At 70.9% G+C, this 57671-nt stretch carries 42 protein-coding genes and 1 pseudogene (2 of these 43 only partly in view); 20 read left to right on the top strand and 23 right to left on the bottom strand.

Features of this window, described 5'->3' with window-relative positions:
• The 5 genes from ACF1ED_RS03075 to ACF1ED_RS03055 form a co-directional block, all read right to left on the bottom strand.
• On the bottom strand, positions 1-1807 hold the 5' portion of the coding sequence (locus tag ACF1ED_RS03075; protein WP_391756629.1) for a KGGVGR-motif variant AAA ATPase. The gene continues 941 nt to the left of window position 1, outside the view; only the first 1807 of its 2748 coding nucleotides appear in the window; its start codon is at positions 1805-1807; its stop codon lies off the left edge, out of view.
• Between the two features lie 12 nt (positions 1808-1819).
• Positions 1820-2233, bottom strand: a complete 414-nt coding sequence (locus ACF1ED_RS03070; protein WP_391756628.1) for a hypothetical protein — start codon at positions 2231-2233, stop codon at positions 1820-1822.
• 495 nt (positions 2234-2728) lie between these two features.
• The gene (locus ACF1ED_RS03065; RefSeq protein WP_391756627.1) at positions 2729-3754 is read right to left on the bottom strand and encodes a tyrosine-type recombinase/integrase; all 1026 of its coding nucleotides are present in this window, start codon (positions 3752-3754) and stop codon (positions 2729-2731) included.
• 428 nt (positions 3755-4182) lie between these two features.
• Entirely contained in the window at positions 4183-5655 is a 1473-nt protein-coding gene (locus ACF1ED_RS03060; protein ID WP_391756626.1) for a non-reducing end alpha-L-arabinofuranosidase family hydrolase, read from the bottom strand.
• On the bottom strand, positions 5655-6302 hold the full coding sequence (locus tag ACF1ED_RS03055; protein ID WP_391756625.1) for a cupin: 648 nt from the start codon (positions 6300-6302) through the stop codon (positions 5655-5657). The genes ACF1ED_RS03060 and ACF1ED_RS03055 overlap by 1 nt, the downstream gene beginning before the upstream one ends.
• 975 nt (positions 6303-7277) lie before the next feature.
• Between ACF1ED_RS03055 and ACF1ED_RS03050 the strand changes: the two genes are divergently transcribed.
• The 3 genes from ACF1ED_RS03050 (at position 7278) to ACF1ED_RS03040 (ending at position 10588) form a co-directional block, all read left to right on the top strand.
• Entirely contained in the window at positions 7278-8291 is a 1014-nt protein-coding gene (locus ACF1ED_RS03050; protein WP_391756624.1) for a LacI family DNA-binding transcriptional regulator, read from the top strand.
• A gap of 218 nt (positions 8292-8509) precedes the next feature.
• The gene (locus ACF1ED_RS03045) at positions 8510-8881 is read left to right on the top strand and encodes a hypothetical protein (RefSeq protein WP_391756623.1); all 372 of its coding nucleotides are present in this window, start codon (positions 8510-8512) and stop codon (positions 8879-8881) included.
• Between the two features lie 246 nt (positions 8882-9127).
• Positions 9128-10588: an endo-1,4-beta-xylanase gene (locus ACF1ED_RS03040; protein WP_391756622.1), complete on the top strand. Its 1461-nt coding sequence runs from the start codon at positions 9128-9130 to the stop codon at positions 10586-10588.
• Positions 10589-10643: 55 nt separating this feature from the next.
• Here ACF1ED_RS03040 and araD read toward each other — a convergent pair whose 3' ends face one another.
• The 4 genes from araD to ACF1ED_RS03020 all read right to left on the bottom strand — a co-directional run bounded on the left by araD (position 10644) and on the right by ACF1ED_RS03020 (position 16094).
• Positions 10644-11357, bottom strand: coding sequence for an L-ribulose-5-phosphate 4-epimerase AraD (gene araD, locus ACF1ED_RS03035; protein ID WP_391756621.1), 714 nt, complete (start codon positions 11355-11357; stop codon positions 10644-10646).
• A 38-nt stretch (positions 11358-11395) separates the two neighbouring features.
• Positions 11396-12904: an L-arabinose isomerase gene (gene araA, locus ACF1ED_RS03030; RefSeq protein ID WP_391756620.1), complete on the bottom strand. Its 1509-nt coding sequence runs from the start codon at positions 12902-12904 to the stop codon at positions 11396-11398.
• A 73-nt stretch (positions 12905-12977) separates the two neighbouring features.
• Entirely contained in the window at positions 12978-14687 is a 1710-nt protein-coding gene (araB, locus tag ACF1ED_RS03025) for a ribulokinase (RefSeq protein ID WP_391756619.1), read from the bottom strand.
• Positions 14688-15047: 360 nt separating this feature from the next.
• Complete coding sequence (locus ACF1ED_RS03020) at positions 15048-16094, bottom strand: LacI family DNA-binding transcriptional regulator (RefSeq protein WP_391756618.1); 1047 nt, start codon at positions 16092-16094, stop codon at positions 15048-15050.
• Between the two features lie 225 nt (positions 16095-16319).
• Between ACF1ED_RS03020 and chvE the strand changes: the two genes are divergently transcribed.
• Genes chvE through mmsB form a run of 3 tightly spaced genes read left to right on the top strand, consistent with a single transcriptional unit; the run spans position 16320 to position 20295 of the window.
• Positions 16320-17429: a multiple monosaccharide ABC transporter substrate-binding protein gene (gene chvE / locus ACF1ED_RS03015; protein ID WP_391756617.1), complete on the top strand. Its 1110-nt coding sequence runs from the start codon at positions 16320-16322 to the stop codon at positions 17427-17429.
• Positions 17430-17482: 53 nt separating this feature from the next.
• A complete protein-coding gene (mmsA, locus tag ACF1ED_RS03010; RefSeq protein ID WP_391756808.1) occupies positions 17483-19054 on the top strand; it encodes a multiple monosaccharide ABC transporter ATP-binding protein in 1572 nt (523 codons plus the stop codon).
• A complete protein-coding gene (gene mmsB, locus ACF1ED_RS03005) occupies positions 19051-20295 on the top strand; it encodes a multiple monosaccharide ABC transporter permease (protein WP_391756616.1) in 1245 nt (414 codons plus the stop codon). The genes mmsA and mmsB overlap by 4 nt, the downstream gene beginning before the upstream one ends.
• Positions 20296-20369: 74 nt before the next feature.
• Here the strand turns inward: mmsB and ACF1ED_RS03000 are convergent, their stop codons facing one another.
• The 5 genes from ACF1ED_RS03000 to ACF1ED_RS02980 all read right to left on the bottom strand — a co-directional run bounded on the left by ACF1ED_RS03000 (position 20370) and on the right by ACF1ED_RS02980 (position 26300).
• Positions 20370-21440: an aldose epimerase family protein gene (locus ACF1ED_RS03000; RefSeq protein ID WP_391756615.1), complete on the bottom strand. Its 1071-nt coding sequence runs from the start codon at positions 21438-21440 to the stop codon at positions 20370-20372.
• 108 nt (positions 21441-21548) lie between these two features.
• A complete protein-coding gene (yjfF, locus tag ACF1ED_RS02995) occupies positions 21549-22556 on the bottom strand; it encodes a galactofuranose ABC transporter, permease protein YjfF (RefSeq protein ID WP_391756614.1) in 1008 nt (335 codons plus the stop codon).
• Entirely contained in the window at positions 22553-23668 is a 1116-nt protein-coding gene (locus ACF1ED_RS02990; protein ID WP_391756613.1) for an ABC transporter permease, read from the bottom strand. The genes yjfF and ACF1ED_RS02990 overlap by 4 nt, the downstream gene beginning before the upstream one ends.
• A complete protein-coding gene (locus ACF1ED_RS02985) occupies positions 23665-25230 on the bottom strand; it encodes a sugar ABC transporter ATP-binding protein (RefSeq protein ID WP_391756612.1) in 1566 nt (521 codons plus the stop codon). The genes ACF1ED_RS02990 and ACF1ED_RS02985 overlap by 4 nt, the downstream gene beginning before the upstream one ends.
• 68 nt (positions 25231-25298) lie before the next feature.
• Complete coding sequence (locus ACF1ED_RS02980; protein WP_391756611.1) at positions 25299-26300, bottom strand: ABC transporter substrate-binding protein; 1002 nt, start codon at positions 26298-26300, stop codon at positions 25299-25301.
• Positions 26301-26694: 394 nt separating this feature from the next.
• Between ACF1ED_RS02980 and ACF1ED_RS02975 the strand changes: the two genes are divergently transcribed.
• Entirely contained in the window at positions 26695-27747 is a 1053-nt protein-coding gene (locus tag ACF1ED_RS02975; RefSeq protein WP_391756610.1) for a zinc-binding dehydrogenase, read from the top strand.
• Between the two features lie 45 nt (positions 27748-27792).
• Here ACF1ED_RS02975 and ACF1ED_RS02970 read toward each other — a convergent pair.
• Both ACF1ED_RS02970 and ACF1ED_RS02965 read right to left on the bottom strand, forming a co-directional pair.
• Positions 27793-27978, bottom strand: a pseudogene (locus tag ACF1ED_RS02970) (family 1 glycosylhydrolase); the annotation flags it as partial.
• Positions 27979-28259: 281 nt separating this feature from the next.
• Positions 28260-29273 carry a LacI family DNA-binding transcriptional regulator gene (locus tag ACF1ED_RS02965; RefSeq protein ID WP_391756609.1) on the bottom strand — a complete coding sequence of 338 codons (1014 nt, stop codon included), beginning with the start codon at positions 29271-29273 and terminating at the stop codon, positions 28260-28262.
• 313 nt (positions 29274-29586) lie between these two features.
• Between ACF1ED_RS02965 and ACF1ED_RS02960 the strand changes: the two genes are divergently transcribed.
• The 7 genes from ACF1ED_RS02960 to ACF1ED_RS02930 all read left to right on the top strand — a co-directional run bounded on the left by ACF1ED_RS02960 (position 29587) and on the right by ACF1ED_RS02930 (position 37400).
• Positions 29587-30552: a glycoside hydrolase family 6 protein gene (locus ACF1ED_RS02960; protein ID WP_391756608.1), complete on the top strand. Its 966-nt coding sequence runs from the start codon at positions 29587-29589 to the stop codon at positions 30550-30552.
• Positions 30553-30705: 153 nt separating this feature from the next.
• Entirely contained in the window at positions 30706-31176 is a 471-nt protein-coding gene (locus ACF1ED_RS02955) for a hypothetical protein (protein WP_391756607.1), read from the top strand.
• 84 nt (positions 31177-31260) lie between these two features.
• Positions 31261-33426: a glycoside hydrolase family 9 protein gene (locus ACF1ED_RS02950; protein WP_391756606.1), complete on the top strand. Its 2166-nt coding sequence runs from the start codon at positions 31261-31263 to the stop codon at positions 33424-33426.
• A 1137-nt stretch (positions 33427-34563) separates the two neighbouring features.
• Complete coding sequence (locus tag ACF1ED_RS02945; RefSeq protein WP_200430022.1) at positions 34564-34767, top strand: cold-shock protein; 204 nt, start codon at positions 34564-34566, stop codon at positions 34765-34767.
• Between the two features lie 309 nt (positions 34768-35076).
• Positions 35077-36591 carry a DEAD/DEAH box helicase gene (locus ACF1ED_RS02940; protein ID WP_391756605.1) on the top strand — a complete coding sequence of 505 codons (1515 nt, stop codon included), beginning with the start codon at positions 35077-35079 and terminating at the stop codon, positions 36589-36591.
• A 47-nt stretch (positions 36592-36638) separates the two neighbouring features.
• On the top strand, positions 36639-37043 hold the full coding sequence (locus tag ACF1ED_RS02935) for a CBS domain-containing protein (RefSeq protein ID WP_391756604.1): 405 nt from the start codon (positions 36639-36641) through the stop codon (positions 37041-37043).
• Positions 37044-37091: 48 nt separating this feature from the next.
• The gene (locus ACF1ED_RS02930) at positions 37092-37400 is read left to right on the top strand and encodes an SCO5918 family protein (protein WP_391756603.1); all 309 of its coding nucleotides are present in this window, start codon (positions 37092-37094) and stop codon (positions 37398-37400) included.
• Between the two features lie 1093 nt (positions 37401-38493).
• Here the strand turns inward: ACF1ED_RS02930 and ACF1ED_RS02925 are convergent.
• Positions 38494-38883, bottom strand: coding sequence for an ATP-binding protein (locus tag ACF1ED_RS02925; RefSeq protein ID WP_391756602.1), 390 nt, complete (start codon positions 38881-38883; stop codon positions 38494-38496).
• Positions 38884-39789: 906 nt separating this feature from the next.
• On the opposite strand from ACF1ED_RS02925, the gene ACF1ED_RS02920 reads away from it, so the two are divergent.
• Both ACF1ED_RS02920 and ACF1ED_RS02915 read left to right on the top strand, forming a co-directional pair.
• Positions 39790-40128, top strand: coding sequence for a MerR family transcriptional regulator (locus ACF1ED_RS02920; RefSeq protein ID WP_391756601.1), 339 nt, complete (start codon positions 39790-39792; stop codon positions 40126-40128).
• Between the two features lie 423 nt (positions 40129-40551).
• Positions 40552-41883, top strand: coding sequence for an ABC transporter substrate-binding protein (locus tag ACF1ED_RS02915; protein WP_391756600.1), 1332 nt, complete (start codon positions 40552-40554; stop codon positions 41881-41883).
• Positions 41884-42464: 581 nt separating this feature from the next.
• Here the strand turns inward: ACF1ED_RS02915 and ACF1ED_RS02910 are convergent.
• From ACF1ED_RS02910 to ACF1ED_RS02890, 5 genes are all read right to left on the bottom strand, one after another.
• Positions 42465-43604, bottom strand: a complete 1140-nt coding sequence (locus ACF1ED_RS02910; RefSeq protein WP_391756807.1) for an ABC transporter substrate-binding protein — start codon at positions 43602-43604, stop codon at positions 42465-42467.
• Between the two features lie 170 nt (positions 43605-43774).
• Positions 43775-46543, bottom strand: coding sequence for a SpoIIE family protein phosphatase (locus ACF1ED_RS02905; RefSeq protein WP_391756599.1), 2769 nt, complete (start codon positions 46541-46543; stop codon positions 43775-43777).
• Between the two features lie 73 nt (positions 46544-46616).
• Positions 46617-47414 carry a DeoR/GlpR family DNA-binding transcription regulator gene (locus ACF1ED_RS02900; protein ID WP_391756598.1) on the bottom strand — a complete coding sequence of 266 codons (798 nt, stop codon included), beginning with the start codon at positions 47412-47414 and terminating at the stop codon, positions 46617-46619.
• Positions 47415-47606: 192 nt separating this feature from the next.
• Positions 47607-50027 (bottom strand): RICIN domain-containing protein, encoded by a 2421-nt coding sequence (locus ACF1ED_RS02895; RefSeq protein ID WP_391756597.1) that lies wholly within the window; start codon positions 50025-50027, stop codon positions 47607-47609.
• A 148-nt stretch (positions 50028-50175) separates the two neighbouring features.
• The gene (locus ACF1ED_RS02890; RefSeq protein WP_391756596.1) at positions 50176-51615 is read right to left on the bottom strand and encodes an RICIN domain-containing protein; all 1440 of its coding nucleotides are present in this window, start codon (positions 51613-51615) and stop codon (positions 50176-50178) included.
• A 424-nt stretch (positions 51616-52039) separates the two neighbouring features.
• Between ACF1ED_RS02890 and ACF1ED_RS02885 the strand changes: the two genes are divergently transcribed.
• Entirely contained in the window at positions 52040-53035 is a 996-nt protein-coding gene (locus ACF1ED_RS02885) for a LacI family DNA-binding transcriptional regulator (RefSeq protein ID WP_391756595.1), read from the top strand.
• A gap of 61 nt (positions 53036-53096) precedes the next feature.
• Here the strand turns inward: ACF1ED_RS02885 and ACF1ED_RS02880 are convergent, their stop codons facing one another.
• Positions 53097-54092 carry a LacI family DNA-binding transcriptional regulator gene (locus ACF1ED_RS02880; protein ID WP_391756806.1) on the bottom strand — a complete coding sequence of 332 codons (996 nt, stop codon included), beginning with the start codon at positions 54090-54092 and terminating at the stop codon, positions 53097-53099.
• Between the two features lie 312 nt (positions 54093-54404).
• Between ACF1ED_RS02880 and ACF1ED_RS02875 the strand changes: the two genes are divergently transcribed.
• The 3 genes from ACF1ED_RS02875 to ACF1ED_RS02865 form a co-directional block, all read left to right on the top strand.
• Positions 54405-55331: a sugar ABC transporter permease gene (locus ACF1ED_RS02875; RefSeq protein ID WP_359165237.1), complete on the top strand. Its 927-nt coding sequence runs from the start codon at positions 54405-54407 to the stop codon at positions 55329-55331.
• Positions 55332-55334: 3 nt separating this feature from the next.
• The gene (locus tag ACF1ED_RS02870) at positions 55335-56318 is read left to right on the top strand and encodes a carbohydrate ABC transporter permease (RefSeq protein ID WP_391756594.1); all 984 of its coding nucleotides are present in this window, start codon (positions 55335-55337) and stop codon (positions 56316-56318) included.
• A 91-nt stretch (positions 56319-56409) separates the two neighbouring features.
• On the top strand, positions 56410-57671 hold the 5' portion of the coding sequence (locus ACF1ED_RS02865) for an ABC transporter substrate-binding protein (protein ID WP_391756593.1). The gene runs 79 nt beyond the window's last position; the window shows 1262 of its 1341 coding nt (coding positions 1-1262); it begins with the start codon at positions 56410-56412; its stop codon lies off the right edge, out of view.

The following is a 57671-nucleotide window of genomic DNA, read 5'->3' as shown; positions in this document are numbered from 1 at the left end:
GACCACCGAGCCTGCCCAGACCGGCTTTGAGCCGGTCCGAGATGGTGGAGCTGGTGACATTCCGCAGCGGCTCGCCACCGTTCGCCGACGCGAAAGCGTCACGTAGGTCTTGCGGCTGAAGATCTCCGTATTCCAGGTTTGCTGACTCCAGGACAGGAACGATGGGCGCTTCGACGGTGACGCCTCTGACCCCGGACTGCTCGGCGAACGTCTGCCACGTACGCGCGGCGCAGGCCTTCGCGTACATGAAGGTCTTACCCGCCCCCTTCGCACCCACGACGAGGGCCTGCGGCAGCTCGGTCCGGTGATCGGCGAGTAGGCGTCGGAGCGGTTCCGTCACGAGGAAGCCGCCGGCCGAGGACAGGCCGCTCTGCTCCGCATAGACGAGGTTGCCTGCAGTTCGTGCGAGGTTGCGGCGCAACTGACCGTAGTCCACCGCCATCCCCGGGGCGGCCTCAGCCGTGGTGTGGGCTGCAGGAACCGGGAGCAGGGACTCGAGTCCGTCAGCGACTCCACATGACGAGATCACGTCCAGCACTTCGTCCCAGGAGGACGGGAGCGCAAGCAGTTCCTCTCTGAAGGGGCTCAGCACCGGCTGTGCGAGTAGGGCGACATCGACGGATTCCGTGTCATCTCTGTCGGTCTCCACCGGACCATGGAGAGCCGACCCCAAAGCGGCCGAGAGCATGCTGCGGGCAGCATCGGCCTGAGCCGTGTGAGTGTCCATCCGGTACTGAGTGACGATGACCGACGTTGCAGGGTCGGTCCCTTGAACGGTGGGCGCCTTTCGACCAAGTTGTTGAACCAGCAGCTCCGTTCCGGCGAGGGATTGATGACTCAGCGTGGTCACAAACACTCGCTGGACCCTGGGGTCGAGAAGCACGGGTGCGGAAAGTTCAGAGGCACCAGCTCTGAGGTCGATGACCACCGTGTCTGCTCCGAGTCGGGCGCCCAAAGCGGCCAACGCCTCTGTCACGAAGTACACAGATCGCCCGGGGGTAAGCAGGTCCGCAGGCTCGATTCGCGGTGGAGCCAACGTCACACGGCGACTCGACGGCATGACGGTGATACTCCCGCCACTGGCATAGTGGCCAGCCTGTTGATTGGGCAGGTAGGCGGCTGCGATGTCGACGGCTGCCGCGAATTCGCTGTTCTCGTCACCCTGGAGAAGGGTGATGAAGTCCTCGTAGGTGAAGTCGCACTGGCCGCCCTGCTCCTTGTGCATCCAGGTGATGCCAGGAGCCTCCAGGTCGGCGTCAATCAGCAGGACCTTCCCACCGCTCCGCGCCAGCCTGTCAGCGACTGCCACCGCGTGTACGGTGCGTCCGACACCTCCCTTGAATGAGTGGAACGCCATGAGCTGCACATCGTCGGCAAAGGTTGGCGTGTCAGGGCGGTGCAGAGGTTCTGCCAGCTGACGAGTGATGTGCTTCTCCCGAAGCAGCGGGACTCGCCTCCTCGCTGCGCCGCCGGGCGGCTCAGCTTTCACGCTCAGTTCAACTCGCAGCCCGGTGAGCTCAACGGTTCGGGGGTCGTCAAGGCCTAGCAACAGGTCACCGTCAACCCACGCGGCTGACCCCGTGCCGAACACTTCGTCCAGCCAGCCCTTCACCGTGTTGAGCTCGACAGAGCTCTTGGTGACCAATTCCAGAGAATCCCACCAGCCGTCGACGGCGACGAGCCAGTCGGGCCACTCCCCGGCCAAAGCCAGCCTGGTCAGATGCTCATCCACATCCACCCAGCTGAAGAGGTGGCCCGGAGGCACGATTCCGCTGTCCATGATCTCCAGCTGTCCAAGTTCTGCCACGACTCGGTCCCCTCAGTCCTGCTCGCACCATGAGATGAGCTCATCCAGCAGGCCACGGGCCTTCTTCTCGTCCTCGACATGCAGTTTCACACCATAACGCCAGGCCTGATGCAGGTCCGCTAGGGCCACATTCACACCAGGCTGACCGGCAGTGCGACAGTTCTTCATCCCCTTCAGCGCAGCTCCGAGATGCCGCGGCAAGCCCAGATCCTTTGCCAGCTTCCAGAGGTCGTGTGTCGGCTCGAGATGCGAGGTGTCCCGGAGGCCTCGGCGTGCCAGCACCCTCTCCTTGAGCGCGCACTCCGCTGCATAGAACAGAAGGAGACATGAGGTGACTGTGTCCCCGCCGTCCGCCACCTTGCCCGCGCTGTCCCGCAACTGCATCCGTCGTTTGCGGAGTGCGGCCACCCCCACGTGAAGCACCATGTGGCACATCATCGCACCGCCATTGGGTGACCATCGCGCGATGTGATCAAACGTCTGAAACACTCGCATGCGCCCTGAGCTGACACATCGCCACCAAGTAGGCTGAGGCCTGACGGGGTCTCCTCGAACATCGTCCTGATCCGGCCCCGGTGGGCGGAATCAAACCAGGCTCGTGCTCGAGGACCAAGCCAGTAGGTCGACGAGCGAGATCAAGCCACCGACGTTACAGGCCCAGCGCACGACCGCCGGGTCGAGATCCGGACCGTTTCCGGACCAGACCCAGCAAGAAGGGGGCGCGCCGGCTGTTGTTCTTCCTGGCCAGCATGGGTGCAGCTGCTGTACCACCAGGAGACGAAGAACCTGTTGTTCCCTCAGTTCCGGAGATCAGGCTGCTTCCCGGAGGCCGGCGTCCAGGATCCGGGCGGCCTTGGTGAGGCTGCCCGGCATCAGGTGCCGGTAGGTCCGGTACGTCTCCTCGATGGACTTGTGACCCATCTACTCCGCCACGTCGGTAATCGGGATTCCGCTTCCGAGAGCGTTGGATGCGAGGTAGTGCCGAAAGCCGTACATCCCGACACCTTCCTCCGGTGGCAGGTCTTTGAAGAGCTTCTTCACGCGCCGCCTCTCCATGCCCTCGGTGAAGTAGCCGCCCGGGCCGCGCAGCAGGTAGCCGCCCTTCGTGGTGCCGTGCCTGGCCTCGTACCGCTCGATCGCCTCCCGCACCGACCGCGGCAACGGCACCTCACGGAACTCCCCCGCCTTGCGGTGCTTCAGCTTCGCCGGCTTCAGCGTGTTGGAGTGGATCTGCTCGCGCACCCGGTAGACGTCCTGGGCCACGACGTTGTTCACGTTGACGGCCCGCGTCTCGCCGTTGCGCAGACCACAGCCGGCCATCATGACGATCTCCAGCGCCAAGTCCTCGTCAGCGACCGTCAGCGCCTTCTTCACGTAGGCAAGCGACGGAATGACCACCTGCTCACGCACGTACTCCGGCTCCTGAACCCCCTTCACCGGATCGTCGACCATGGCACCCTTGGCATACGCGTCCCGCAGGATCGTTTTCAGGCCCCGGAAGATGTTCACCTGGTTTCCGCGGCCCACCCCGTCGCTCTCCATCGCGTCCAGGAACCGCTCGACCACCATCGGCGTGACCGAGTTCAGCTTCCTCGACCCCAGACGCGGGACGATATGAACGTTGATCGAACTGTCGACGTGCTCGCCCGTGGAGTAGTCCGTCATCCTGCGCTGCCGGGGCCGCCACTGCTTCGCGTACTCCTCCACCGTCAGCTGCCCCAACTCACGTCGGGCCGCCGCCACCGACGGCGCCGTGGTCTTCTTCTCCGCATACAGCTGCGTGAGCCGTTCGATCGCGTCGTCCTGCGTGCCGTATCCGGACTCCTCGCGCTGCTTGCCGAGCGCGTCGCGGAAGCGGATCGAGTACGGGTGAGGGCAGCGGGTGGGCTTCGCGCAGCCGCAGTCCTTGAAGAAGGACCCCATGCCGCGGGCGAGCTGTCGGGCCATGTCACGCACCATCCGTTCCAGCCCAAAAACCTGCTCAGGCACCGCACTGTCAGTCGCAAGCCAGCAAGCCGGGACACGTCAGGGACGCATGCTGACCGTTTGCTGACCCGAGGGGGCGCATGATGCCCCTGACCAGTGGCGACGCCGAAGAGCCAGATCTTGGACCCGAACAGAGTGCGCAGCACTGTGCACTCCTCCGGGACGGCTCCCTGCCTGCGCTTTCCCTTCGCCCAGGCGTCTGCTCGGACGATCGCCCCGGAACGCGCGGGGACTCATGCCGACCGGATGCCGACCGGCCTGCCTCGGCGCCGGCCGCGTCGGGTTCACAGGGTGTGCGGAGGAGAGCCGCCGGGCGTCTCCGCGCGCCGTACGTGCGGCGGTCCGCCTCCGACCGGTTGACCGGTGGGAGGCGGGCCGCTGTCACGTCGTCAGCGCTGCAGGGTCAGCAGGCCCGGCCGGTAGGGCCACTGGCCGTAGTCGCCGCCGGAGTTGGGATCGCGCCCCTGGTAGAGGAACCGCAGGGCGCACGGGTCGACGGGCATGGTCTGGTCGTTGGTGGCGCGGACCAGTTCGCCGTGGCTGATGTCGTTGGTCCAGGTGGCGCCGCTGTTGGCCTTCCCGGCGAAGGGGTTGCTCTCGGTCGCGGCCTGGGGCGTCCAGGTGCCGTTCAGGCTGGTGGCCGTGAACGAGCGGAAGTACCGGCCCTGGGAGCCGATCGCCTCGACGATCATGAGGTAGCGGTCCTGGCCCTGGAGCTTGTAGACCTGCGGGGCTTCGAAGAGGTTGTTCGTCGTGTCGGTCATGACCGTCGTGTACGACGAGCCGAAGCTGCCCGGGAAGTTCCCGATCGGCATGCTCGCCCGGTAGATCTTGCCGTTGTCACCGGCGAAGAACAGGTACATGTTCGTGCCGTCACCGATGAGCGTCTGGTCGATGGGGCCCGTGCCGGAGCCGGTGATGGTGCCGGAGAAGAGCTCCTGCTCCGCCGACCAGCCGTTCGGGTTGGCGGGGTCGGTCGAGGTGCGGTAGGAGAAGGCGGTCCTGCCCCACTGGTAGGCGAGCACCCAGATGTTCTTGGGCGCGAAGTAGAAGAGCGTGGGCGCGACGACGGAGTTCGTCATCGTGTTCTGGCCGGTCGTGGCCATCTGCGACCAGTCGGTGAACGGGGTGAAGTTCATCGAGCCCCAGCCTGCTCCCGTGCCCGCGGCGCCGTGCGTCGTCGCGTAGACGAGGTGCTTGCCGTTGTACGGGGCGATGGTGAAGTCCTTGAGGGAGGCCCAGCCCGCCTTGGGCTGCGCCAGGGCGCCCGTCGACGACCAGCGGTACGTCGAAGGGAGCGCGCAGGTGCCGGGGGTGCCGGCGCCGACCTTGACGAGCTGCCACTGCTGGTTGGCGCCGCCCCAGTCGTCGTACTGGACGATGTTCGCGCCGTCGGCCGTGGAAGCGCCCTGCGCTTCGAGTGCCTTGCCGCTGTGGCGGGCGACGAGCCGCACGTGGCCGTCGGCGCTGTCGGCGAGTCGCCACTGCTGGTTGGTGCCGTTCGCGTCGGACCACTGGACGATCGCCGCGCCGTTGGCGGTGGACGCGCCCTGGACGTCGAGGACCTTGCCGGAGTGGCGGGACTTCACGCGGTAGTAGCCGCCGCCGGAGTCGACGAACTGCCACTGCTGCTGGTTCTGGTCGTTCCTGCTCCACTGGGTGATCCGTGCGCCGTCGCTGGTCGACAGGTTGTAGACGTCGAGGGCCTTGCCGCTGTTGCGGTTGACCAGCACGTACCAGGCGTTGGTGTCGACGGTCGCCGCGGCGGCGGGCTGGGCGCCGAGGAGGGACGCCCCGAGCAGCAGGGACGACAGGACCGCGAGGACAAGGCTCAGGACGAGGGGTGGATGGCGGAAGCGCATCAGGAGAGCTCCTTCGGAGGACGGGGGCGGGGTGATCCCGACGGGTCGGGGAGGGAGTAGGGGTGGAGGAGGCCGCACGTGCCGAAGCGGGGGCGCTCCGGGCGTTCGAGGCGCGACACCGCGCCGTGGCCGAGGTGGGTGAGGTCTCCGGCCCTCAGCCGTTCCGGCTGGTGGCCGGTCGTGCGGGCCGCTGCCAGGGGGCCACGACGCCAGCGGGTCTCCCGTGCGTCCAGGAGTTCGCGCTTCAGGCGGTGGGCCGCACTGTGGAACTCCGGCAGCCCGCCTGCCCGCAAGGCCAGGAAGCCTTCGAGGGCCAGGTCTCGGCGGCGGCGTGCCGCCGCGGCACGGTCGCCGGTGAGGGCGGTGGCCGCGTGGTAGGCGTCGGGGTCGGCGAGCACGGGTGCGGGGAAGGTGAGGATGGCGTCACCCGCCTCGGGGGGTCCGCTGTTCTGCGTGAGCACCACGAGGCGCAGGCCACCGGCGTTGACGAGGCGGTGGATCGTGCCGGGGGTGAACCGGACGACGCCGCCGGGGTGCAGCGGGGTCTCGGCGAAGCCGGTGGTGGTGAGCGTCTGGACGCTTCGATGCCTTCCCGGCGGTAGAACTTCGCGTACCGCACGAGGTGGTTCGCGTAGGCCTGGCGCCATTCGGGCCGGAGCTCGCCGCCGTCGTTCTCGCTCCCGTCGGTCTTCATGAAGGCCGGGGCGCTCCAGGCGTCGGCGAAGAACCGTTTCACGCCGTAGGCCTCGGCCTCCTTGGCGAGCCAGACCTGGCCGCCGTCCCAGACATCCCAGACATCCCAGATGTCCCAGACGTACGTCGGCGTGGCGTCCGGGCCGCCGGGGTCGGCCGGCAGGATCGTCGGCATGTGGTCGTAGACCCTGTCGGCCGACGAGCCGACGCCGAGGCGCAGGATCGAGAGGCCCGCGCCCTTGTCCTTGCTGAGCAGCAGGTCGAGCACCTCGCGCCGCTTGGCGGGGCCGAGGCCGCGTGCGCCGTGGAGCAGGTCGGCGCGCTGGAAGGCCATCGAGAAGCCGAAGCCGTCGATGGGCTGGAGGTCGGTGCGGAAGTCGACGGTGGGGCGTACGAGCTCGGCCCCGGCTCATACGGGCTCGGCCGCGGGTGGCACGGGCTCGGCCGCAGGTGGCGCGGGCTCGGCCGTCGCATGGATTGTTAGCGCTAACAACATGACGTCCGTCAGGGCTGTCAGACGTTTCACGGGGTCTCCTCGGAACGGTGGAACACGGGGCGGGTCAGCATGTCGTGGCGCCCGCGGCGAGGCCGCCCCTCGCCGGAACCCCCGCCGCAGGCCGCGGCCGGCGGGACGGACAGGGTGGTCAGGCCCGAGATCGCGAGGAAGCTTCGTCGGCTCGGGTGGACGCAGGCCATGGGACCTCCGGGGATGAGGGTTGCCGATTCGAGCCCGAAAACTTTTCGTAACACTCTCAAACTCCGTGAGGCCACAAACTAGGAACGAGGGACCTCCCGGTCAAGACTTCTCACCGAACTCCCTTGAAAAACAGGAGCTTTCCAGGGTTGACAAGCCGGTCACACGATCCGAAACTCTTCGAAATGTTTGCGGTACACGGCGTCGACCGATGCGTCCGGGCAGAGGAGAGAAGTTGAGCGAGCAGCGCCCGACCCTGGCCGTCATCGCCGCGGAGGCAGGCGTCTCCCAGGCCACCGTCTCCAAGGTGATCAACGGCCGCTCCGATGTCGCGCCGTCGACGCGCGAACGGATCGAGGCCCTGCTGCGGTCCCGCAACTACCTTCCCCCGGGCCGCCAGGCCAGGGCCCGCAGGTCGGGGCTGGTCGACCTGATCCTCGGCGGTCTGGACAGCGCGTGGGCGGTGGAGATCCTGCGCGGCGTCGAGGCCGAGTGCGCCCGGCGGAGCGTCGGCACCGTCGTCTCGCTCGTCCCGCCGGGCGAGGCCACGCCGTCCAGCTGGGCCGCGCTGCCGGTCCTGCACCACAGCGACGGCGTCATCCTCGTCACCTCCTCGGTCACCCGGGCCCAGCGCGACCAGGTCGAACGGGCCGGGGTGGCGCTGGTCGTCATCGACCCGATCGACCTGCCGGACAAGGGCGTGCCGAGCATCGGCGCGACCAACTGGGCCGGCGGCCTCGCCGCCACCGAGCACCTGCTGGAGCTCGGGCACCGCCGGATCGCCGCGATCGGCGGGCGCAAGGAGATGCTCTGCAGCCAGGCCCGCATCGACGGGTACCGGGCGGCGCTGGAGCGAGCCGGGGTCGAGGTCGACCGCGACCTGATCCGCTTCGGCGACTTCCAGCACGAGGGCGGGTTCCGGCGCGCCCAGGAACTGCTCGCCCTCCCCGACCCGCCGACGGCGATCTTCGCCGGCAGCGACCAGCAGGCGATGGGCGTCTACGAAGCCGCGCGGCAGGCCGGGTTAAGCGTCCCGGAGGACCTGAGCGTGGTCGGCTTCGACGACCTGCCGATGTGCGACTGGCTGTCGCCGCCGCTGACGACGGTCCGCCAGCCGCTGGAGGAGATGGGCCGGCTCGCCGCCCGCGCCCTGTTCCAGCTTCTGGAGGACCAGCCGCTGGTCAGCCCCCGGATGGAGCTGTCGACCGAGCTCAAGGTCCGGCTCTCCACCGCCACGCCCCGGTGCTAGGAGAACCCCTTGACCGATTCCTGGCGTGGCCCCCTCCTGCCCGCGTCCGAGCGCGTCGCCGATCTCCTGAGACGGATGGTGGTGGAGGAGGAGGCGGGGCAGCTCGCCGGCTTCTGGGCGCTGGCCTCGAATCCGGGAGCGCCCGTCGCGCCGATGGAGGACGATTCCGGTGAACCCGCGCCCGGTTCCGACGACGTCGCCCCCACGGACTCGGGCGGTTGGCCCAGGTGTACGGCACCGCGCCGATCACCGCGGGCCTCGCCGTGGTCCTCGACGACGACGCCCACCTCCTGTTCCTCCGCACTGCGGAGGGGTTGAGTCTGCGCCGCGGGACCGAGGTCCTCACCGGCGTTCCCCTCCCTCCGGGACCTGTCCGCCCGGGGGTCCGCATCCGCGCTTTCCGCCATTCCTTCTCCTCCGCGCCACCCGGCGGTTTCCGGCAGGAACCGGCCACCGCCGAAGCGACGTTTCTTGCCCCGCTTTTCACCAGTGCGCATATCGGTCTCTACGCCGGATCCCAGGGCTATCCGTCCACCGGCGAGGCCCGTTTCCCGTGGTTCGGCCTCACCTGTCCGGAAATCTCTGCCTGACGATAGACACAGATCAGGGGCGGTCCGCATCGAAATTATTTCGAAGCGGGCCACCATTCGAAACATCTTCGAAAGTATTGACTTGTTTCCGCCGCGTTTCCACACTGATTTCCGAGGCGGCGTCTCCCCTTTTCGGTACGCCCAGTTAGTGCGCGGGTCTTTTGTTCATCCACGAAGACAGCACCGACGCGGATTCTTCCTGCCGCCTTCACAGCCTTCCGCGAATTCACTCCAGGAGGTTCTTCCATGCGCTCACGCGCTCTTCCCCCGACCACTCTCCGCCGGAGGGCCGGCGGACTGTCCGCGGCGCTGATCGCCGGCGTCCTCGGTGCCGGCGCCGTGATCGTGGCGCCCCTGACCTCGCACGCCGCCGAGAGCACGCTGGGCAGCGCGGCGAAGCAGAGCGGCCGGTACTTCGGCACGGCGATCGCCTCGGGCCGGCTCAACGACTCGACGTACACGACGATCGCCAACCGCGAGTTCGACTCGGTGACCGCCGAGAACGAGATGAAGATCGACGCCACCGAACCGCAGCAGGGGCAGTTCACCTTCACCGCCGCCGACCGGGTCTACGACTGGGCGGTGCGGAACGGCAAGCAGGTGCGCGGCCACACCCTGGCCTGGCACTCCCAGCAGCCCGGCTGGATGCAGAACCTCAGCGGGAGCGCGCTGCGCCAGGCGATGACCAACCACATCAACGGCGTGATGACCCACTACAAGGGCAAGATCGGCCAGTGGGACGTCGTGAACGAGGCCTTCGCCGACGGCAGTTCAGGAGCCCGGCGCGACTCCAACCTGCAGCGCACCGGCAACGACTGGATCGAGGTCGCGTTCCGCGCCGCGCGGGCCGCCGACCCGGCCGCCAAGCTCTGCTACAACGACTACAACGTCGAGAACTGGACCTGGGCCAAGACCCAGGCCATGTACGCGATGGTCAAGGACTTCAAGCAGCGCGGCGTGCCGATCGACTGCGTCGGCTTCCAGTCGCACTTCAACAACGACAGCCCGTACAACAGCAACTTCCGCACCACGCTCCAGAGTTTCGCCGCCCTCGGCGTCGACGTGGCCGTCACCGAACTCGACATCCAGGGCGCCTCGCCGACGACGTACGCCAACGTGACCAACGACTGCCTGGCGGTCCCGCGCTGCCTCGGCATCACCGTGTGGGGCGTGCGCGACAGCGACTCCTGGCGCGCCGAGCACACGCCGCTGCTGTTCAACAACGACGGCAGCAAGAAGCCGGCCTACACCTCGGTGCTCAACGCGCTGAACGCCGTCTCCACGACGCCGACGCCCACGCCCACGCCCACGCCGACCCCCTCCCCCGGCGCCGGACAGATCAAGGGAGTCGCCTCGGGCCGCTGTCTGGACGTGCCCGGAGCCGTCACCGCCGACGGCACCCAGGTCCAGCTGTGGGACTGCAACGGCCGCACCAACCAGCAGTGGACCCTCACCGCCGCCGGTGAGCTCAGGGTCTACGGCGACAAGTGCCTCGACGCCGCCGGCACCGCCAACGGCTCCAAGGTCCAGATCTACAGCTGCTGGGGCGCCGACAACCAGAAGTGGCGCCTCAACTCCGACGGTTCCATCGTCGGCGTCCAGTCCGGCCTCTGCCTCGACGCCGCCGCCAACGGCACGGCCAACGGCACCCTGATCCAGCTCTACACCTGCTGGAACGGCACCAACCAGCGCTGGACCCGCGGCTGATCCCACGCCGTCGACGGAGGGGAGCCGGGATGATCCCGGCTCCCCTCCCGGCGGGTCAGCGGGAGGGACGGTTTCCGTAGTACGCGTCCGGGCCGTGCTTGCGGGTGAAGTGGCGGTCCAGGACGTGCTGCGGGGGTTCGACCGCGCCCAGGGCGATGGTGTGGAGCGCCATCTCGGCCACCGCCTCGCAGACGACGGCGTGCTCCAGGGACGTGGTGGCGTCCTCGCCCCAGGTGAAGGGGCCGTGGTGGGCGACGAGAGCGCCGGGGACCTCCTTGGCCCGGGTGTCGTCACGGCCCAGCAGGTCCACGATGACCTGGCCGGTGTTGTACTCGTAGTCCGTGGCGCACTGCTCGGGGGTGAGGGCGGCGGTGACGGGGACGGGCCCGTTGAAGGTGTCCGCGTGGGTCGTACCGAGCACGGGTATCGGGCGCCGGGCCTGGGCGAAGGCGACGGCGTGGGTCGAGTGCGTGTGGGTCACGCCGCCGATGGAGGGGAAGGCCAGGTAGAGGCTGCGGTGCGTCTCCGTGTCGGTGGACGGGCGCAGGTGGCCGTCCACGACGCTCCCGTCGGACAGGGAGACCACGACGAGGTCCTCCTCCCTCAGGACGTCGTAGGCCACGCCCGAGGGCTTGATGACGAAGACGCCGGCTTCCCGGTCCACACCGCTCACGTTGCCCCAGGTGAGGGTGGCGAGCCCGGCTTGCGGGATACGGAGGTTGGCCTCCAGCACCTCCCGGCGCAGCTCCTCGGAAACGGTGGTGCGCACGGGGGGCTCCGTCCTGGTGGGGGTGGGGCTGGAGGCGTTCACAGGCTCTGGGCCAGACGGTGGTACGCCTGGTTCCAGCGCAGCTCGCGCGTGAAACGCCGTACGGTCGTGTCCTCGTCGATGACGGCGAGTTCGGTCCGCAGCATCTCGGCGAGGTCGTCGAGCTCCTCGCCGCCGAGGGCGGTGGTCAGGACGGTGTGGTGCGGTGCTCCGGCCGTCAGCCATGCCTCGGTGGACGTACGGAGGTCGGGACGGGGCCGCCAGACGGCGCGCGCGACGGGCAGCCGGGGCAGCGGCTCGGGCGGGGCGACGACGTCGATGTGGTTGGCGACGAGACGGAACCGGTCGCCCATGTCCGCGAGGCCGACGACGACGGCCGGGCCGGGGTCCGCGTCGAAGACGAGGCGGACCGGGTCCTCCCGTCCGCCGATGCCGAGCGGATGGATCTCGCAGGCGGGCGTGGCCGTGGTCAGGGAGGGGCAGACCTCCAGCATGTGGGCGCCGAGGATGAGCTCCTGACCGGGCGTGAGGTCGTAGGTGTAGTCCTCCATGAAGGAGGTGCCGCCGGGCAGGCCGTGGGCCATCGCCTTCAGGGTGCGCAGCAGGGTGGAGGTCTTCCAGTCCCCTTCGCCGCCGAAGCCGTAGCCGTCCGCCATCAGGCGCTGCACGGCGAGGCCGGGCAGCTGGCGCAGGCCGCCGAGGTCCTCGAAGTTGGTGGTGAAGGCGCGGAAGCCGCCTTCCGTGAGGAAGGCGCGCAGGCCGGCTTCGATGCGGGCGGCGTAGCGCAGGGCTTCGTGGCGCTCACCGCCGGACCGCAGCTCGGGCGCGAGGGCGTAGAGGTCTTCGTACTCCTTGACGAGGGCGGTGACGGTGGCGTCGGGGGCGGCATCGACGACGGCGACGAGGTCGTTGACGCCGTAGGTGTTGACCGAGACGCCGAACCGCAGCTGTGCCTCGACCTTGTCGCCCTCGGTGACGGCGACGTCGCGCATGTTGTCGCCGAACCGGGCGAGCTTGAGGGTGGTGAGCTCGGACCGGCCGACGGCCGCGCGGGTCCATCCGGCGATGCGGTCGACGACCTCGGGGTGGGAGACGTGGCCGGCCACGGTCTTGCGCGGGACGCCGAGGCGGGTCTGGACGAAACCGAACTCGCGGTCGCCGTGGGCGGCCTGGTTCAGGTTCATGAAGTCCATGTCGATGGTGGACCAGGGCAGCCGGCTGTTGGACTGGGTGTGCAGGTGCAGCAGGGGCTTGCTCAGGGCGTCGAGGCCGGCGATCCACATCTTGGCCGGGGAGAAGGTGTGCATCCAGGCGATGAGGCCGATGCAGCGGTCGTCGGCGTTGGCCTCCAGGCAGACCGCGCGGATGGCGGCCGCGTCGGTGAGGACCGGCTTCCAGACGATCCGGACGGTCATCTGAGGCTGGTCGGCGAGGGTGTCACGGATGGCTCGGGACTGCTCGGCGACCTGGGCCAGGGTGTCGTCGCCGTAGAGGGACTGGCTGCCGGTGAGGAACCAGACCTCGCGGTCGGGCTGGGCGGGCGTCATGTCGGGTGTGCTCCTCGGAGGTGCGGGGTCGGGGGTGGGCCTGTCGTCGTCGAGGGGGTGGGCGGTGGGCCGGTCAGTCGGTGACGGTGGTGGCGCGGGCGGTGTTGCGCATCCGCCGCAGGCGGTGCAGGAGGAGGTCCGGGCCGGTGCCGAAGTGCTCGTGGAGGGCGCGGTACTCGCCGAACAGCGCGTCGTAGGCGTCCGCCCGTGCGGGGTCGGGCAGGTATGCGTGGCGCTGGACGCTTCCCATGACGGAGGCGGCGGAGCGGACGTCGGGGTAGGCGCCCGCGGCGACGGCGGCGTGGATGGCCGAGCCGAGCGCCGGGCCCTGTTCGGAGGTGCCGAGGGAGACGGGGCGGCGGAGCACGTCGGCGTATATCTGCATGAGCAGCGCGTTCTTCTTCAGGCCCCCGGTGACGATGAACTCCTCGACGGGGATCCCGCCGTCCTCGAAGGTCTCGACGATCATCCGGGTGCCGTAGGCGGTGGATTCGAGGAGGGCCCGGTAGACGTCTTCGGGGCGGGTGTCGAGGGTGAGGCCGGCCATGACTCCGGAGAGGTGGTGGTCGACCAGCGGGGAACGGTTACCGTTCATCCAGTCCAGGGCGACCAGGCCGTGCGCGCCGACCGGCTGGTCGGCGGCCCTGCGGGTGAGGAGTTGGTGCAGGTCCTCGCCCGATGCCTCCGCCTCGGCGCGGTAATGGTCCGGAACGCCCTGGCGCAGCCACCAGGCGAAGATGTCGCCGACCGCGCTCTGGCCCGCCTCGTAGCCGTAGGCACCCTTGACGATGCCTCCGTCGACGACCCCGCAGATGCCGGGGACCTCTGCGAGGGTGGCGCCATTGAGGACGTGGCAGGTGGAGGTGCCCATGATGGCGAGCATCCGGCCGTTCTCGACGGCGCCCGCCGCGGGCGCGGCCACGTGGGCGTCGACGTTGCCGACGGCGACGGCGATGCCCTCGGGGAGGCCGGTCCAGCGCGCGGCCCGGCCGCTCAGCCCGCCGGCCCGGGAGCCCAGGGGCGACAGCGGGTGCTCGAGGCGCGTGGCGGGGAAGTCGGCGAAATCCGGGTGGAGCCGGGCGAGGAAGCCGGGCGAGGGGTAGGCGCCGTCCTGGTGGATGCCCTTGTAGCCGGCGGTGCAGGTGTTGCGGGACTCGGCGCCGGTGAGCTGCCAGACGATCCAGTCGGCCGCCTCGATCCAGCGGTCGCAGGCTCCGTAGACGGCCGGGTCCTCCTCCAGGACCTGGAGGGCCTTGGCGTACTGCCACTCGGAGGAGATCTTGCCTCCGTACCGCGCGATCCACTTCTCGCCGAGGGCATGGGCGAGGGCGTTGATGCGGTCGGCCTGTTCCTGGGCCGCGTGGTGCTTCCACAGTTTGGGCCAGGCGTGCGGGCGGTCGGACCACTCGGGCGTCAGGGCGAGCGGGGTGCCGTCCGGGGTGGTCGGCAGGACCGTGCAGGCGGTGAAGTCGGTGGCGAGGCCGATGACGCGGGCCGGGTCGACCCCGGCGTCGGCGAGCGCCGCGGGAACGGCGGTGCGCAGGACGTCGCGCCAGTCCTCGGGGTGCTGGAGGGCCCAGTCGGGGGGCAGCGGGACGCCGGTGGTGGGAAGGCGGTCCTCGATGACCGCGTGGCGGTACTCGTGGACCGACGAGCCGAGTTCGGCGCCGTCCCGGACCCTGACCACGACGGCGCGCCCGGAGAGGGTGCCGAAGTCGACTCCGATGGTGCAGGCCTCGGGGTGGTGGCGGACTGCGGGGTCGGAAAGGGCGTGTGTGGTCACGATGGGGTCTCTCTCGTCACGGGCAGGAGGGCGGAGGAGCACCCTGATTGTTAACGCTCACAATTGACTTGGACAAGAGATGGGCGCAGTTCTGTCAAACATTCAGCAGGAAACGGGGCTTCAAAGTGAGCGCTCACTTCGAAGTGGAGGCACCCCGCGGTGCGACGCGGACCGGCCCCGCGACACCGGCCCGACGCGCGCGCCGCCGCCGACGGGCGGCCCGTCGCCGGCGACGGGCGGCCTGTCGCCGGGGGGGCGAGGCGGCGCGGGGAGGAGGCGGTGACGCGGGGAGGGGGTGGCGCGGGGAGGGGGGTGGCGCGGGGAGGGGGGTGGCTCCGGCGGCGAGAGCCGCCCGCCGCGTCAGGCCTCGTTCGCGGGGCGGGTGCTCGCACGCATGATGAGCTGCGGCTCCACCAGCAGGTGCTCGGCCTTCCGGGCACGGCCCTCGATGTGGTCCACCAGGAGCCCGATGCTCCGGCGCCCGATGGCGGCGAAGTCCTGGCGGACCGTCGTCAGGGGCGGCGGGAAGTACTCGGCCTCCGGGATGTCGTCGAAGCCGGCGACGGCCACCTGTCCGGGGGTGCGGATCCCGCCCTCGCGCAGCGCCCGCAGGACGCCGAGCGCCATCTGGTCGTTGGCGACGAAGACGGCCGTGACCGGCGTCGCCCCTCGGCGGGCCAGGGCGAGCCCCGCGAGCTCCTGCCCGGCCCGGTACCCGGACAGCGGGCTCCAGTCACCCGTCAGCACGCGGGGGGGCCGGACGCCGTTCTCCTCCAGGACGGCGCGCCAGCCCGCCGTGCGGGCCTCACTCTCCAGCCAGTCCTCCGGCCCGGCCACATGCCAGACGGTCTCGTGTCCGGCGGCGAGCAGGTGCTCCGTGACCATGCGGGCGCCGAGCTCCTGGTCGAGGGAGACGCCGGGCAGGTCGAGCTGATGGCCCCCCTCGACGGTGACCACGGGGAAGGGCGCGTCCAGCTCGGCGAGCGACTGCACGTGCGAGCGTTGCGGAGTGATGGCGACGACGCCCTCCACGCCCCAGGAGGCGAGGTGGTCGATGGCGTCCGTGAGCCCCTGCCCCGATCCGGTGCGCAGATTGACCGTCGAGACGAGGTAGCCCTCCTCGCGGGCCGCCTCCTCCAGACCCGCGAGGGTGCTGGCGGGGCCGTACAGGGCGGTGTTGACGGCGATGACGCCCAGCGTCCTCGTACGACGGGTGACCAGGGCGCGGGCGGCGGAGTTGCGGCGGTAGCCCAGCAGCTCGATGGCCTGCGTGACCTGCTCCCGGGTGGCCGCGCGCACGTTGGGATGACCGCTCAGCACCCGGGAGACGGTCTGATGGGAGACCCCCGCCTCTCGTGCGACGTCGGCCATCGTCGGCGGGCGGACGTCTTCCGCGGGCTGCGCCACGTTCGCCTCCCTTCTCCCTGCTTACGGCTGCGTATCGATGCGAGAAAAACCTTATCGCCTCTTGTATCACGCAGTTGTGAGCGCTAACAATCTACCTCGACCGGGGCGCCGACGCCCTGGCCACCCAGCCGGAACGGCGCCGTCCCGGTGGTGCGAGGACACGCGCCGCCGTCGAGCCGTCCCGGTCGGAGCCGCCCTCGATGACGGGATTGCCAGGTAACGCCCATGAAGAAGTTCCGATCCGCATCCGCCCTCCTGGCCGTGACCACCGGCTGCGCCCTGCTCATGACCGCCTGCGGGCAGAACAGCGAAGGGGGCAGCCAGGAGTCGAAGGACAAGAAGGACCTCACCATCGGCATCGCCATGCCCACCAAGTCCTCCGAGAGGTGGATCGCCGACGGCCGGAACATGACCACGAGCCTGGAGAAGGCCGGCTTCTCCACCACCCTGCAGTACGGCGAGGACGACCCCGACCAGCAGGTCGCCCAGATCGAGAACATGATCACCCAGGGCGTCGACGCCCTGGTCGTGGCCGCCATCAACGGCGAGGCCCTGTCCAACGTCCTGCAGCAGGCGGCGGACGCCCACATCCCGGTCATCTCCTACGACCGGCTCATCCTCGGCTCCCCGCACATCGACTACTACGCCTCCTTCGACAACGCGAAGGTCGGCGAGCTCCAGGCCACGTACATCGTCGAGAAGCTGGGGCTGAAGGGCGGCGCGAAGAAGGGCCCCTTCAACATCGAGCTGTTCGCCGGATCCAACGACGACAACAACACCAAGTACTTCTTCAACGGCGCCATGAAGGTGCTCAAGCCCTACCTCGACAAGAAGCAGCTGGTCGTACGCTCCCAGCAGACCCAGCTCAACCAGGTCACCACGCTGCGCTGGGACGGCGGTACGGCCCAGAAGCGCATGGACGACCTGCTGACCTCCTCGTACTCCACGGCCCGGGTCGACGCCGTGCTCTCCCCCTACGACGGCATCTCCATCGGCATCCTGTCCGCCCTGAAGTCCGACGACTACGGCAGCGCCGCGAAGCCGCTGCCGGTCGTCACCGGCCAGGACGCGGAGGTCGCCTCCGTGAAGTCGATCATCGCGGGCGAGCAGACGCAGACCGTCTACAAGGACACCCGCGCGCTCGCGCAGGTCGCCGCCGACATGGTGACCGCCGTCCTCGCCGGGAAGAAGCCCGAGACCAACGACGACACCACCTACGACAACGGCAAGAAGGTGGTCCCCGCCTACCTGCTCGACCCGGTCAGCGTCGACAGGACCAACTACCAGAAGGTCCTGGTCGACTCGGGCTACATCGACGCCGAGGAACTGCGGTGACCTCCGCCCCCGCCCCGGCCCGCTCCCCCGACGCCCCCGGCCCCGTCCTCGAGATGCGGTCCATCGGCAAGTCCTTCCCCGGGGTCAGAGCACTCTCCGACGTCACCCTGTCCGTGGCGCGCGGCGAGGTGCACGCCCTGTGCGGGGAGAACGGCGCCGGCAAGTCGACGCTCATGAAGGTCCTGTCCGGCGTCCACCCGCACGGCACCTACGAGGGAGAGATCCTCTTCGACGGCGAGCCGTGCCGGTTCAAGGACATCAGGGCCAGCGAGCGGCGCGGCATCGTCATCATCCACCAGGAGCTCGCGCTCGTCCCGTACCTGTCGATCGCCGAGAACGTCTTCCTCGGCAACGAGCCCGGCCGGCGGGGGATCGTCGACTGGCACGAGGCGCTGCGCCGCGCCTCCGAACTGCTCCGCCGCGTCGGACTCGACGAACACCCCGAGACCCGGGTCGCCGACATCGGGGTCGGCAAGCAGCAGCTCGTGGAGATCGCGAAGGCGCTGGCGAAGGACGTCCGCCTGCTCATCCTCGACGAGCCCACCGCGGCGCTCAACGACGAGGACAGCGCGAAGCTGCTGCGGCTGATGCGAGAGCTGAAGAGCCAGGGCATCACCTCGATCATCATCTCGCACAAGCTCAACGAGATCTCCCGGATCGCCGACTCCGTCACCATCCTGCGCGACGGGCGGTCCATCGAGACCCTGGACGTCAGGGACCCCGCCACCACCGAGGAGCGCATCATCCGCGGCATGGTGGGGCGGGACCTCGACAGCCGTTTCCCCGAGCGCACGGCGTACGAGGGCCCGGCCGACACCGACCCCGTCCTGGAGATCCGGGACTGGACCGTGCGCCATCCGCTCGACCGCGGCCGCAAGGTCGTCGACGGGGTCTCGCTCCACGTCCGGCGCGGGGAGATCGTCGGCGTCGCGGGGCTCATGGGGGCCGGCCGGACCGAACTCGCCATGAGCGTCTTCGGCCGTTCCTACGGTCACTACGAGCGGGGCGTCGTGTTGAAGGACGGTCGCGAAGTGCGGACCCGCACGGTTCCCGAGGCGGTCGCCCACGGCATCGCGTACGTCACCGAGGACCGCAAGCACTACGGTCTCGACCTCGGGGACTCCGTCAGCCGAAACATCTCGCTCGCGTCCCTCGGCGCCCTCGCCCGCCGGGGCGTCGTCGACGCGCACGAGGAGCGCAAGGTGGCCGAACGGTTCCGGCGCACCATGGGCATCAAGACCCCGAACGTCCTCGAACCGGTCGGCCGCCTGTCCGGCGGCAACCAGCAGAAGGTCGTCCTCAGCAAGTGGATCCTCGCCGGACCGGACGTCCTCGTCCTCGACGAGCCCACGCGCGGAGTCGACGTGGGAGCCAAGTTCGAGATCTACACCGTGATCGACCGGCTCGCCGCCGAGGGCAAGGCGATCCTCCTCATCTCCTCCGAGCTGCCCGAACTGCTCGGCATGTGCGACCGCGTCTACACCATGGCCGCCGGGCGGCTGACCGGCGAGGTCACCCGCGAGGACGCCACGCAGGAAGTGCTGATGCGGCACATGACGCAGGACTCCCCCGCACCACCGTCGGTCACCGCAGGCGCCGACTCCAGTGAAGGACACCAGGCATGAGCACCGACCCCACCACCGGAACGACCGCCCCCGCGCGCCCGGGCCACGGATCTCCGTCCGCCGGGGCGCCACTGACCCGGGTGCTCCTGGACGGCGTCCGGCGGAACATGCGCCAGTACGGCATGCTCTTCGCACTCGGCCTGATCGTCCTCCTGTTCCAGATCTGGACGGGCGGTGACCTCCTGCTGCCGCGCAACGTCTCCAACCTGGTGCTGCAGAACAGCTACATCCTCATCCTGGCGATCGGGATGATGATCGTCATCATCTCCGGGCACATCGACCTGTCGGTGGGCTCCCTGATGGCGCTGGTCGGCGGGATCGGGGCGGTGCTCATGGTCGAGCACCAGGTGTCCTGGCCCGTCGCGGTGGTCCTCACGCTGCTCCTCGGCGCGGTCGCCGGCGCGCTCCAAGGGTTCTTCATCGCGTACGTCGGCATACCGTCGTTCATCGTGACCCTCGCGGGCATGCTGCTCTTCCGCGGGCTCACGGAGATCTTCCTCAAGGGGCAGACGCTCGGTCCGTTCCCGGACGGGCTGCAGAAGGTCGCCAACGGCTTCCTGCCGGAGGTGGGTCCGCGGTCCAACTACCACAACCTGACCCTGCTCCTGGGCGCGGGACTGATCGCCTACGTGGTCCTCCAGGAGGTGCGGGACCGGCGCCGGCAGCGGGAGTTCGCCCTGGAGACGCTCCCCACGGGCCTCTTCGCGCTCAAGGTGACGGCGCTCGTCTCCGCGGTCCTGGTCACCACCCTGCTGCTCGCCAGCTACAAGGGCGCCCCCGTGGTCCTCCTCATCCTGGCCGCGCTGCTGGTCGGCTTCGGATACGTGATGCGCAACGCGGTGATCGGCCGCCACGTGTACGCGATCGGGGGGAACCTGCCCGCCGCCAAGCTGTCCGGGGTCAAGGACAAGAAGGTGACGTTCGCGGTCTTCCTCAACATGGGCATGCTCGCGGCGCTCGCCGGGCTCGTCTTCGCGGCGCGCTTCAACGCGGCCTCCCCGAAGGCGGGCGTGAACTTCGAACTGGAGGCCATCGCCGCCGCGTTCATCGGCGGGGCCTCGATGAGCGGCGGCGTCGGGACCGTCCTGGGCGCCATCATCGGCGGCCTCGTCCTCGGCGTCCTCAACAACGGCATGAACCTCGTCGGGGTGGGCACCGACTGGCAGCAGGTCATCAAGGGCCTCGTGCTGCTCGCAGCGGTCGGCTTCGACGTGTGGAACAAGCGCAGGGCGGGCGCCTGACACCGCTCCGGACACGGCCGTGCCCGCCGGTTCCTTCCCGGCGGGCACGGCCGTGCCGGCGTTTCCGCACGCGGTCAGCCGCGCGTGCGGAAACGCAGGACGGTCCTCGACCGGTACTCGTCGCCGGGGCGCAGCACCGTGGACGGGTCGCCGGGGCGGTTCGGGGCGTCGGGGAAGTGCTGGGTCTCGAGGGCGATGCCGGCGCCCGTCCGGTAGGGCGTACCGCTCTTGCCGAGGACCGATCCGTCGAACTGCCCCGCGGTGTAGACCTGGAGTCCCGGCTCCGTGGTCAGCACTTCCATGCGGCGGCCCGTGGCCGGGGCGTGGAGGACGGCGGCCCGGCGCAGCGCTCGGCCGTCGTGCGGAGACAGGACGAAGTTGTGGTCGTACCCTCCGGGCGCGCCGGGCCGGGCCAGGGCCTCACCGATGCCGAGCGGCCGTCGGAGGTCGAACGCGGTGCCGGACACGGGGCGGTGGTCGCCGCGGGGGATGAGGTCCTGGCCGACCGGCGTGTAGTGGTCGGCGCGGACGGTCAGTTCGTGTCCGAGGATGTCGCCGGTGCCCTCGCCCGCGAGGTTGAAGTAGGCGTGGTTGGTGAGGTTGACCAGGGTGGCCGCGTCGGTGACCGCGGTGTAGGAGAAGGAGAGTTCGTCGTCGCGGCTGATCAGGCAGCTGACGGTGACGTCCAGGTTGCCAGGGAAGCCCTGGTCGCCGTCGGGGCTGCGGAGGTGCAGGAGCACACCGGTCCGCTCCGGTGTGTGCACGCTCTCGGCTTCCCAGAGCCGGGTGTCGAAACCGTCGGTTCCGCCGTGCAGGCAGTGGCCGTTCTCCTGTGTGGTCAGCTGGTACGGCTTGCCGTCCAGGGAGAACCGGCCTTGTGCGACGCGGTTGGCGTAGCGGCCGACGGTGGCACCGAAGTACCGGGCGGCGTCGGCCGTGGGGGCCGGGTCGCGCGGTGCGAGGACGACGTCGGCCGGCGTGCCGTGCCGGTCCGGCACCCACAGCCCGTGGAGGCGGGCGCCGAGGGTGTGCACCTCCGCCGTGAGTCCGTCGGGAAAGCCGAAGATCCATCGTTGCCCGGAGTCCGTGCCGGGGAGGCAGACCGGTGGGCCGCCCGTGAAAGGGGGGCGGGAGGACGGGGTCATGGGAGTTCCTTGTCCGGGGTGCGACCGCGGCCGGGAAAGGGGGCTGAAGGGTCCCGCTCTCCCGGCCGCGGTCGTCGTGGTCGGCAGTCAGTGGTCGGAAGCGAGCGGTCAGGGGTCCGCCCGGGATCCGCCGAAGAGCCGTTGGAGGAGGATGAAGACGAACAGCAGGCCGCCGATGACGATGCGCGTCCACCACGAGCTCAGCGTGCCCTGGAAGCTGATGACCGTCTGGATCAGGCCGAGGACCGTCACGCCCAGCGCGGTGCCCAGGACGAAGCCGGAGCCCCCGGTGAGGAGGGTCCCTCCGATGACGGCGGCCGCGATGGCGTCGAGCTCCATGCCGACGGCGTGCAGGGCGTAGCCGGACAGCATGTAGAAGGTCAGCAGCAGCCCGCCGAGGGCGGAGCAGAGCCCGCTGACGGCGTACACCGCGACCTTGGTGCGCCCCACGGGAAGGCCCATGAGGCGGGCCGAGGACTCGTTGCCGCCCAGGGCGTAGACGGTCCGGCCGAAGCGGGTGTGGTGGAGGACGACGAAGGCGAGCGCGAGGACGACCAGGGCGATCACCACGGCGGGCGAGACGAACAGACCGCCGGGCAGGAGCACCCGCGTCTGGGCGATCCGCGTGGTCGTCGGGTCGGTGACGGAGAGGGACTCCGTGCTGATCATGTAGCAGAGGCCGCGGGCGAGGAACATGCCCGCGAGGGTGACGATGAAGGGCTGGATCTCGAAGGCGTGGATGACCCAGCCCATGAGGGCGCCGCCTCCCGCGCCCACCAGCAGGACCAGCGGCACGGCCAGGGCGAGCGGTACGCCGTTCTGTTCGACGAGCCAGGCCGTCAGCATGGTCGACAGGGCCACCATGGAGCCGACGGAGAGGTCGATGCCCCCGGTGAGGATGACGAACGTCATGCCGATCGCGACGACGAGCAGGAAGCCGTTGTCGATCAGGACGTTGAGCAGGACCTGCGCGGAGAAGAAGCCTTCGTACCGCAGGGAGCCGATCGAGAACATCGCGACCAGCAGGGTGGCCGTCACCATGAGCGGCAGGCGGGTGGCGTGCCGCACCGAGAACCGTTGGAGGGGCCTGGTGAGGGAGTCGAGGGTGGTGCTCACGGGGTGACCTCCTGCCGGCGGGCTCCCCTGTCGCCGGCCGCGGGGGCCGGGTCCGGGCCGGCCGGCCGGCGACGGTGTGGGAGTCGCGCGCGGAACGCGGGCGACTGGGCGAGACAGACGACGATGACGACCAGGGCCTTGAAGACGAGGGTGGTCTCCGGCGGTACGCCGAGGGTGTAGATCGTGGTCGAGAGGGTCTGGATGATCAGCGCGCCCAGGACCGTCCCGCCGAGGGAGAAACGGCCGCCCGTGAGGGCGGTGCCGCCGATGACCACGGCGAGGATCGCGTCCAGCTCGATCCAGAGGCCCGCGTTGTTGCCGTCGGCGCTGGACACGTTGGAGCTGATCATCAGGCCGGCCACCGCGGCGCACACGGCGCTCACGACGTAGACCATGACCAGGAGCCCGGAGGCCCGGATGCCGACGAGCCGGCTCGCGACCGGGTTGCCGCCGACCGATTCGATGAGCATGCCGAGCGCCGTCCGCCGGGTGACGAGGGAGGTCACCGCCACGAGGGCCGCGGCGAGCAGGACGGCAAAGGGGAGCGTGAGCCAGTAGCCGCCGCCGATCATCTTGTAGGCGCCGCTGGAGACGCTGATGATCTGGCCGTCGGTGATCAGCTGGGCCACGCCCCGCCCCGCGACCATGAGGACCAGCGTGGCGACGATGGGCTGGACGCCGAGCCGGGCGACGAGGAAGCCGTTCAGGAGTCCGATGGCGGCGGCCACGCCGAGCGCCACCACGACCGCCGACAGGACGGTGGACAGGCTTCCGGGGTTCTTGGCGGTGGCGATGTGCTCGCACGCGAGGGCGCCGGCGATGGCGACCGTCGAGCCGACCGAGAGGTCGATGCCCCGGGTCGCGATGACCAGCGTCATGCCGAGCGACACCAGGATCAGGGGGGCGCCGAACTGGAGGATGTCGATGAGGCTGCCGTAGAGGTGCCCGTTCTGGACGCGTACGGCGAAGAAGTCGTGGGTGAGCGCGACGTTCCCCAGCAACAGGGCGGCCAGGGCGGCGGCGGGCCAGAACAGGCGGTGCTCGGTGAGCCGCCGGGAGCCGGGTGCCCGGGCCGGACGCCCCCGGGCGCCGGTGTCGTCGGATGGGGTCATGAGGTGGCTCCGGTGGCGATGGCGCCCAGGATCCGATCGGGCGTCAGGGTCGTGTCGTTGGGGAGGGTGGCGACGAGCCGGTGGTCGCGCAGCACGCCGACCCGGTGGCTCAGCCGCAGCACTTCCTCCAGTTCGGCGGAGATGAACAGGACCGCGGTGCCTTCCGCGGCCAGGCGGGTGACGAGCTTCCCGATCTCGGTCCTGGCGCCGATGTCGATGCCACGGGTGGGTTCGTCCAGGATCAGGAGCTCGGGGTCGGTGAGCAGCCAGCGGGCGAGCAGGACCTTCTGCTGGTTGCCTCCGCTGAGGTTGCGGACCTGGGCCTCGGGGTCGGCCGGGCGGATGTCGAGGACCTCGGTCCAGCGGGCGGCGATCTCGTCCTGCCGGGTACGGGAGAGGGGCTTGGTCCAGCCGCGTGCGGCCTGCAGGGCCAGCACGATGTTCTCTCGGACCGTGAGCTCGCCGATCAGGCCCTCCGCCTTGCGGTTCTCCGAGCAGAAGGCGATCTTGCGGGCGATCGCGGAGCGCGGCGAGCGCAGGACGGCGCGCTCGCCGTCGATCCGCAGCTCGCCCGCGTCGGCGTGGTCGGCGCCGAAGAGCAGCCGGGCCGCCTCCGTACGCCCGGATCCGAGGAGTCCGGCCAGGCCGATGACCTCGCCGCGGTGGATGTCCAGGTCGTACGGCTCGATGGAGCCGGCCCGGCCGAGTCCGCGGGCGCTCAGGAGGGGGGCGGCTGAGTCGGGGGTGACGGCCGTGCCGGCGGGGGTCGTCTCGGCCGGCTCCTCCAGGGTGCGGGGTTCGCTGCCGACCATGCGGTGGACGAGGGTGACGGGGGTCAGTTCGTCGATCCGGTACTCGCCTTCGAGGCGGCCGTTGCGCAGGACGGTCACCCGGTCGCAGAGGTCGAAGACCTGGTCGAGGAAGTGGGTGACGAAGAGGATCGCGACGCCCCGGTCGCGGAGTCGGCGGACGAGTGCGAACAGCTGGGCGACTTCGTCCCGGTCGAGGCTGGACGTGGGTTCGTCGAGGACGAGCACCTTCGCCCGGATGTCCACGGCGCGGACGATCGCGACGAGTTGCTGGACGGCGAGGGAGTGCGCGCTCAGCGGCCGGCGGACGTCGAGATCGAGTTCGAGCTCGGTGATGAGCCGTGCCGCGCGGCGGTGGAGGGCCGACCAGTGGACGAGGCCCAGGCGCCGGGGTTCACGGCCGATGAGGATGTTCTCGGCGACGGAGAGATTGGGGCACAGGTTCACCTCCTGGTAGACCGTGCTGATTCCGGCGTGCTGGGCCTCCAGGGGTTCGGTGAACCACTGGGGGGTGCCGTCGACGGTGACCGTTCCGGCGTCGGGCGGGTGGACACCGGTGAGCACCTTGATGAGGGTCGACTTGCCCGCGCCGTTCTCGCCCATCAGCGCGTGGACCTCGCCCGGGTAGAGGCGCAGGGCCACACCGTCGAGGGCGAGGACGCCGGGGAAGGACTTGCGGATGCCGTGGGCCTCCAGGACCGGCCGGTCGGTGGGGGCGGGCGTGGGGGCGTGAGGGGTGGGTGGGGCTGCCATGCGCCCTCCTCTCCTGAGGACCCGGGGGCAGCGCGTGGGCGGCCCCCGGGTCACGTGCGGGCGGTGGGTCAGTACTGGCGGCTCGGCAGGGCGGCTTCGGCCTGGTCCTGGGTGAAGACGCCCTCCTCGACCTCGACCCGTCGCGGGACGTCCTCGCCCGCCGCGACCTTCTTGGCGAGTTCCATGAGCTGGTCGCCGAGGAGCGGGTTGCACTCGACGACCACGTTGATCTTCTTCTGCTGCATGGCGACGAAGGCGTCCTTGATGCCGTCGACCGAGATCACCTTGATGTCGGTGCCCGGCTTCTTGCCCGCTTCCTCGATGGCCTGGATGGCGCCGAGGGCCATGTCGTCGTTGTGGGCGTACAGGACGTCGATGTCCTCGTGGGACTTGAGGAACGCCTGCATGACCTCCTTGCCCTTGGCCCGGGTGAAGTCCCCGGTCTGGGAGGCGACCACCTTGAACTTGGGGTCGCCCTTGATGGCGTCGGCGAAGCCGGCCTTGCGGTCGTTGGCGGGTGCGGAGCCGGTGGTGCCCTGGAGCTCGACGAGGTTGACCGGCTCGGAGGTGCCCTCGTACTCCTTGACCAGCCACTTGCCCGCCTCCTCGCCCTCCTTGACGAAGTCGGAGCCGAGGAAGGTCCGGTACAGGGAGGTGTCCTGCGAGTCGACCGCGCGGTCGGTGAGGATCACCGGGATGCCGGCGTTCTTGGCCTCCTTCAGGACGGTGTCCCAGCCGGACTCCACCACCGGCGAGAAGGCGATGACGTCCACCTTCTGCTGGATGAAGGTGCGGATGGCCTTGATCTGGTTCTCCTGCTTCTGCTGCGCGTCGGAGAACTTCAGCGTGATCCCGGCCTTCTCGGCCGCCTCTCGCACGGACTTGGTGTTGGCGGTGCGCCAGCCGCTCTCGGCTCCCACCTGGGCGAACCCGAGCACCAGCTTGCCGTCGGAGGAGCCCTTGCCGCTGCCGCCGGTGCTGCCGGTGGCCACGGGCTCGGTGGTACAGGCGGTCAGCACACTGCCGGCCAGGGCGGCGGCGGCGATGACGCGGAGGGCTCTGTGGGCCATGTCGTGGTTCCTCTCGGGACGTGCGTCGGACCAGGCGGAGCCCTGAAGGAGACGGGCCCGGTGAAGGCGTGGCCGCGCAAGGGAGGTTGAGCCGGGCGGAGGCAGAGCGGGGCGTCGGCCTTCGGCGATCGGCGCTGGCGAATGCGACACATTGTTAGCGCTAACAGATTTATAACTCAAGAGCTCGTACAGCCGTTACCTGTTCTTGATGCTCAGGGGCGTCCGTCGAGTCGAAATTTTGTGAGCGTTAACACTAGCGGATCGCTTCACGGATCGTCACGGACCGCCCAAAACCCTGCACGCCGGCGACCGTTGACACGTCCACACCACGCTTCGTATCGTCGCGACACAATTTCGAACAACGTCCGATATATCGAACCCCGGGAGTCGTCCCATGCGCGCCACTCGGTCCGGTACCCGTGAGAGGGGTGCGAGCCCCCGTGGGCAGGCCGTCGTCCTCGACGCTCCCAGGACGTTCCGCCTCGTCGAGCACACGCCCCGGCAGCCAGGGCCGGGCGAAGCGCAGGTGCGCGTCCACGCCGTCGGGATCTCCCGCGGTGACCGCGACCTCTTCCTGGGCCGCCGCCCCGCTCCGTATTTCCGCTATCCGGTCACCCCGGGCCGCGAGTGGTCCGGCACCGTCGTCGCCGTCGGAGAAGGCGCGCCCGCTTCCCTGATCGGCCGCAAGGCCGTGGGCGAAGGCCTGCGGAACTGTGCGACCTGCGCACCCTGCCGCGCCGGCGAGACCAACCTGTGCGCCGCGGGTTACGAGGAGACGGGGTTCACCCTTCCCGGTGCCATGGCCCCCACCCTCGTACTCCCCGCTCGTCACCTGCACACGCTCTCGCCGGACGCCGACCTCACCGCCGCCGCTTTCCTCGAACCCGCCGCCCGCGCGGCCGCCGCCGTCCTCAAGGCGTGCCCGCTGCCCGGTTCGAGGGTGGCCGTCATCGGTTCCGGAGCCCTCGGCCTGCTCGCCGCACAGCTCCTGGACGCCTTCTCCCCGAGCGAGCTGACGGTGGTCGGCACGAGCCCCGACCGAGCCGAACTGTCCCGCCGTTTCGGAGCCACCGCCTATCGGACGTGGGAACGCTCCTCCGGTCTCGCGGGCTTCGACGTGGTGATCGACGCCGCGGGCGGGACGACGACCGCGCGCGCCGCGACGTCCCTGCTGCGGCCGGGAGGACGCCTGGTGCTCACGGGCATCCCGGCCGGCGGGGCGGAACGGCTCGATCCCGCCCACGTCGTCGCACGGCAGCTGTCGATCGGAACCGCCTTCGGAGCCTCCTCCGGAGCCTGGTCCTACGCCGTGAACGCCTTCTCCGCGGAGCGGCTGACGCCGCTGGAACTCCTCACGCACCAGCTGGCCGTCGAGGAGTTCGAGCGGGCCATGGAGCTCATGAGCGGCGGCGATCCCCGCGCCGGAAGAGTTCTGCTCCGCCCCTAGAGGGCATGACAAGGCCGGCTCCTTCGTGTGCGGAGCTCGGCGACCCGGGATCGCGTTCGCGGCGATGGCCCTGGCGTACCGGCGGGCGTTCGCCTTCGGGGTGCGCAACCGAGTGGTGCGGTCGACGTGGACGGCACCGAAGCGCTTCGCGCATCCGTACGCCCACTCGAAGGTGTCCCACAGGGACCGCGAGAAGTAGCCGCGCACGTCGGCGCCGTCGGCGGTGGGCCGGTGGGTCGGCGGGGCGGGGGCGCGGCGGCGGGTCGGCGCTGGGCCGCGGGGCGGAGCGGCGGGGCGGCGGGGCGGCGGCGGGGCGGGTCGGCGTGGGGCGAGCCTTCAGAAGGACGGGGGGTGAGCCTCGAAGTGGGGGAACACACCCAGGGCCTTCCCGAATCGGAAGCGCTCCCAAAGAGTGGCATCCGGAACCCTGCCGCCCCTTTGACGACCCGTCGAGCTCGTCGAAGGGGCGGCAGGGCGCTGCTCGCGGGAGTCCCCGATAACGTGCCGTGGTGTCACGCGCTGGCGCGGACGACCAGGCGCGTGGGCAGGATCAGCGGGGTCGGGTCCCGTCCGTCGATGAGCGCGACCAGCATGCGCGCCATCTCCCGGCCGAGACCCTCTATGGGCTGGCTCACCGTGGTCAGGGGCGGATCGGCGAGCCGGGCCACGGCGAGGTCGTCGAACCCGACCACGGCGACGTGACCGGGGACCGCCCGGCCGGCTTCGCGCAACGCGCGCAGCGCACCGGCCCCCATGTTGTCGCCGGCGGCGAACACACCGTCCAGGTCCGGGTGCCGCGCCAGCAGTGCCCTCATGGCGGCGGCCCCGCTGGACTCCGTGAAGTCACCGGATTCCGGTGGGTACGGATCGAGGCCGGCCGCCAGCATGGCGTCCCGGTAACCGCGGTGCCGGGCGCGCCCGGCCTCGGTGTCCAGCCGCCCGCAGATCGTGGCCACCCTTGTCCGGCCGGCCGTGATCAGGTGCTCGGTCGCCGCGCGCGCTCCGCCGACGTTGTCGACGTCCACGTACCACCGGGGGTCCGAACCGACCGGCCGCCCGCCGAACACGACGGGCATCTCCGCCTCCTCGGCCACGCGGGCCAGCGGATCGCCCTCGCGCAGCGCCATCAACATCACGCCGTCCGCGCCCTTGGACCGAAGAAGCCGCTCCACCCGTTTGCGACCCCGGTCGGAGGCGGCCAGACACAGCATCAGGTGGAGGTCGGCATCTTCCAGGGCGGCCGAGGCCCCCACGATCACCTGGGCGAAGAAGGGATCCGCGAAGATCGACGGATCCTCTCCGGAGACGACCAGGGCGGCCGCACCCGTCTGACGGGTCGCCAGCGCGCGGGCGGTCGGATTCGGCACGTAACAGAGTTGCCGGACGGCCCGTTCGACCGCCTCGCGTTTGGCACGGCTGACGTGCGGGGCGTTGTTGAGCGCGCGGGAGGCCACCGAGCGTGAGACACCGGCCAGTTCGGCCACTTCGTCGAGGGTCGACTGCCGGCGTGGCACCCCTTCCGCCATGATCCGCCTTTCCTGTCCCGGGCTGAACGCGCGGAAACTGGAAGCGCTTCCGGTTCCAGGACCGTAAAGCCTTCCAGCCTTCGTGTGAAGTGCCGGTCAAAAGGCAGTACTTGACAGGCCGACCGGCACGTCACACGATACGGCCCACAACCCAAGGCACTCGGAGAGCCGATGGGGACCGCTTCCAGTGGGAGCGCTTCCACGCACTCCGCAGCACCGAGGGGGCCGCCGTACCACCGCACTTCCTCCGTGTGCCGCCCGCTCGGGACGAGAGCGCGCGGCGCGTCCCCCGTCAGGAAACCGAGGTACCGTCATGCGCCGCCGAATCCGCGCCCTCGCAGCAGCCCTCCTCGCACTGCCGCTGGCGCTCGCCGTCGCCCCGTCCGCCCACGCGGCCGACCCGACCGGCATGACCAGCGGGTTCTATGTGGACCCGAACTCCAGCGCGAAGCAGTGGGCCGCCGCCAACCCCGGCGACGGCCGGGCGCCCGCGGTCAACGCCTCCCTCGCCAACACCCCCACGGCCCGCTGGTTCGGCTCCTGGAGCGGCACCATCGGCACCGCCACGGGCGCCTACGCCGGGGCGGCGGACCACTCGGACAAGCTGCCGATCATGGTCGCCTACAACATCCCCCTCCGCGACTCCTGCGGCGGGCACTCCGGAGGCGGTGCCTCCTCGCCGTCCGCCTACGCGAGCTGGATCGCGCAGTTCGCCGGCGGAATCGCCGACCGCCCGGCCGTGGTCGTCCTCGAACCGGACTCCCTCGCGGACTACGGCTGCCTGAACCAGACCCAGGTCCGCGAGCGGCAGGCCATGCTCAGCGGCGCCCTCTCCGAGTTCAACCGCCAGGCACCCAACACCTGGGTCTACCTCGACGCCGGCAACCCCGGCTGGATCGGCGCCGCGACGATGGCCCAGCGCCTCCACGAGGCCGGCCTCCGCCAGGCCCACGGCTTCTCCCTCAACATCTCGAACCACTACACCACTGCCCAGAACACCGCGTACGGCAATGCCGTCAACGGCGAACTGGCGGCCCGCTACGGCTACACGAAGCCGTTCGTCGTCGACACCAGCCGCAACGGCAACGGTGCCAACGGCGAGTGGTGCAACGCGGCCGGTCGCCGCATCGGCACGCCCACCCAGCTGGGCGGTGGCGCCGAGATGCTCCTGTGGATCAAGGCCCCGGGCGAGTCCGACGGCAACTGCGGCGTCGGGACCGGCTCCACGGCCGGACAGTTCCTCCCCGAGGTCGCCTACAAGATGATCTACGGCTACTGACCCTCCCCCTGCTCCTGCTCCTGCTCCTGCTCCTCCTCCTCCTCCTTTTCCTCCGCCCTCGGCTCCCGTGGCCCGGCAGCTCCCGCCCCGCCCTCGCGGCCGGGCCACAGGGACCCCCGCGCACCTCTCCGCCGCCCTTCGATCAGGAGCATCGTGAAGCCCCGCACCCTACGGCGCCGCGAGGGCGACAGGCTCCCCAGAACCACGAAGCTCGCGAGCCGGCCGCAGGCCGACGGGTTCATCGAGGACACGCCCGCCGAGGTGCGCGTGGGAGGTGAACGGCCTCGTCCGCAAGGCCCGGGGGCCGACCGGACCCCCGCCCTGGTCGCCTACGCCGTCAAGGCGCTCAAGGCGCCCAAGGCCAAGCCGCGTACCCCGGTCCACCTCGACGCGGGCAACGTCCTGTGGTGGCCCGTCGGCGACACGGCGCGACGACTGCTCGACGCCGGCGGCACGATCGACCCCGAACACGGCACCGTCGACCCGCCCGCCGGCACGTGGGGGCCGGACCAGGTACACGGCCTGGCCCGCAACGCGGCTCCACGGCCGGCCTTCAACCGCCGAGAACCCGCCCCGCCCACCGCCACCGTCCAGGCCGTTGACGGTGGTGGCGGGCGTCACTAGCCTGCGCTCCAGGAATGGGAGCGCTCCCACCTATCGCATGACATGCGCACGACATCAATGGTCCGGATCTCAGAGGAGCCTCACATGCCCCGCGCGACAACGCCGTTACTCCGCCGCCCTCCACGTCTCTCCGCCGCGCTCCTGACAGGAGCCCTTCTCGTCGGCGCTCTCGCCGCCGCACCGGCCGCCGTCGGCGCGTCCGCCGCCGCGGCGGCGACCACCGCCATCCGCGTCAACCAGGTCGGCTACCTCCCCGACGGCCCCAAGCGCGCCACCGTCGTCACCACCGCCGCCCAGGCGCTCACCTGGCAGCTGCGGAACGCGTCCGGGACGGTGGTCGCTTCCGGTTCGACCGTCCCGCGCGGCGCCGACGCCCCCTCCGGGCAGTCGGTCCAGGTGGCCGACTTCTCCTCGTACCGGAGCACGGGCACCGGATACGTCCTGGTCGTGGACGGCAGCGACAGCACGCCGTTCGACATCCGCACGGATCTCTACGACGCGCTGCGCTCGGACGCGATGGCCTTCTTCCACCACCAGCGCAGCGGCATCGCGATCGACGCCTCACTCGTGGGCCCCGCCTACGCCCGCCCCGCCGGGCACCTCGGCATCGCGCCCAACAAGGGCGACGTCTCCGTCCCCTGCCAGGCCACCGTGTGCGACTACACCCAGGACGTCAGGGGCGGTTGGTACGACGCGGGCGACCACGGCAAGTACGTCGTGAACGGCGGCATGTCGACCTGGCTGGTGGTCAACTCCTTCGAGCGGGCCGAGCGGGCGGGGAAGGGCGCGGCGCTCGGCGACTCCACGCTGCGGATCCCCGAGCGCGGCAACGGCGTACCGGACGTCCTCGACGAGGCCCGCTGGGAACTGGACTTCCTCATGCGGATGCAGGTGCCCGAGGGCAAGCCGTACGCGGGCATGGCGTTCCACAAGATCCATGACGCGGCCTGGACCGGCATGCCCCTCCGCCCCGACCAGGACTCCCAGCCACGCGAGCTCCACCGCCCGTCCACGGCCGCGACCCTGAACCTCGCGGCGGCCTCCGCGCAGTGCGCCCGGGTCTACCGGCCGTACGACTCCGCGTACGCCGACCGCTGCCTCTCGGCCGCCCGCCGGGCCTGGACGGCGGCCCGGGCCAACCCGGCTCTGTACGCGCCGAGTTCGGACAGCACGGGCGGCGGGGCGTACGAGGACGCGCGGGTCACCGACGAGTTCTACTGGGCGGCCGCGGAACTGTACGCGGCGACCGGCGAGAGCACCTACCGGGACGCGGTCACCTCCTCGTCCTGGCACACCTCAGCCGACGCCTTCAGCCCGTACGGCTTCGGTTGGGCGGACACGGCCGCGCTCGGCCGGCTCGTCCTGGCGACCGTCCCCACCGGACTGCCGGCGTCCGACGTGACCCGTATCCGCGCCTCGGTGACCTCGGCCGCCGACGGCTACCTGGCCCGGATGGCGGCCCAGGGGTACGCCGTGCCCGTCCCGGCGGACGGCTACTTCTGGGGCTCGAACGGCGAGGTGGCCAACGACGCGGTCGTCATGGCCGTCGCCGGGGAACTGACGGGCGACGCCCGCTACCGCGCAGGCGCGCTGGAGACCATGGACTACCTGCTCGGCCGCAACGCCCTCGGCGTGTCGTACGTGACGGGCCACGGCGAGACGTCCTCCCAGAACCAGCACCACCGCTTCTGGGCCCACCAGCTGGACGCCTCCCTGCCGCGCCCGCCGGCCGGATCGCTCGCGGGCGGGCCGAACAGCGCGCTCCAGGACCCGATCGCGGCGGAGCGGCTGAGGGGCTGCGCCCCGGCCGCCTGCTACATCGACCACATCGACTCGTACTCGACCAACGAAGTCGCCGTGAACTGGAACGCCCCGCTGGCCTGGCTCGCCGCCTACGCCGCCGAGCGCGGCTCCGACGGGGGCGAGCCGCCGGCCGCCGCCTGCGCGGTGACGTACACCGTGACCAACTCCTGGAACACCGGCTTCACCGCTGACGTCTCGGTCAAGAACACCGGGACGACGGCCGTGGACGGCTGGCAGCTGGCCTGGTCCTCCCCGGACGGCCAGCGCGTCACGAGCGCCTGGAACGCCGTCCTCACCCAGAGCGGCAGCGCCGTCAGCGCCCGCAACACCGATTGGAACCGGACGATCGCGCCCGGCGCGCGTGTGAGCTTCGGAGTCCAGGGAACGCACAACGGGACCAACCCGTCGCCCACGGCCTTCACGCTCAACGGCGGCACCTGCGCCTGACCGGCCCGGCACCCCGTCCGCCCGGCCCGCCGCACGACCGCGGCGGGCCGGGCCCCCCACGACCAGGTGACCCCCGTGCGCGGACTCCTCGCCCGCCTGACCGCGGCGACGGCCGCACTGGCCGGGCTCGCCGTCGCGGCACTGACGGCGCCGGTGGCGACGACGGCGACCACCGACGCGGGCACCTTCAGCGTCCTCACATACAGCGTGGCCGGCCTGCCCGAGAGCATCGTCCACGCCCAGGAGGGCTTCAGGCCATGTACGCACCGTCCGTTCCGGCCCAAGAACCCGCTCAGGCGCCGTACTGCGGGTCGCAGGCCGGCGGGCGGAGACACGTCTGGGACGCAGGCTGACCGCTCGCCGACCCGAGCGGGGCGCACGATGCCCTGACCTGCGGCGACGCCGAAGAGCCAGATCTCGGACCTGAACAGAGCGCGCAGCACCTGGGACTCCTCCGCAAGACGGCTTCCTGCCTGCTTTGCGCAGGTCAAGGGCGGCCTCGGCTGTACACCGGCACGCGTCGGAGGGTGTTTGCGAGGGACATCCCCGCGGTTCGCGGAACACGGCCCCTTCGGCCATCAGCCGGTCGACGCTCGACCGCTCCGAAAGCCGGCTCGTTGTCTGCCGCCCGCCCGAGACCCCTCGGCAGCGTGCAACGCGTGCGCGGGGCGGGCCGTGGCGTCGGCACCGCCCCGGGGCGCCGCCCCGCCCCCACCCGCGTCCGCCACGTGCCGCCCGTGCCCTCGCCCGGAGTGGGATCGAGTCGTCGGCCGACGAGCAAGGAGGCGTCAGGACCAGCCGGTCACCGTCCGACCCGTCGGCCGTCTCCCTTCCGAAACTCCCCATTCGGATTGCACGAATACCTGTGCTCGCGGCCTGAGATTTTAACCGCCCTCGCGGAGAGGATTTTTACCGGCGGCACCGGGGAGAAATATTTGACGCACAAAGACCACGGGGACGTGCTACTGTCTGTATCAGTTGCAGTTTTGGTACCCGAAAAAACTTCGAGTGCTCCCGTCGGCCACGCGCCGCCCGGAAGCACTTTATATTTCCGGTATTTTCCGGGCAGGGCATCATCGCGGCGACACGGCGCCCGTACGGTACGGGTGCTGGTGTACTGCCCCAAGGAGATACGACATGGCTGCTGGCACCGTGAAGTGGTTCAACGCGGAAAAGGGCTTCGGCTTCATCGAGCAGGACGGCGGCGGCGCTGACGTGTTCGCCCACTTCTCGAACATCGCCGCCCAGGGCTTCCGCGAGCTGCAGGAGGGCCAGAAGGTCACCTTCGACATCGCGCAGGGCCAGAAGGGCCCGACGGCGGAGAACATCGTCACCGTCTGACTCTGACGCGCATCTTGCAGCTGGGGCCCGCATCCCTCGGGGTGCGGGCCCCAGCTGCATGCGTTTCCGCGGTGCCCGCTCCTGGCGGAACACCGCCACAAGGTACGCGATCCCCTCTTCGGAGCCGTACCCCTCGATTCCCGGATCATTTTCCGCGCGCATTTCCTTTCCGCCTGCGTCGCCACGAGATTTCCGTGCGCAGCGTTCGCTTTCGCTTTTCGAATTCCATTCGGTCCGTGCCTGTGATTCCGCATGCTGCTCCTACGCTGCGGACCTCCTTGATGCGTGCCGTGTCAAGGAAGGTTCCGAATGAACCCCACACGTACGAACGGCCGCTCTTCACGCACCCGCCGCAACGGCGCTCCCGCTTTCGGCTCGACCTCCGGTTCGCCCCGGGGCGGTCGCTTCGGCGCGTCGTCCGCCCCGAGCCGTTCGGGTGCTCCCCGCCGCCCGGCAGGCCAGGGCCGGCGACCCGCCCCGGTGCAGGGCGAGTTCGCCCTGCCGAAGACGATCACTCCGGCGCTGCCCCCCGTCGAGGCGTTCGCCGATCTCGACATGCCGAAGGCACTGCTGGCCGCGCTCACCACCCAGGGCGTGTCCGTACCGTTCCCCATCCAGGGCGCGACGCTGCCGAACTCCCTGGCCGGCCGTGACGTCCTGGGCCGCGGCCGGACCGGCTCCGGCAAGACCCTCGCCTTCGGCCTGGCCCTGCTCGCCCGTACAGCCCGACAGCACGCCGAACCCCGCCAGCCGCTGGCGCTGGTCCTCGTCCCCACCCGGGAACTCGCCCAGCAGGTCACCGACGCCCTCGCCCCCTACGCCCGCGCCGTGAAGCTGCGCCTCGCCACCGTCGTCGGCGGAATGCCGATCGGCCGACAGGCGAACGCGCTGCGAAGCGGCGTCGAGGTCGTCGTGGCCACCCCCGGCCGCCTCAAGGACCTCATCGACCGCGGCGACTGCCGGCTGAACCAGGTCGCGATCACCGTCCTCGACGAAGCCGACCAGATGGCCGACATGGGCTTCATGCCCCAGGTCACCGCCCTGCTGAACCAGGTCAGGCCCGAGGGCCAGCGCATGCTGTTCTCCGCGACCCTGGACCGCAACGTCGACCTTCTGGTCCGCCGTTACCTCACCGACCCCGTCGTCCACTCCGTCGACCCCTCCCAGGGCGCGGTCACGACGATGGAACACCACGTCCTGCACGTGCACGGCGCCGACAAGCAGCGGCTGACCACCGAGATCGCGGCGCGCGACGGCCGGGTGATCATGTTCCTGGACACCAAGCACGCGGTGGACCGCCTCACCGAAGACCTCCTCCGCAACGGCGTGCGGGCCGCAGCCCTGCACGGCGGGAAGACGCAGTCGCAACGCACCCGCACCCTGGCCTGGTTCAAGAGCGGGCACGTCACCGTACTGGTCGCCACGAACATCGCGGCCCGCGGAATCCACGTCGACCAGCTCGACCTCGTGGTCAACGTCGACCCGCCGACCGACCACAAGGACTACCTCCACCGCGGCGGCCGTACCGCCCGGGCCGGCGCGTCCGGCAGCGTCATCACCCTCGTCACGCCCCAGCAGCGCCGCGGCATGAACCGCCTCATGCAGGACGCGGGGATCGTGCCCGAGACCAACCAGGTCCGCTCGGGCGAGGCGGAGCTGATCCGGATCACCGGCGCCCGGACTCCCTCCGGCATCCCGGTCACCATCACGGCGCCGGCGCCCGAGCGCCCCAAGCGCAGCACGTCCTCAGCCCGTGGCCGGCGCGGCTCCGCCTCGGCCGCCCGGCGGGCCGGGGCCCGTCGGCCCGCCGCGGCGGCGGCCTGAGAACCACGTGCTCCGGAAATCCACCCATTCCCTGCAGGAGGCATATCGTGACGCTGGTCCGGATGCAGCCCGGCTCGTCGAGCACCAGTTCCGGACCTCAGACGGTCGACGAGGTCATGGAGGTGGCCGGACCCCAGGTCTGCGATGACATGACGGTCGAAGTGGCCCTGGCCGTGATGGCCGGTGCGCGCACCGGGCATCTCCTCGTCTGCGACGAGGACGGCCTGTGCACCGGGCTGGTCACCCGGACCCAGCTCCTCGCCGTCCGCGACAGCGCCACCTACGACGACCGGATCCGGTTGCGCGCCGTACCCGGCGACCGGGGGCTGTTCACCTCGCCCCTGACCCCGACGGCCGAAGCCGAACGCGCGATGCGCCACCGCCGGCTCGACGCGCTGCCCGTCATCGACGAACAAGGCTGCGCCCTGGGCGTCCTCGCCCTGGCTCGCTGAACCGCCTCACCACGGCCGAACCGTCCCTCCTTCTTCCTGTGAGGCATCATGCGCTGTGTCATCGCCCGCTTCCCCTTCGACCTCACCAAGAGCGGCGTCCTGCAGACCATGCAGGGCGTCAAGCCCGAGCCGGCCGTCGGCGAGTCCGTGATCATCGGCCGCCGCACCTACCCCGCCAAGCAGGTCGGCCAGGTCATCACCCGCCAGGACCGCCGCGACTTCACCACTGGTGAGGTCCTCCGCGCCATGGCCAAACTCGGCTTCACCTGCCGCAGCCTCCCCCGGAACACCGCGCCCGTCCGCGGCCTCGACCCCCTCCAGGACGCTTCCGCGATGCTCGGCTCCCCGGCCGTCTGACCGGGGATCAGCGGGTGCCGGCAGCGGCTTGACGAGGGAGGGGCCTGACCGGCACACGTGCCGGTCAGGCCCCTCCCTCGTGGCACGGGGTCTCAGAGACGGTTCGGGGGCGAGCACCGGGCTCACTCGCCAAGCGGAGCCGGCGCAAGGTGCGGGCCGTCTCCTGCTCGAGGTGTTCGGAGGAAGCCAGGCGCCGCCACAGCGGGTCGGGACGGCAGGGCACGGTGGCGCCTCGACCGGCCCATTCCTCGGCGAGCCGCTCGTACAGGGGGGTGTCCTGATCCGCCGCTTCCGCAGAGGTCCGAACCCGCGCGTGTGCCGGGCCGCGGAAGAACTGTCGCCTTGCTTGCTCCGGGAGGCGTGGTGCGGCCCTGCGCTTGCCGCTGCCCGCCTGCGCGTCGCGGCCGGAGGACATCCAATAATCATCCGCATGGGTCATTGGAACGATTCTCCACCCCTGGGACGCGGCAGGAGATCAGGCGCGCACGGTGAACAGGCCCGCAATCAGATGGACGCCTGACACGTGGGGGCCACGGCATGAACATCGGTCCGTGGAATCACCCCGAGCGTCCCGGGGACGGCCTCCTACCGTGCCCGCGCCAGGGGACGACGTCCTCGTCGCCGGGCCGGACCAGGCGCAGGGCCTCGGCGTGGGCGTCGGGCCGGGTGAGCCGGCACCCCGGGAACAGCGCTCGCCAGACCGCGGCAGGTGGTTCGTGACGCGGTGCGGGGTCAGTGATCGGAACAGCTGAAGTCGCCCATGCTCCAGGCGTTCACCCCCGCGATCGAGACGCGGTACGTTCCGCCCGCCTCCGGGATCCCGACCGTGCCCCGAAGGATCCGCGCCATTGGGCAACCGGCCCTCGGCCATGCGGCGCGAGAAGCGGCATGCCGCCACGGCGCGTGGTGAACGGGGATACGGGTCCTTCCTGTGGCCCGTAACGTCCCCCACCTTGCAGACGAGATCGACCGCTACGGCGCCATCCTTCTGAGGGCTCTACGGGACTCGGCTACCGGCGATGGCTCCACCTCCGGCCGAGCCGCGCTGACGCTGCTTCCTTCACCGGGCTGCACCAGAAGAGAGCGGGGCGGTCTACCGCGGGAGGGAGGCGCTGACGGTCTTTCCACCAGAGGCCCGGCAAGTCACCGAGGTCGCCGTGGCGAGCCGGTTGACCATGGGCCGCCCAAAGCCTCCGGTTCCGCCGTCCAGGTCGGGGGCACACATGCGCGGAGCATGGAGGCTGGGGTCGTGCACGGCCGCCTCGATACTGTCCGGACGGGCGGCCAGGCCCAGGGCGCAGGTGCCGCCACCGTGCCGCAAGGCGTGGGTGACGAGTTCCGAGACCACCAGGACCACGGTGTCGGCGGCCTCGGACGCGAGCGTCGGCACGAGCCCTTCGAGGAAGGACCGGGCCCTGTCACGCACCCAGGCGAGGGTCCCCGGAGGGCGGTCGGTCGCGATGTCGACGCCCATCGTTTCCATCGGATCCCCCTGGCCTCCGGATCACCCATGCCTGGTGCTTCCGGCCCCCGCATCTGCCCCGAGAAGCGGTGCTCAACCCGGTCCAACCGACCTGCGCCCCGTCTTCATCACTGCCCGAAGCCGATTACCTCGTCACGCGGCACACGAAAATCTACATTGGCCAGAGTAGACATTGGGCAGTGGCGTGGTTATGGTTTCTTCCGTAGCCGAGAAAGACAGCAGGGCCTGGCAGAGACGAACTGCCGGCAAGCAGTAACAGCGGTACAGGTGTTCGCAGGACGGTGCGGCGGCGGAGTTTCGAAGCCAGGGTTGTTGCAGGACGGCGACGGGACTGGCGGCCGGACCGGGTGGCCCGCAGTGATCAGGGGCCGCCACGCGGGACCGCGGTCATGGCAGGTGCGGTACCCGTGAGTGCGCAGTTCACAGCAGTGAAGTACGGGAGCGGTACCCCTGGTGAAGGCGTCGGCTGCGGGCGCGCGCACCAGGAGGTTCGGCAGCGGGGTTCCAAGCCGGAGCAGATGCAGGACGGGCGACGGGGCCGGCTGCCGGAGAGCGGCGCTGTCACAGGCCGCCGAGCGGTTCGCAGTACCCGCAGTAGAGCGGTACCAGTAGTACGCAGTACCCCCGTGGTAGGCAGTCGATCACCGAGGGAAGAACGGAGGAACGGAACACCATCAGGATCGCCCGGACGGAAGTCCCGAGTCCGGGTACCGCAGGACATCGATAGTGAGGTGGTCTCCGGTCAGGCAACCGCGATCCCCGCACGCCCGACAGCAACTGGGTCGGGTACGCAGACACAGAAGGCCGACGCGTCATCAGGGTCGGCATGTGGTGTAGAAGTTCCTTCGGGGCCCTGGTGCCAGTACGGCACCAGGGCCCCTCCGCGCGTTCCAGAGAGAGGTGCAGATGACAGCAGATGACACGTACGGCCGACTTGATGACGACGACTACCCCGCCTACACGATGGGCCGGGCCGCCGAGACGCTCGGCACCACCCCCGCCTTTCTGCGGGCCCTGGGGGAGCACCGTCTGATCACTCCCCTGCGTTCCGAGGGCGGTCACCGCCGCTACTCCCGCTACCAGCTGCGGATCGCCGCCCGCGCCCGCGAACTCGTCGACCAGGGCACCCCGGTCGAGGCCGCCTGCCGCATCATCGTCCTCGAAGACCAGCTCGAAGAAGCCCAGCGCATCAACGCCGAATACCGCCGCGCCACCGAAACGGCCCACCCGTCGGCCATGGCTTGAGGCGAGTTCGACCGCCGTCGGCATCGACCGAGGGTCCGGCTCGGGGGCGCTGACCCGCTCGACCTCCAGGTGTGTGACCCCTTGCGCACCAGAGCCTCGGCCCCCTTGCCGGCGTAACCGTGCCCCCAGGCAGCCCGGTTCAACCGGCAGCCGAGATCGATTTTCGGGAATGGCTGCTGGAGGGCGGCTGACGCCCGTCACGTGTCGTCCGCCCTTCCGGACGGCCCCCGCGTCCCGCCGTCGTGGAAGGAGCGCGGTTCCGGCAGTTGACGCCCCTCTCAGGCGGTGCAACCATCAAGCCGCTGATGATTGCGTAAACATTCTCTCGTCCTACCTTCCGGGACCGGGTGGCGGACCCACCGCGCAGCCATGCCCTCGGTGCGACGCGGCCACTCCCCCGGAGCCATCGATCAGGAGCACACCATGGGCAACCGCACCGACCGCAGACTGCTCGGCGCCCTCCTCGTGGTCCTCGCCGCCGGGATCGGCGGTACGGCGTGCGGCTCCCCCGGCCCCGACCGCGGTGAAACGGACCAGGACATCCGGGCCGCGCTGGAGAAGGGCGGGAAGGTGACGGTGTGGGCCTGGGAGCCCACCCTGAAGAAGGTCGCCGCCGACTTCGAGAAGAAGTACCCGAACGTCGACGTCGAACTCGTCAACGCGGGCACCGGCGACAAGCAGTACACCGCCCTCCAGAACGCCATCGCCGCCGGCTCCGGCACCCCCGACGTCGCCCAGATCGAGTACTACGCCCTCGGCCAGTTCGCCATCGGCAAGACCGTCGAGGACCTCTCCCCCTACGGCGCCATCACCCATGCCAAGAGCTTCACGCCCGGCCCCTGGCACGCCGTCCACCAGGGTGAGGCCATCTTCGCCCTGCCGATGGACTCGGGCCCGATGGCGCTGTTCTACAACAAGAAGGTCTTCGACGAGCACGGCGTCGAGGTGCCGACCACCTGGGACGAGTACGTCGAGGCGGCACGGGCCCTGCACGAGGCCGACCCGAAGGTCTTCATCACCAACGACACCGGCGAGGCCGGCGCCACCACCAGCCTCATCCGGCAGGCGGGCGGGCGCCCTTACTACACCCGCGGGACCGACGTCAGCATCGACTTCGACGACGACGGCACGAGGAAGTACACCGCCACCTGGCAGAAGCTCCTCGACGAGAAGCTCGTCGCACCGATCAGCTCCTGGAGCGACGCCTGGTACAAGGGACTCGCCGACGGCTCCATCGCCACCCTCTCCATCGGCGCCTGGATGCCCGCCAACCTCACCTCCGGCGTCGCCACCGCCTCCGGCGACTGGCGCGTCGCCCCCCTCCCCCAGTGGACCAAGGGCGACAAGACCAGCGCCGAGAACGGCGGCAGCTCCCTCGCCGTCCCCAAGGCCGCCAAGAACAAGGAACTCGCCTACGCCTTCACCGAGTTCGCCACCACCGGCGCCGGCGCCAGCGGCCGCGTCGCCGAAGGCGCCTTCCCCGCCACCCGCGCCGACCTCGAATCCCAGGCATTCCTCGACAAGCCCTTCCCCTACTTCGGCGGCCAGCAAGCCAACCGCGTCTTCGCCGAATCCGCCCGCAACGTCAGCACCGCCTGGTCCTACCTGCCGTTCCAGGTCCACGCGAACTCGATCTTCAACGACACCGTCGGCAAGGCGTACACCTCCCGGGTCAGGCTGTCCGACGGTCTCGACGCCTGGAAGGACGCCAGCATGAAGTACGGCGACGAGCAGGGCTTCACGGTGAACCGGTAGACGGAGGCGGCTTCCACGTCGGTGGTCTTGAGCCGGGAGACGACGGTCGCCGTGGTGTCGGCGTCGCCGACGCCGCCGAGGCGGGTGTCGGCGGCCGGTCCGAAGACGGTGTCGCGGATCGGCGCCCAGGTGCCGACGACCAGGGTGTCGAGGGTGGGGTCGGCGGTCTCCAGGCGGGTGGCGCAGTCCGGGTAGAGGTCGGGACGGGCGCCGTCGAAGCTGTTGTCGGCGAGCGGCAGCACCGCGGCCGCGAGGGTGCCGGCCAGGGCGGCACGCAGAGAACGGGACAGGTGCGCGGAGTCTCCTCGGGAGGACGCGTAGGGGGCGCACGACCGTCGTGGCCGGGCGTGGAAGAACCTGCGCCCCGCCGAGAATCAACAGACACGCACAGAAGCCACCATAGATGAACACATCATGGAGGTTCGGTTCAGACCCGTTATCCCCGCGTGATCTCCTGGAGGGCTGCCCCACGGGCCGGACCGCCGGGAGGCCCCTCCCCCGCGAGGACGGAGGGGCCTCCCGGGGGCTTCACCGGCGGACGGCGCCCCCGGTCCCCTGCCGGTTCCGGCCGTCGCCGCGGGTCACCCCCCGAGGGCGTCGGGCCAGTTCTCGCGCACCACCCGCAGCGCCTCGGTCAGCTGCGCGTCGCCGGGGAAAACCGGCGGGCCGCCCTCGACGGTCGGCAGGCGGGCCGCCTTCCCCTCGTCGAGCGTCCCGTCCTTCGCCATGACGTCCATGAGCACCGGGCGGGCGTACCCGGTCAGCCGCAGGTTCTGGCCCTCCGCGCTCGCGAGGTACTCCAGCCACAGCCGAGCCGCGGCGGGGTGGGGGGCGTGCTTGTTGATCGCCTGCGCGTAGTACTGCGAGAAGCTTCCGTCGAAGGGGATGGAGACCTTCCACCGCACGTCGGTGCCCCTCAGCTCGTCGATGTGCCGGAGGTTGAGGAAGTCCCACTCGATGCTGATCGGGGTCTCCCCCCGGACGATCGCCTCGGGATTGGGGTTGCCGCGGTTGTAGTTGCCGACGTCGTCGAGCTTCGCGAAGAAGTCGATGCCCGGCTGGATGTCGTCGAGGGAGCCGCCGTTGGCCAGGGCTGCGGCGTAGACGCCCGCGAAGGCCGAGCCGGCCGTCGTCGGGTCGCCGTTGAGCGCCACCATCCCCCGGTACTCGGGCTTGAGCAGGTCGGCGAAGGAGACGGGGCAGACCGCGACCCTGTTGTCGTCGCAGCCGATGGAGACGTAGCCCCCGTAGCTGTTGAACCAGGCTCCGTCCGGGTCCTTCTGGTTCGGCGGGACGCCGTCCCAGACGGCGACCCGGTACGGGACCAGCAGGCCCTCGCGCGCGGCCGACTGCGCGAAGGCGTCGCCGAGGTCGAGCACGTCCGGGGCGTTCGCCTCGCCCCGGGTCCGCCGGACGTCCTCGATCTCCTCCTGGCTCGATCCGAACGGGTTGCTGTTCACGATCTCGATCCCGTACTTCTTCTCGAAGCCGTCCATCAGGCCGCCGTAGTTCGCCCAGTGGCGCAGCAGCGTCGTCGTGTTCAGCGTGCCCTCCTTCTTCGCCGCCGCGACCAGCGCGTCCATGCCGCCGGCCTCCTCGGCGGAGCCGGCCACGGCGGGGGCCACCACCCGCACCGGCTCGTCATCCCCGCCGCAGGCGCCCAGGCCGAGGGCCGCGACGCACAGGCAGGTCGCGAGGGCGAGGACACGCGTCCGGGGCAGATCGACCACGGCGTCTCCACGAGGGGGAGGGGGGACGGTGGGGGGCGGGTTTCCCAGCCTACGCGGGCTCGCCCGGGGTGTCGGCGCGAGAACGCGGCCGCTCCCCCGCCGCGACGACCGCATCGGGGCGCGGGAGCGCTCCCGCCTTCCGCGCGCGGACCGTCCCGGCCTCACAGCTCCGCGTCGTCCCACTGCCCGAGGATGTCGTCCTCCCCCAGGGCGTCGAGATCGGGACCGGCGCCGGGCGTGATCGCCTGGGCGGCCCAGATGGTCTTCCCCCGGGGGGAGTAGCGGGTGCCCCACTTCTCCGCGTACTGGGCGACGAGGAAGAGCCCGCGGCCGCCCTCGTCGGTGTCGGCGGCGCGCCGGATGTACGGCGCCGTACTGCTGCCGTCGGACACCTCGCAGACCAGGGCGCCGCCGTACAGGAGACGCACCCGGATCGGTTCGAGGCCGTAGCGGACGGCGTTGGTGATCAGCTCGCTGAGGATGAGTTCGGTGCCGAAGGCGATGTCCTCCAGTCCCCATTCGGCCAGCTTGCGGGCGCAGGCGTTGCGGACCGGGCTCACGGCCGCCGGGTCGCGCGCCACGTCCCATACGGCGACCCGGTCGGGGTCCATGCGGCGGAGGCCGGCCACCAGCAGGGCGACGTCGTCGCCGGACCCCGTCGGAAGCATCGTGTCGATGACGGCGGCGCAGGTCTCCTCCGGGCCGCGGCCGGGACCGGCGAGGGCGTCGCGGAGGGCGGCCAGGCTCGCGTCGGCGTCCCGGGTGCGGTCCTCCAGGAGGCCGTCGGTGTAGAGCACGAGCCGGGAGCCCTCCGGAAGGACCGTCCGGACCGTCTCCACGGGCATCCCGTTGCCCAGCCCCAGCGGCGGGGAGACCGGGGACTCCAGGAAGTCCACGCTCCCGTCGGGCCGGACGACCGCGGGCGGCAGGTGGCCCGCGGTGGCCACGGCGGCCTCGCCGGAGACCGAGTCGTAGACGACGCACAGGCAGGTGGCTCCGGTGATCGTCTCGCCCCAGCCCTCGGAGGGTTCGTCCTGTACGTCGAGGAGGGCCACGAGTTCGTCCAGGCGCCAGATCAGTTCGTCCGGGGAGAGGTCGAGGGCCGAGAAGTTGTGCACGGCGATCCGCAGGCGGCCCATGGTGGCCGCGGCGTGCAGGCCGTGGCCGACGACGTCGCCGACGACCAGTGCCACCCGTGCCCCGGGCAGGGGGATCACGTCGAACCAGTCGCCGCCCACGCCGGACCGCGCGGGCAGGTAGCGGGTGGCCACGTCGAGCGTCTCGTCGCCCGGGAGGCTGCGCGGCATCAGGTTCCGCTGGAGGGTGACCGCCATCGTGTGCTCGCGGGTGTACCGGCGGGCGTTGTCGATGGAGACGGCGGCCCGGTTCGCCAGCTCCTCGGCGAAGGACAGGTCCTCGTCGGTGAACGGCGGGGAGGCCCCCGACCGCCAGAAGTTCGCCACCCCCAGCACCACGCCCCGCGCGCGCAGCGGGACGACCGCCAGCGCGTGGATGCCGTACCGCAGGACGCGCCGGGCCCGTTCCTCGTCCTGGGCGCGCCAGCCGGTCGAGGAGGCCAGATCGGTCACCACCACCGAGCGGCCCTCGGTGACGCTGACGTCGACCGGTGATCCGGGAGCAAATCGGATCAGCTCGCCCGAGGGGTAGAGGGGGTGGTCCTCGGCGAGGCCCGCGAGGGCCGTGCGGCGCAGCTCCGTGCCCGCCCCGGCCGGTTCCTCCCCGCTGAGGACGGGGTCGAGGAGTTCGACGGTGACGACGTCCGCGAAGCCGGGGGACGCGACCTCCGCCAGCTCCTCGGCGGTGCGCACGACGTCCAGGGTGGTTCCGACGCGGACCCCGGCGTCGTAGAGCAGGCTCAGCCGCTCCCTCGCCACCTCCGCACGCCCGGACAGGGAACGCAGCTCGGTGGTGTCCCGCAGGGTCACCACGCTGCCGTGCTGGCCTCCGGGGGGCAGGGTGACCCGCTTGTTGAGGGCGAGGAGGCGGTCCGCGGCCAGGTGCACCTCGTCGGTGGCGATCCGGTCCGAGGAGAGGAGGGCCGTGAGGGAGGGGTCGAGGCCCAGGTCGGTGACGCGGCGGCCCTCGGCGTCCGGAGGCAGGTCGAGCAGTCGGCACGCCTCGTCGTTGGCCAGGAGGAGCCGGCGGTCCCGGCCGGTGATGAGCACGCCCTCGCGGACGGCGTGCAGGACGGCGTCGTGGTGCTCGTACATCCGGGTCATCTCCGCGGGGCCCAGGCCGTGGGTCTGGCGGCGCAGCCGCCGGCTGACGAGGCCCGTGCCGAGGGCCACCAGGCCGAGGGCACCGGCCGCGCTGCCGAGGAAGACGGGCAGCTGCTGGTCGAGCGAGTCCTGGACCTTCTCGACCGTGACCGCCGCGGAGACGATGGCGACGACGTCCCCCCGGGCGTCCCGGACGGGGGCGGCCGAGACCACGGAGAGGCCGAGGGCGCCCTGGAAGGTGCGGGTGAAGGGCCGGCCGGCGGCGGCTTCGGCGTACGGTCCGATGACGTGCTTGCCGAGCTGGGTGGGGTCGCTGTGGGTGAGGGTGATCCCGTCGAGCTCGTAGACGATCAGGGCGTCGATGCCGGCGGCCTTGCGGGCGCCTTCGGCGAGGGGCTGGAGCTCGACCGTCGGGAAGTCGTCGCGCAGGGCCCGTACGAGCCCCGGCGCGTGGGCGAAGGACTGGGCGGCCGCGATGGTCCGGTGCCGGGCGTCGGCCATGGTGTCGCGGCGGGCCTGGACGACGAGCGCGACGACGGCGGCGGCCACGAGGAGGACGACGAGCACCAGCTGGAGGAGGAAGACCTGGCGGGCGACGCTGCGGGTGGTCAGCCACGACGTGAGGCGCCGCCGTCCTTTGGGTGGAGCTTCCAGAGGATCACCGCCTTGATGGCCAGCTTCGCCACTCATACTCCACATTTATCCCTTTTCGGCTGTCGCCTGGCAACCATGGGGCGCCCTCGGGCAGGGGCCGGGGGGTGCCTCAGGCGTCCGCCGGGTCGGCCAGGATCAGCCGGCCGACCTCGCGGGTCAGGACCGCCCGGGCGTCCTCGCCCAGGGCGCCGTCCGAGACGAAGTAGTCGATCTCGTCGAGCCCGGCGAAGCGGCTGAGCCCCGTCACGCCCCACTTGGTGTGGTCCGCGACCACGGCGATCCGGGCGGCGGACTCGATCAGCGCCCGGTTGGTCTGCGCCTCGGCGAGGTTCGGCGAGGTGAGGCCCGCCCGCTCGGACACCCCGTGGGCGCCCATGACGAGGAGGTCCACCCGCAGCGAGCGGATCGCCTGGTCGGCGAGCGGTCCCACCAGCGAGGCCGACCTGGTCGGGGCACCGCCGGTGAGGAGCACGGCCGGGGCGCCCCCGTCCGGTTCCTCGGCGAAGTCGCGCAGCAGGTCGGCGACGGGCAGCGAGTTGGTGACGACGGTGAGGCCGGGCGTGTGGCGCAGCCCGGCCGCCACCGCGTAGGCGGTCGTGCCGCCGGCCACGGCCACGACGCTGCCCGGCTTCACGAGTCCGGCCGCCGCCGTGGCCACCGCGGCCTTGGCCGCCGACTCCAGGTCGGCCTTGGCCTCGAAGCCGGGTTCCTCGCCGGTGGTGGCCACGGACGTGGCGACGGCTCCGCCGTGGACCTTCTCCAGGGAGCCGGCCCGGGCCAGCGCCTCCAGGTCGCGCCGGACGGTCATGTCCGAGACGCCGAGCCGCTCGACGAGGTGGGCCACCCGCACGGCGCCGTCCCGGCGCACGAGGTCGAGGATCACCGCCCGCCGCTGCAGCGCCAGCACCGATTCCTCCGCCCCTGTCTCGTCCGTGTCGTGTGGGAACCGGCCGACGAGAAGTCCACCGAAGTCATCACATTCGAACAGGATACATACCCCCGTGTGAGGGAGCGGGGCACGCCCGCTCCGGTGGGTGTGGGAGAGCGGCGCGCGGGCCGGTCCGGCCGCCGGGAGGCCGCCGGACCGGCCCGGCCGCCGCTATGAGGTGGTGAGCTGCTGGTTCGGGACGGCGGAGCAGCCGTACTGGACGACCGCCGCGCCGTTCGCCGTGGAGGCCCCGCTCACGTCCACGCACTTGCCGCTGTGGCGGGCGAGCAGGGTGACGAAGCCGTCGGGCGACCTGTGCACCGACCACTGCTGGTTGGTGCCGCCGTTGCAGGCGTACTGGAAGGCGACGGCGCCGTCGGCGGTCGACTCGTTGGTGACGTCGAGGCACTTGCCGCTGTGCCGGGCGACGACGTTGACGTAGCCGCCGCCGGCGGGGCGCAGGGACCACTGCTGGTTGGTCGCGCCGCCGCAGGTGTACTGGACCACCTGGGCGCCGTCCGCGGCCGAGGCTCCGGTCACGTCCAGGCACTTGCCGCTGTGCCGCATCCGCAGCGGCGCCCACGTGTCCGCGGCGAGGGAACGGAAGGTCCACGACTGGTTGGAGCCGGTCGTCGGACGGTAGACGCCGACGGGCGCGCCGTCGCCCGTGGCCTCGCCGCTGACGTCGAGGAGCTTGCCGCTCGCGCCGTTGACCAGGGTGTAGTGCCCCTCGCCCGTGGTGGAGAGCATCCACTTCTGCTCGGCGGAGGTGCCCGAGGTCACCAGGGCGAGGGAGTCGCCCGAGGCCGCGAGCGCCTTGCCGCTGGCGACGCTCGTGACGCGGTAGGCCGCGGTGTTGCTCCAGTCGGTCGAGGAGAGCTTGGTGAACTTCCACTGCTGTGCCGTGGTGCCCGGGCTGGAGGTGCGCTGGACCAGGGTGCTCTGGCCGCCGCTGGTGGCGACCGCGAGGGCCTTGCCGCTGTGGTCGTTGAGCAGCTGGCGCGCGGCGCCGGTGGGGGCCGTGGTGTCGGAGGCGTTCACGCCGGTCACGCCGGGCAGGACGAAGGTCGTGACGGAGCCGGCGCCGACGGTGGCGGTGAGCGTCTTGCCCGCGGGGGTGAGGTCGCCCTCGCGGTGGAGGTTCTTGGTTCCGTCGGTGGTGTAGCGCTGGACGGGCCCGGTGCCGACGGTCTGGAAGCCGCCGAGGTTCAGGGTGAGCCGCTGGGGTTCGCCGGTGGGGTTGGTGTGGACGACGACGGCGCCCTGGCCGGCCGGGCGGAGGGCGGCGAAGGTGTCGGCGTTGTCGGTGTTGATGACGCGGGCGCCGGGGCGGACGAACTTGGTGTAGTTCGCCAGCGCCCAGTACTTCTTGTTCTTGCGGAGCGGCTCGGTGGCCGCGTCCTGCGGGGTGAAGTCGGTCTGGATGAGGCCCCAGTTGGAGTTCTCGCGCCCCGGTGTCATGTTCTCGTAGTCCTCGACGGCCTGCCACAGGACCCAGGCGCGGGGCTCCAGTTCGCGGAAGTCCTCGTTGACGCGCTGGGTGAGGTCGAGGGCGGGGCTCATGTCGGTGAAGCTCTGTCCGACGCTGCCGCCGAGGTCCACCTCGGACATCCACAGGGGGGTGGCCGTCCCCTTGGCGATGTCACGCGCTCCGGTACGGCCGCCGGTGCTGTACGTGTGGGTGTTGAGCTGTCCGACAGCGCTCTTGGCGGCCGGGTCGTAGGCGTCCCAGTTGGCGCGGAAGGTGTTCGGGTTGGTCTCGTCCATGGCGGCGATGCGGGTGCTGACGCCGTCGGCGTTCAGCCGGGCCCGCATGGTGGTGAGCATGCGGGCCTGGGAGGCGGGGTCCCAGTGGGAGCCCTCCTGCCGGCCGCCCGCGCCCCAGTAGTCGGTGTTCGGTTCGTTGACGGGGGAGAGGGTGTCGAAGGTGACGCCGGTGGCCGCCTCGGCGCGCTTCATCGCGCCGGAGAGGTACGCGGCGAACCGTTCGTACTGGTCGGAGCGGAGGTTGTCCTGCCAGGCGTTCCAGTTGCCCGAGACCAGGCCGCTGTTCGTCATGAAGTACGGCGCGGAGTTGGAGAAGGCCTCGAAGGTGTCGGCGCCCCGTGCCTTGGCGGCGGTGACCCACCAGCGCTGGTTGGCGTCGGCGTCCGGGTTCCAGTGGGCGGGGTCGGCCGGGTCCCACCAGTCGGGGGACTCGGGCCCGGGGCGGTTCCACCAGCCGGGGACGGCACCGCCGGCCCGCATGTAGGGGGTGGTCTCCGGGCTGTCGCCGCCGCCGATGTTGTAGCGGGCGATGGTGAAGCCGAGGCCGTCCGTGCCGTAGAGGGCGTCGGCGAGCGCGTTGCGCTGGGCGTCCGGCCAGCCTCCGGTCACGTTGGCGAACCAGGCGAGCGCGGTGCCCCAGCCCTGGAACGGCTGCTGCTGGTAGCTGGGGTCGGGGCGTACGGTCACGGCCTGGCCGGTCTCCTCGGCCGCCGCGGAGGCCATGGGCGTGAGGCCGGTCGCGAGGAGGGCGGCCACGGCGGCGGTGCCCAGGAGCGCGCCGCTCCAGCGCGCGCGGGTCGGGGGTCGTTCTCCGGTGGAACGCATGGTCGATCTCCCTGGATGGGTCGGTGGTCGTCGATCACCGAGGACCGCGGGCGTCGGGGACGGGGCGGTCGGATGCTGCGGGCGGGGGCGGGGTGGGGCAGGCCCCGTCGGGGGCTCGGGGCCTGCCCCGGGGTGGTCCGGACGGCGGTCAGGCGGCCGTGCGGAGCCACTTCTGGTTGGCGCCGCTGTTGCAGCTCCACTGGATGAGCGCCGTGCCGTCGGACGTGGACTGGTTGGTCACGTCGAGGCACTTGCCGCTCGCCGAGGCGGACAGCTGTACGGTGCCGCCGGAGCCGGTCACCCTCCACTGCTGGGCGGTCGTCCCGCTGCAGGGGTACTGGACGATCGCGGCGCCGTCAGCGGTCGAGCCGTCCTTCGGGGCCAGGCACTTGCCGCTGTAGCGGGCCACGATCTGGACCCGGTTGGTGCCGGCGGGCTTCAGCCAGAACTGCTGGTTGACGCCGTTCGCGCAGCTCCACTGGATGAGGGCGGCCCCGTCGGCGGTGGAGCGGTCGGCGACGTCGGCGCACTTGCCGCTGTGCGAGGCGGTCAGGGTCTCCCAGGTTCCGAGCCCCTGTACGGTGCCCGCGGCCGCGTCGATGCCGAGCTGCGGGTAGTAGGCCATGGTCATGGTGGTGTCGGTGGGGAAGGTCAGCGGGGCCCAGACGTACCGGGAGTCGTTGACCATGCCGCCGATGGAGTTGCCCCAGCGGTCGCCCATGTAGAGGTACGAGGTGCCGGAGGTGCCCTGGACGGTCAGGACGTACGCGGTCTGGGAGCCGTAGGCGTTCCAGTCGCCGATGTCCTGCAGACCGGTCCAGTCGCCGGTGATGCTGGAGGAGGTGGCGTACTTCTGCTGGTTGGGGGACCAGCCCGTGGCGCCGGAGGTGAGCAGGAAGTAGACGCCGTTGCGCTTGAACATGGCGGGCGCCTCGCGCCACTGGCCGGCCCACAGCTTGTTCACCTGGGCGTCGACGTCGGTGTAGTCCGGGGTGAGGCGGTAGACGTGGAGGTCGGCGTTCTCGTTGGCGGCGGAGATCATGTATCCGGTGCCGTCGGTGTCGACGAACGTGGTGATGTCACGGGACATGTGGCCGAGCGGACGGAAGCTGCCCCGCCAGGTGTAGTCGCCGTCGACGGTGTCCGAGACGGCCACGGCGGCGCGCGCCTCGGAGTAGTCGGTCGCGCTGCCCTCCTTGTGCATCCACATCACGAACTTGCCGGTCGAGGCGTTGTAGATCACCTTCGGCCGCTCGATGTTCGCCCCCGCGAGTTCGGGGTGGCTGCTCGCCGTGAGGACGTGGTGGCGGAACTCCCAGGTCTTCAGGTCGGTGGAGCGGTAGGCGGAGACGTACTTGAAGCTGTTGTCGGCGTTGCGGTTCTCGCCGAACCAGTAGTAGTACGTGCCGACCTTGACGACCCCGCCGCCGTGGGCGTGGACGGGGTTGCCCGCCGGGTCGGTGAACTGGACGGCGTTGGTGACGGTGACGGCCGCCGCGTGGGCGGTGCCGGCGGCGCCGAGCAGGGACAGGAGGACGGCGCAGAGTGCGGTGAGCACGGTGGCCGCCCCCGAGGTGGTGCGTCGCATGATCGCGTACCTCGTGGTCTGGGGGGAGGGGATGGGCTGGTGTGGCGGATGGGACGGGTGAAGGCGTGGCTTCCTCGCGGGAGGCCGTCCGCCGGGGGAACGCGCTCGTGGGATCGCCGCCGATTGCGGGCGCCGCCGGGGGTCGGGGGACGCCGACGGCGCGTGATCGCCGCGTTACGGGGAGGTGTCGGCTTGTCGTGTTCGCGTTAACACGAGCGCTTGGGAGGAGAGTTTGTGAGGAGCGAGGGGGGCTGTCAAGGATTCGGACACGATCCACCGAAGATTGACCGACTGGTATGTTTACGCCAACACGCCGTAGGCCCTCCTCGCGGGCCGCCCGGACGTCCGCGACGGAAGGTCACCGATGGCGACGGACAACAGAACAAGGTCGCCCCGCTCGCGGCCGGCCCGCCAGTGGCCGTCCATGGCGGACGTCGCCACCCTCGCCGGCGTCTCCTCGCAGACGGTGTCCCGGGTCGCGAACAACCGGCAGAACGTCGACTCCGCGACCCGCGAGAAGGTGCTCTCCGCCATGCAGACGCTGGGCTACCGCCCCAACACGGCGGCCCGCGCGCTGGTCACGGGCCGGTTCGGGGCGCTGGGCGTCGTCAGCTTCGACGTCGGCGCGCACGGCAACGCCCGCACGCTCGGCGCGATCGCCGATGCCGCCCGCGAGGCCGACTTCTCGGTGAACTTCATGGGCGTGCGGGCCCAGACCGAGGCCGCCGTGCGCCACGCCTTCCAGCACCTGATGCTGCAGTCCGTCGACGGCATCGTGCTGGTCGAGTCGCAGATGCTCGACACCCCGTCGCTGCGCCTGCCGCCGTCGATGCCGGTGGTGGTCGCCGACGGCGACACCGGCCACGAGTACCCCCACGTCGACTTCGACCAGGCGCACGGCTCCCAGAGCGTGGTGGCCCACCTCCTCGGCCTCGGCCACCGCACGGTCTGGCACCTCGCCGGCCCGGCCGACTCGTTCGCCGCGCGCCGCCGCGCCGAGTCCTGGCGGCGGACCCTCACGGACGCGGGCGCGCCCGTGCCGCCCGTGGTGCACGGGGACTGGTCGGCGCGGTCCGGCTACCGGGCCGGGCTCGACCTCGCCCGCCGGCCGGAGGTCACGGCCGTCTTCGCCGCGAACGACCAGATGGCGATGGGCCTGATGCGCGCCCTGCACGAGGCGGGCAGGAGCGTGCCCGGCGACGTCAGCGTGGCCGGTTTCGACGACATCGCCGAGGCCGCGTACCTCGTGCCGCCCCTGACGACCGTGCACCAGGACTTCGAGGTGGTCGGCAAGCACTGCGTGGCGCTGCTGCTCGACCAGATCGAGGGCCGTACGGACGGGCCGCGGCGCCGGGCGGTGGAACCCGTCCTCGTGGTGCGCTCCAGCACGGCTCCGCCCCGGCCGGGCGCCCTGGCCTGAAGACGCCGCCGGACGCCCCCGGGGCCGGCCCCCTCCCCCGCGCGGCCACGGGCGTGCGGCGTCAGCTCTCCCGTCCGCGCGCGGCGGGGGGCGCCGTGCTGTGCCGTTCCACCAGCGTGGTCGGCACCAGGCGCACCCCCGTGACCGTCTCGCCCGCCAGCTCCCGCAGGACCGCGTCGACGCACCACTCGCCGACCCGCGCGAAGTCCTGGTGGACCGTGGTGAGGGGCGGGATGAAGGACGCCGCCTCGGGGACGTCGTCGAAGCCGACGACGCTGACGTCCCCGGGGACGCGCACCCCGCGGTCGTGGAAGGCCCGCAGCAGCCCGAGGGCCATCTGGTCGTTGGCCACGAAGACCGCCGTGCACCCGGGCTCCCCGGCGAGCCTCAGGCCGGCCTCGTACCCCGATTCCGGGGTCCAGTCCCCGCGCAGCACGGGTGGCACCGTGCGCCCTTCGGCACGCAGCGCCTCCTCCCACGCCTCGGCGCGACGGCCCGCGGCGAAGGACTCCTCGGGTCCCGCGACGTGCCAGACGGTGTCGTGGCCGAGGCCGAGCAGGTGCCGCACGGCGGCCCGGGCGCCCTGCCGCTGGTCCGTGTCCACCACCGGGAAGCCGGTGGCGTCGGAGTCGACCACGACCACCTTGACGTGCGGCGGCAGGGTGAGGGCGGCGGCGTCGAGCAGGTGCACCTCCATGATCAGCACGACGGCGTCGACCGCGAGCTCGTCGAGGCGGGTGAACGCCCCCTTGACGTTGTCCTGGGTGGGCGCGTCGAGCGGGATGAGCGTGACCGCGTAGCCCGCGCGGGACGCCGATCCCGCTATCGCGTCCAGGGTCCGGACGTTTCCGGTGCTGGTGAGCCCCATCGTGATGACGCCGATGGCCCGGAAGTCACCCCGTTTGAGGGCGCGGGCGGCGCTGTTGGGGCGGTATCCCAGCTCCTTCATCGCGTCGAGGACCCGCTTCCGGGTGGCCTCGACGACGGCCGCGTCGCCGTTGGAGACGCGCGACACCGTCTGCGAGGACACTCCCGCCAGCTGGGCGACGTCCGCCATGGAAACACGGCGCTGCCTGGTGCGCGCCCCCCGCCGGCCGTCGTTCGCGGCCGCCGCCGGCGGGCCGGTCACGTTCTGCTCGGTCACCCGATTCCCTCTCATTCGCTGCCACTTCGTGCTTGACGCCCCCCTGCGGGAATGTCACCATCACGCTACCGATGATTACGTAAACATTTCTCGTCGGCCAGCCCTCCCGCAGGGCCGGTTCCCGGCCACGGGCCGTCCCCGTGCCCCCGGGCCGCCCCACGCCTCAGGCCCCATATCCCGCTCCCGTCTTCCGGACCGACCGGTCACCGACGCTAGGACCACGCCATGACGCTTCTGTCGACGCGCGCTACGGCAGCACCACCGCCCCGCCCACGAGCCCGCTTCCGCCTCCGCAAGGAGGCCCTCGTGGGCTGGGGGTTCGCCGGCCCGTTCGTCGCGGTCTTCGGCCTCGTCTTCCTCGCACCGATCGGGTACGCCGGATATCTGAGCCTCTTCCAGGACCGGCTCATCGGCGGGACCTCCTTCGTCGGCCTGGACAACTACGGCGAGGCGCTGACGGACCCCCGCTTCTGGGACGGCCTGATGCGCGTCGGCCTCTTCCTGCTGGTGCAGGTGCCGATCATGCTGGGGATCGCGCTCCTGGCCGCCCTCGCGATCGACAGCGGCCGCCTCTACGGCAAGACCTTCTTCCGCGTCTCGATCTTCCTCCCGTACGCCGTGCCCGCCGTCGTCGCCAGCCTCATCTGGGGCTTCATGTACGGCGACCAGTTCGGCCTGGTCGGCAACATCAACGAGGCCCTGGGCGTCAGCCTCCCCAACCCGCTCTCCCCCTCCCTGGTCCTCGCCTCCATCGGCAACATCGTCACCTGGGAGTTCGTCGGTTACAACATGCTGATCTTCTACTCCGCCCTCAAGGTCGTCCCCCGCTCGCTCTACGAGGCGGCGGCGATCGACGGCGCCGGGGAGTGGCGGATCGTGGCCTCGGTCAAGCTTCCGGCCATCCGCAGCGCCCTGGTCATCGCCACGATCTTCTCGATCATCGGCAGCTTCCAGCTCTTCAACGAGCCGAGCATCCTGCAGAAGCTCGCCCCCAACGCCATCACCAACGACCTGACCCCCAACCTCTACACGTACTCGCTGTCGTTCTCGGGGCAGCAGCACAACTACGCGGCGACCGTGGCGATCGTGATGGGCGTGATCACCGCGATCATCGCCTACGCGGTCCAGCTGCGCGGCATGCGGAAGGGCTGAGCCATGACCACATCCATGACCACCGCGGCCGCCGAGCCCACCCCCACTCCCCCGGAGCCCCGGTCCGGCAGGGCCCCGGCCGCCCCGCACCGCGCCCGCCCCGCCACGGTCCGCAACCGCAAGCGGCTCCCGCACACGCCGCTCAACCCCCGGCGCAGCGTCCCGCTGACCCTCCTCACCGGCCTGGTCCTCGTCTACACCCTGCTCCCGCTCGCCTGGCTGGTCATCAACGCCACCAAGAGCCAGCGGGGACTGCTCGACTCCTTCGGGCTGTGGTTCGCCGACGACTTCAACCTGTGGGACAACATCACCCGCACGGTCACCTACGACGACGGCGTCTTCGTCCGCTGGCTGCTCAACACGCTGCTGTACGTCGCCGCCGGCGCCGGCGGCGCCACGGTCCTCGCCGTCCTCGGCGGCTACGCCCTCGCGAAGTACGACTTCCCCGGCCGCAAGGCGGTCTTCGCGGTCGTCATCGGAGCCGTGGCCGTCCCCGGCACCGCGCTCGCGGTGCCCACCTTCCTGATGTTCAGCAACATGGGCCTGACGAACACCCCGTGGGCCGTCATCATCCCCTCGCTGATCTCCCCCTTCGGGCTCTACCTGATGTGGGTCTTCGCCGCCGAGGCCGTCCCCACCGAGCTGCTGGAGGCCGCGCGCATCGACGGCTCCGGTGAGCTGCGCACCTTCTTCCGCGTGGCGCTGCCGCTCCTCGTGCCGGGCACCGTCACCGTGCTGCTGTTCTCCATGGTCGCGACCTGGAACAACTACTTCCTGCCGCTGATCATGATCAAGGACCCCGACTGGTACCCGCTGACCCTCGGCCTCAACGCCTGGAACGCGCAGGCCCAGACGGCCGGCGGCGAGGCCGTCTTCGACCTGATCGTCACCGGTTCCCTGCTGACGATCGTCCCGATCGTGGCGGTCTTCCTGCTGCTCCAGCGGTACTGGCAGTCCGGCCTGGCCGCCGGCAGCGTCAAGGAATGACCGCCCTCCCCTCCGGTCCGCCCCCACACCCGCACGCCCCTCCCCACCCGGAAGTCCGTCCCGCCCGCACCACCGACCAGGAGCACCTCCCATGCGCACCCACACCTCCCGCAGACTGCTCGGCGCCCTCGCCGTGCTCGCCACGCTCTCGCTGACCGCCACGGCCTGCGGCTCCGACGACTCGGACGCCGGCACCGGCGGCGGCGCCCCGAAGGACGTCACCGCCGCGTTGGAGAAGGGCGGGAAGGTGACGGTGTGGGCCTGGGAGCCCACCCTGAAGAAGGTCGCCGCCGACTTCGAGAAGAAGTACCCCAAGGTCGACGTCGAACTCGTCAACGCGGGCACCGGCGACAAGCAGTACACCGCCCTCCAGAACGCCATCGCCGCCGGCTCCGGCGCCCCCGACGTCGCCCAGATCGAGTACTACGCCCTCGGCCAGTTCGCCATCGGCAAGACCGTCGAGGACCTCTCCTCCTACGGCGCCGCCAAGTACGGCACGAGCTTCACGCCCGGCCCGTGGAACGCGGTCTCCGAGGACAAGGCGATCTTCGCCCTGCCGATGGACTCGGGCCCGATGGCGTTCTTCTACAACAAGAAGGTCTTCGACAAGCACGGCATCAAGGTGCCGACCACCTGGGACGAGTACGTCGAGGCGGCGCGGACCCTGCACAAGGCCGACCCGAAGGTCTTCATCACCAACGACACCGGCGACGCCGGCGCCACCACCAGCCTCATCTGGCAGGCCGGGGGCCGCCCGTACAAGACGGACGGCACGAACGTCACCGTGAACTTCGGCGACGAGGGCACGAGGAAGTACACCGCCACCTGGCAGAAGCTCCTCGACGAGAAGCTCGTCGCACCGATCAGCTCCTGGAGCGACGCCTGGTACAAGGGACTCGCCGACGGCTCCATCGCCACCCTCTCCATCGGCGCCTGGATGCCCGCCAACCTCACCTCCGGCGTCGCCACCGCCTCCGGCGACTGGCGCGTCGCCCCCCTCCCCCAGTGGACCAAGGGCGACAAGACCAGCGCCGAGAACGGCGGCAGCTCCCTCGCCGTCCCCAAGGCCGCCAAGAACAAGGAACTCGCCTACGCGTTCACCGAGTTCGCCACCACCGGCGCCGGCGCCAGCGGCCGCGTCGCCGAAGGCGCCTTCCCCGCCACCCGCGCCGACCTCGAATCCCAGGCCTTCCTCGACAAGCCCTTCCCCTACTTCGGCGGCCAGCAGGCCAACCGCGTCTTCGCCGAATCCGCCCGCAACGTGGGCGAGGACTGGTCCTACCTGCCGTTCCAGGTCTACGCGAACTCGATCTTCAACGACACCGTCGGCAAGGCGTACGTCTCCCCGACGAA

The organism is Streptomyces sp. NPDC014656, from assembly GCF_043084305.1.
Lineage (GTDB): Bacteria > Actinomycetota > Actinomycetes > Streptomycetales > Streptomycetaceae > Streptomyces.
Note: the sequence above shows the minus strand (reverse complement) of the source record. Positions and strands in the feature narration are given on the sequence as shown.

What these genes read in the sequence shown, in the direction of transcription:
- ACF1ED_RS02905 (WP_391756599.1), bottom strand. Translation starts at nt 46,543, where the DNA reads ATGAGTGGCGAAGCTGGCCATCAAGGCGGTGATCCTCTGGAAGCTCCA.
- chvE (WP_391756617.1), top strand. Translation starts at nt 16,320, where the DNA reads ATGAAGAAGTTCCGATCCGCATCCGCCCTCCTGGCCGTGACCACCGGC.
- ACF1ED_RS03065 (WP_391756627.1), bottom strand. Translation starts at nt 3,754, where the DNA reads ATGGCCCGACAGCTCGCCCGCGGCATGGGGTCCTTCTTCAAGGACTGC.
- araA (WP_391756620.1), bottom strand. Translation starts at nt 12,904, where the DNA reads ATGACGCCCGCCCAGCCCGACCGCGAGGTCTGGTTCCTCACCGGCAGC.
- ACF1ED_RS02875 (WP_359165237.1), top strand. Translation starts at nt 54,405, where the DNA reads ATGACGCTTCTGTCGACGCGCGCTACGGCAGCACCACCGCCCCGCCCA.
- ACF1ED_RS02950 (WP_391756606.1), top strand. Translation starts at nt 31,261, where the DNA reads ATGCCCCGCGCGACAACGCCGTTACTCCGCCGCCCTCCACGTCTCTCC.
- ACF1ED_RS02990 (WP_391756613.1), bottom strand. Translation starts at nt 23,668, where the DNA reads ATGACCCCATCCGACGACACCGGCGCCCGGGGGCGTCCGGCCCGGGCA.
- mmsB (WP_391756616.1), top strand. Translation starts at nt 19,051, where the DNA reads ATGAGCACCGACCCCACCACCGGAACGACCGCCCCCGCGCGCCCGGGC.
- ACF1ED_RS02915 (WP_391756600.1), top strand. Translation starts at nt 40,552, where the DNA reads ATGGGCAACCGCACCGACCGCAGACTGCTCGGCGCCCTCCTCGTGGTC.
- ACF1ED_RS02985 (WP_391756612.1), bottom strand. Translation starts at nt 25,230, where the DNA reads ATGGCAGCCCCACCCACCCCTCACGCCCCCACGCCCGCCCCCACCGAC.
- ACF1ED_RS02945 (WP_200430022.1), top strand. Translation starts at nt 34,564, where the DNA reads ATGGCTGCTGGCACCGTGAAGTGGTTCAACGCGGAAAAGGGCTTCGGC.
- ACF1ED_RS02880 (WP_391756806.1), bottom strand. Translation starts at nt 54,092, where the DNA reads ATGGCGGACGTCGCCCAGCTGGCGGGAGTGTCCTCGCAGACGGTGTCG.
- ACF1ED_RS02890 (WP_391756596.1), bottom strand. Translation starts at nt 51,615, where the DNA reads ATGCGACGCACCACCTCGGGGGCGGCCACCGTGCTCACCGCACTCTGC.
- ACF1ED_RS03070 (WP_391756628.1), bottom strand. Translation starts at nt 2,233, where the DNA reads ATGGTGCTTCACGTGGGGGTGGCCGCACTCCGCAAACGACGGATGCAG.
- ACF1ED_RS03055 (WP_391756625.1), bottom strand. Translation starts at nt 6,302, where the DNA reads ATGGCGCCAGGCCTACGCGAACCACCTCGTGCGGTACGCGAAGTTCTA.
- ACF1ED_RS03060 (WP_391756626.1), bottom strand. Translation starts at nt 5,655, where the DNA reads ATGCGCTTCCGCCATCCACCCCTCGTCCTGAGCCTTGTCCTCGCGGTC.
- ACF1ED_RS02975 (WP_391756610.1), top strand. Translation starts at nt 26,695, where the DNA reads ATGCGCGCCACTCGGTCCGGTACCCGTGAGAGGGGTGCGAGCCCCCGT.
- ACF1ED_RS02930 (WP_391756603.1), top strand. Translation starts at nt 37,092, where the DNA reads ATGCGCTGTGTCATCGCCCGCTTCCCCTTCGACCTCACCAAGAGCGGC.
- ACF1ED_RS02960 (WP_391756608.1), top strand. Translation starts at nt 29,587, where the DNA reads ATGCGCCGCCGAATCCGCGCCCTCGCAGCAGCCCTCCTCGCACTGCCG.
- ACF1ED_RS02980 (WP_391756611.1), bottom strand. Translation starts at nt 26,300, where the DNA reads ATGGCCCACAGAGCCCTCCGCGTCATCGCCGCCGCCGCCCTGGCCGGC.
- ACF1ED_RS02965 (WP_391756609.1), bottom strand. Translation starts at nt 29,273, where the DNA reads ATGGCGGAAGGGGTGCCACGCCGGCAGTCGACCCTCGACGAAGTGGCC.
- mmsA (WP_391756808.1), top strand. Translation starts at nt 17,483, where the DNA reads ATGCGGTCCATCGGCAAGTCCTTCCCCGGGGTCAGAGCACTCTCCGAC.
- ACF1ED_RS03000 (WP_391756615.1), bottom strand. Translation starts at nt 21,440, where the DNA reads ATGACCCCGTCCTCCCGCCCCCCTTTCACGGGCGGCCCACCGGTCTGC.
- ACF1ED_RS02920 (WP_391756601.1), top strand. Translation starts at nt 39,790, where the DNA reads ATGACAGCAGATGACACGTACGGCCGACTTGATGACGACGACTACCCC.
- ACF1ED_RS02885 (WP_391756595.1), top strand. Translation starts at nt 52,040, where the DNA reads ATGGCGGACGTCGCCACCCTCGCCGGCGTCTCCTCGCAGACGGTGTCC.
- ACF1ED_RS02940 (WP_391756605.1), top strand. Translation starts at nt 35,077, where the DNA reads ATGAACCCCACACGTACGAACGGCCGCTCTTCACGCACCCGCCGCAAC.
- ACF1ED_RS03040 (WP_391756622.1), top strand. Translation starts at nt 9,128, where the DNA reads ATGCGCTCACGCGCTCTTCCCCCGACCACTCTCCGCCGGAGGGCCGGC.
- ACF1ED_RS02895 (WP_391756597.1), bottom strand. Translation starts at nt 50,027, where the DNA reads ATGCGTTCCACCGGAGAACGACCCCCGACCCGCGCGCGCTGGAGCGGC.
- ACF1ED_RS02870 (WP_391756594.1), top strand. Translation starts at nt 55,335, where the DNA reads ATGACCACATCCATGACCACCGCGGCCGCCGAGCCCACCCCCACTCCC.
- ACF1ED_RS02925 (WP_391756602.1), bottom strand. Translation starts at nt 38,883, where the DNA reads ATGGAAACGATGGGCGTCGACATCGCGACCGACCGCCCTCCGGGGACC.